This is a genomic window from Chthoniobacterales bacterium (assembly GCA_039930045.1).
GTDB lineage: Bacteria > Verrucomicrobiota > Verrucomicrobiia > Chthoniobacterales > DASVRZ01 > DASVRZ01.
This window is the reverse complement of the sequence record JBDSQB010000010.1, coordinates 171329-224043: the sequence shown is the minus strand read 5'-3', so window position 1 is coordinate 224043 and position 52715 is coordinate 171329. Positions and strand designations below refer to the sequence as shown.

73 protein-coding genes and 1 pseudogene (2 of these 74 running past the window's edge) are annotated in these 52715 nt (G+C 58.4%); 36 read left to right on the top strand and 38 right to left on the bottom strand.

Annotation, left to right across the window (positions count from 1 at the left end):
* From nuoB to ABIT76_08925, 10 genes are all read right to left on the bottom strand, one after another.
* A protein-coding gene (gene nuoB / locus ABIT76_08970; protein ID MEO7933274.1) for an NADH-quinone oxidoreductase subunit NuoB crosses the window boundary here: on the bottom strand, positions 1-79 show its beginning. It extends 461 nt beyond the left edge of the window; 79 of the gene's 540 nt are visible here — the first part of the coding sequence; the start codon lies at positions 77-79; the stop codon falls past the left edge of the window.
* A gap of 49 nt (positions 80-128) precedes the next feature.
* Positions 129-479: a hypothetical protein gene (locus tag ABIT76_08965; GenBank protein ID MEO7933273.1), complete on the bottom strand. Its 351-nt coding sequence runs from the start codon at positions 477-479 to the stop codon at positions 129-131.
* 43 nt (positions 480-522) lie between these two features.
* Entirely contained in the window at positions 523-1335 is an 813-nt protein-coding gene (locus tag ABIT76_08960) for a 50S ribosomal protein L11 methyltransferase (GenBank protein ID MEO7933272.1), read from the bottom strand.
* A gap of 53 nt (positions 1336-1388) precedes the next feature.
* A complete protein-coding gene (locus ABIT76_08955; GenBank protein ID MEO7933271.1) occupies positions 1389-1868 on the bottom strand; it encodes a cyclic nucleotide-binding domain-containing protein in 480 nt (159 codons plus the stop codon).
* 79 nt (positions 1869-1947) lie between these two features.
* Positions 1948-2682, bottom strand: a complete 735-nt coding sequence (locus tag ABIT76_08950) for an EcsC family protein (GenBank protein ID MEO7933270.1) — start codon at positions 2680-2682, stop codon at positions 1948-1950.
* A 5-nt stretch (positions 2683-2687) separates the two neighbouring features.
* On the bottom strand, positions 2688-3872 hold the full coding sequence (locus ABIT76_08945; GenBank protein ID MEO7933269.1) for a glycosyl hydrolase: 1185 nt from the start codon (positions 3870-3872) through the stop codon (positions 2688-2690).
* The gene (locus ABIT76_08940) at positions 3869-7168 is read right to left on the bottom strand and encodes a polysaccharide deacetylase family protein (protein ID MEO7933268.1); all 3300 of its coding nucleotides are present in this window, start codon (positions 7166-7168) and stop codon (positions 3869-3871) included. The genes ABIT76_08945 and ABIT76_08940 overlap by 4 nt, the downstream gene beginning before the upstream one ends.
* 36 nt (positions 7169-7204) lie before the next feature.
* Positions 7205-8122, bottom strand: a complete 918-nt coding sequence (locus tag ABIT76_08935; protein ID MEO7933267.1) for a 2-dehydropantoate 2-reductase — start codon at positions 8120-8122, stop codon at positions 7205-7207.
* Positions 8122-8928 carry a CHASE3 domain-containing protein gene (locus ABIT76_08930; protein MEO7933266.1) on the bottom strand — a complete coding sequence of 269 codons (807 nt, stop codon included), beginning with the start codon at positions 8926-8928 and terminating at the stop codon, positions 8122-8124. The genes ABIT76_08935 and ABIT76_08930 overlap by 1 nt, the downstream gene beginning before the upstream one ends.
* 63 nt (positions 8929-8991) lie before the next feature.
* The gene (locus ABIT76_08925; GenBank protein ID MEO7933265.1) at positions 8992-9396 is read right to left on the bottom strand and encodes a hypothetical protein; all 405 of its coding nucleotides are present in this window, start codon (positions 9394-9396) and stop codon (positions 8992-8994) included.
* 60 nt (positions 9397-9456) lie between these two features.
* Here ABIT76_08925 and ABIT76_08920 point away from each other — a divergent pair, with 60 nt between their 5' ends.
* The 3 genes from ABIT76_08920 to ABIT76_08910 all read left to right on the top strand — a co-directional run bounded on the left by ABIT76_08920 (position 9457) and on the right by ABIT76_08910 (position 11732).
* Positions 9457-10716 carry an N-acetylmuramoyl-L-alanine amidase gene (locus ABIT76_08920; GenBank protein MEO7933264.1) on the top strand — a complete coding sequence of 420 codons (1260 nt, stop codon included), beginning with the start codon at positions 9457-9459 and terminating at the stop codon, positions 10714-10716.
* A 70-nt stretch (positions 10717-10786) separates the two neighbouring features.
* Positions 10787-11395, top strand: a complete 609-nt coding sequence (locus ABIT76_08915; GenBank protein MEO7933263.1) for a L,D-transpeptidase family protein — start codon at positions 10787-10789, stop codon at positions 11393-11395.
* A 4-nt stretch (positions 11396-11399) separates the two neighbouring features.
* Entirely contained in the window at positions 11400-11732 is a 333-nt protein-coding gene (locus ABIT76_08910) for a rhodanese-like domain-containing protein (protein MEO7933262.1), read from the top strand.
* Positions 11733-11741: 9 nt separating this feature from the next.
* On the opposite strand, the gene ABIT76_08905 is transcribed toward ABIT76_08910, so the two are convergent.
* On the bottom strand, positions 11742-11930 hold the full coding sequence (locus ABIT76_08905) for a hypothetical protein (protein ID MEO7933261.1): 189 nt from the start codon (positions 11928-11930) through the stop codon (positions 11742-11744).
* Between the two features lie 54 nt (positions 11931-11984).
* Between ABIT76_08905 and ABIT76_08900 the strand changes: the two genes are divergently transcribed.
* The 3 genes from ABIT76_08900 to ABIT76_08890 all read left to right on the top strand — a co-directional run bounded on the left by ABIT76_08900 (position 11985) and on the right by ABIT76_08890 (position 14977).
* Positions 11985-12710 (top strand): PEP-CTERM sorting domain-containing protein, encoded by a 726-nt coding sequence (locus ABIT76_08900; GenBank protein ID MEO7933260.1) that lies wholly within the window; start codon positions 11985-11987, stop codon positions 12708-12710.
* A gap of 281 nt (positions 12711-12991) precedes the next feature.
* Positions 12992-13711 carry a phospholipase D family protein gene (locus ABIT76_08895; protein MEO7933259.1) on the top strand — a complete coding sequence of 240 codons (720 nt, stop codon included), beginning with the start codon at positions 12992-12994 and terminating at the stop codon, positions 13709-13711.
* 81 nt (positions 13712-13792) lie between these two features.
* A complete protein-coding gene (locus ABIT76_08890) occupies positions 13793-14977 on the top strand; it encodes a restriction endonuclease (protein ID MEO7933258.1) in 1185 nt (394 codons plus the stop codon).
* Between the two features lie 113 nt (positions 14978-15090).
* Here the strand turns inward: ABIT76_08890 and ABIT76_08885 are convergent, their stop codons facing one another.
* Genes ABIT76_08885 through ABIT76_08870 form a run of 4 tightly spaced genes read right to left on the bottom strand, consistent with a single transcriptional unit; the run spans position 15091 to position 17696 of the window.
* Positions 15091-16020, bottom strand: a complete 930-nt coding sequence (locus ABIT76_08885; GenBank protein ID MEO7933257.1) for a Shedu anti-phage system protein SduA domain-containing protein — start codon at positions 16018-16020, stop codon at positions 15091-15093.
* Positions 16021-16041: 21 nt separating this feature from the next.
* On the bottom strand, positions 16042-16503 hold the full coding sequence (locus ABIT76_08880) for a hypothetical protein (GenBank protein ID MEO7933256.1): 462 nt from the start codon (positions 16501-16503) through the stop codon (positions 16042-16044).
* A 27-nt stretch (positions 16504-16530) separates the two neighbouring features.
* The gene (locus ABIT76_08875) at positions 16531-16923 is read right to left on the bottom strand and encodes a hypothetical protein (protein ID MEO7933255.1); all 393 of its coding nucleotides are present in this window, start codon (positions 16921-16923) and stop codon (positions 16531-16533) included.
* A gap of 56 nt (positions 16924-16979) precedes the next feature.
* Complete coding sequence (locus ABIT76_08870) at positions 16980-17696, bottom strand: hypothetical protein (GenBank protein MEO7933254.1); 717 nt, start codon at positions 17694-17696, stop codon at positions 16980-16982.
* A gap of 402 nt (positions 17697-18098) precedes the next feature.
* Here ABIT76_08870 and ABIT76_08865 point away from each other — a divergent pair, with 402 nt between their 5' ends.
* Complete coding sequence (locus ABIT76_08865) at positions 18099-18302, top strand: hypothetical protein (protein MEO7933253.1); 204 nt, start codon at positions 18099-18101, stop codon at positions 18300-18302.
* Here ABIT76_08865 and ABIT76_08860 read toward each other — a convergent pair.
* The 8 genes from ABIT76_08860 to ABIT76_08825 form a co-directional block, all read right to left on the bottom strand.
* Positions 18271-19038 (bottom strand): DNA adenine methylase, encoded by a 768-nt coding sequence (locus ABIT76_08860; GenBank protein MEO7933252.1) that lies wholly within the window; start codon positions 19036-19038, stop codon positions 18271-18273. The genes ABIT76_08865 and ABIT76_08860 overlap by 32 nt on opposite strands.
* Positions 19039-19040: 2 nt before the next feature.
* On the bottom strand, positions 19041-19232 hold the full coding sequence (locus tag ABIT76_08855) for a hypothetical protein (protein MEO7933251.1): 192 nt from the start codon (positions 19230-19232) through the stop codon (positions 19041-19043).
* 33 nt (positions 19233-19265) lie between these two features.
* Entirely contained in the window at positions 19266-19763 is a 498-nt protein-coding gene (locus ABIT76_08850; protein ID MEO7933250.1) for a hypothetical protein, read from the bottom strand.
* A 400-nt stretch (positions 19764-20163) separates the two neighbouring features.
* Positions 20164-20502 carry a hypothetical protein gene (locus ABIT76_08845; protein MEO7933249.1) on the bottom strand — a complete coding sequence of 113 codons (339 nt, stop codon included), beginning with the start codon at positions 20500-20502 and terminating at the stop codon, positions 20164-20166.
* Entirely contained in the window at positions 20499-21260 is a 762-nt protein-coding gene (locus tag ABIT76_08840; protein ID MEO7933248.1) for a DUF2786 domain-containing protein, read from the bottom strand. The genes ABIT76_08845 and ABIT76_08840 overlap by 4 nt, the downstream gene beginning before the upstream one ends.
* Positions 21257-21445, bottom strand: coding sequence for a hypothetical protein (locus ABIT76_08835; GenBank protein ID MEO7933247.1), 189 nt, complete (start codon positions 21443-21445; stop codon positions 21257-21259). The genes ABIT76_08840 and ABIT76_08835 overlap by 4 nt, the downstream gene beginning before the upstream one ends.
* Entirely contained in the window at positions 21442-21735 is a 294-nt protein-coding gene (locus ABIT76_08830; protein MEO7933246.1) for a hypothetical protein, read from the bottom strand. The genes ABIT76_08835 and ABIT76_08830 overlap by 4 nt, the downstream gene beginning before the upstream one ends.
* A 244-nt stretch (positions 21736-21979) precedes the next feature.
* The gene (locus tag ABIT76_08825; protein MEO7933245.1) at positions 21980-22756 is read right to left on the bottom strand and encodes a hypothetical protein; all 777 of its coding nucleotides are present in this window, start codon (positions 22754-22756) and stop codon (positions 21980-21982) included.
* Between the two features lie 60 nt (positions 22757-22816).
* On the opposite strand from ABIT76_08825, the gene ABIT76_08820 reads away from it, so the two are divergent.
* Complete coding sequence (locus tag ABIT76_08820; protein ID MEO7933244.1) at positions 22817-23026, top strand: hypothetical protein; 210 nt, start codon at positions 22817-22819, stop codon at positions 23024-23026.
* Positions 23027-23085: 59 nt separating this feature from the next.
* Here the strand turns inward: ABIT76_08820 and ABIT76_08815 are convergent, their stop codons facing one another.
* The 10 genes and pseudogenes from ABIT76_08815 to ABIT76_08770 all read right to left on the bottom strand — a co-directional run bounded on the left by ABIT76_08815 (position 23086) and on the right by ABIT76_08770 (position 27693).
* Entirely contained in the window at positions 23086-23370 is a 285-nt protein-coding gene (locus tag ABIT76_08815) for a hypothetical protein (protein MEO7933243.1), read from the bottom strand.
* On the bottom strand, positions 23367-23558 hold the full coding sequence (locus ABIT76_08810; protein ID MEO7933242.1) for a hypothetical protein: 192 nt from the start codon (positions 23556-23558) through the stop codon (positions 23367-23369). The genes ABIT76_08815 and ABIT76_08810 overlap by 4 nt, the downstream gene beginning before the upstream one ends.
* 1 nt (position 23559) lies before the next feature.
* On the bottom strand, positions 23560-24297 hold the full coding sequence (locus tag ABIT76_08805) for an SAM-dependent methyltransferase (protein ID MEO7933241.1): 738 nt from the start codon (positions 24295-24297) through the stop codon (positions 23560-23562).
* A gap of 3 nt (positions 24298-24300) precedes the next feature.
* Positions 24301-24912: a DUF3164 family protein gene (locus ABIT76_08800; protein MEO7933240.1), complete on the bottom strand. Its 612-nt coding sequence runs from the start codon at positions 24910-24912 to the stop codon at positions 24301-24303.
* Between the two features lie 25 nt (positions 24913-24937).
* Positions 24938-25153 carry a hypothetical protein gene (locus ABIT76_08795; GenBank protein ID MEO7933239.1) on the bottom strand — a complete coding sequence of 72 codons (216 nt, stop codon included), beginning with the start codon at positions 25151-25153 and terminating at the stop codon, positions 24938-24940.
* A gap of 4 nt (positions 25154-25157) precedes the next feature.
* Positions 25158-25463 (bottom strand): hypothetical protein, encoded by a 306-nt coding sequence (locus ABIT76_08790; protein ID MEO7933238.1) that lies wholly within the window; start codon positions 25461-25463, stop codon positions 25158-25160.
* A gap of 2 nt (positions 25464-25465) precedes the next feature.
* A complete protein-coding gene (locus ABIT76_08785) occupies positions 25466-26557 on the bottom strand; it encodes an ATP-binding protein (protein MEO7933237.1) in 1092 nt (363 codons plus the stop codon).
* A 24-nt stretch (positions 26558-26581) separates the two neighbouring features.
* Complete coding sequence (locus ABIT76_08780) at positions 26582-27340, bottom strand: hypothetical protein (GenBank protein MEO7933236.1); 759 nt, start codon at positions 27338-27340, stop codon at positions 26582-26584.
* The gene (locus ABIT76_08775) at positions 27337-27615 is read right to left on the bottom strand and encodes a hypothetical protein (protein MEO7933235.1); all 279 of its coding nucleotides are present in this window, start codon (positions 27613-27615) and stop codon (positions 27337-27339) included. Before ABIT76_08775 ends, ABIT76_08780 begins: the two co-directional genes overlap by 4 nt.
* A pseudogene (locus ABIT76_08770) lies at positions 27589-27693 on the bottom strand. The gene ABIT76_08775 and the pseudogene ABIT76_08770 overlap by 27 nt, the downstream one beginning before the upstream one ends.
* 102 nt (positions 27694-27795) lie before the next feature.
* Between ABIT76_08770 and ABIT76_08765 the strand changes: the two are divergent.
* Complete coding sequence (locus ABIT76_08765; GenBank protein MEO7933234.1) at positions 27796-29157, top strand: hypothetical protein; 1362 nt, start codon at positions 27796-27798, stop codon at positions 29155-29157.
* Here ABIT76_08765 and ABIT76_08760 read toward each other — a convergent pair.
* Genes ABIT76_08760 through ABIT76_08745 form a run of 4 tightly spaced genes read right to left on the bottom strand, consistent with a single transcriptional unit; the run spans position 29142 to position 30890 of the window.
* Positions 29142-30035, bottom strand: coding sequence for a hypothetical protein (locus tag ABIT76_08760; GenBank protein ID MEO7933233.1), 894 nt, complete (start codon positions 30033-30035; stop codon positions 29142-29144). The two genes, ABIT76_08765 and ABIT76_08760, sit on opposite strands and share 16 nt — an antisense overlap.
* Position 30036: 1 nt before the next feature.
* Positions 30037-30216, bottom strand: coding sequence for a hypothetical protein (locus ABIT76_08755; GenBank protein ID MEO7933232.1), 180 nt, complete (start codon positions 30214-30216; stop codon positions 30037-30039).
* Between the two features lie 6 nt (positions 30217-30222).
* Complete coding sequence (locus ABIT76_08750; GenBank protein MEO7933231.1) at positions 30223-30576, bottom strand: hypothetical protein; 354 nt, start codon at positions 30574-30576, stop codon at positions 30223-30225.
* A gap of 11 nt (positions 30577-30587) precedes the next feature.
* Entirely contained in the window at positions 30588-30890 is a 303-nt protein-coding gene (locus ABIT76_08745) for a hypothetical protein (protein ID MEO7933230.1), read from the bottom strand.
* Between the two features lie 68 nt (positions 30891-30958).
* Here ABIT76_08745 and ABIT76_08740 point away from each other — a divergent pair, with 68 nt between their 5' ends.
* Positions 30959-31339: a hypothetical protein gene (locus tag ABIT76_08740; protein ID MEO7933229.1), complete on the top strand. Its 381-nt coding sequence runs from the start codon at positions 30959-30961 to the stop codon at positions 31337-31339.
* A 387-nt stretch (positions 31340-31726) separates the two neighbouring features.
* Here ABIT76_08740 and ABIT76_08735 read toward each other — a convergent pair whose 3' ends face one another.
* Positions 31727-31915, bottom strand: coding sequence for a hypothetical protein (locus ABIT76_08735; protein MEO7933228.1), 189 nt, complete (start codon positions 31913-31915; stop codon positions 31727-31729).
* Positions 31916-31960: 45 nt separating this feature from the next.
* On the opposite strand from ABIT76_08735, the gene ABIT76_08730 reads away from it, so the two are divergent.
* From ABIT76_08730 to ABIT76_08605, 26 genes are all read left to right on the top strand, one after another.
* Positions 31961-32299: a helix-turn-helix transcriptional regulator gene (locus tag ABIT76_08730; GenBank protein MEO7933227.1), complete on the top strand. Its 339-nt coding sequence runs from the start codon at positions 31961-31963 to the stop codon at positions 32297-32299.
* A gap of 31 nt (positions 32300-32330) precedes the next feature.
* Positions 32331-33260: a hypothetical protein gene (locus tag ABIT76_08725; GenBank protein MEO7933226.1), complete on the top strand. Its 930-nt coding sequence runs from the start codon at positions 32331-32333 to the stop codon at positions 33258-33260.
* A gap of 1 nt (position 33261) precedes the next feature.
* Positions 33262-33543 carry a hypothetical protein gene (locus ABIT76_08720; protein MEO7933225.1) on the top strand — a complete coding sequence of 94 codons (282 nt, stop codon included), beginning with the start codon at positions 33262-33264 and terminating at the stop codon, positions 33541-33543.
* 59 nt (positions 33544-33602) lie between these two features.
* Positions 33603-34031 carry a hypothetical protein gene (locus ABIT76_08715; protein ID MEO7933224.1) on the top strand — a complete coding sequence of 143 codons (429 nt, stop codon included), beginning with the start codon at positions 33603-33605 and terminating at the stop codon, positions 34029-34031.
* A gap of 17 nt (positions 34032-34048) precedes the next feature.
* Positions 34049-34315, top strand: a complete 267-nt coding sequence (locus ABIT76_08710; GenBank protein ID MEO7933223.1) for a hypothetical protein — start codon at positions 34049-34051, stop codon at positions 34313-34315.
* A complete protein-coding gene (locus tag ABIT76_08705; protein ID MEO7933222.1) occupies positions 34308-34796 on the top strand; it encodes a hypothetical protein in 489 nt (162 codons plus the stop codon). Before ABIT76_08710 ends, ABIT76_08705 begins: the two co-directional genes overlap by 8 nt.
* Positions 34793-35359: a hypothetical protein gene (locus ABIT76_08700; GenBank protein MEO7933221.1), complete on the top strand. Its 567-nt coding sequence runs from the start codon at positions 34793-34795 to the stop codon at positions 35357-35359. The genes ABIT76_08705 and ABIT76_08700 overlap by 4 nt, the downstream gene beginning before the upstream one ends.
* A gap of 3 nt (positions 35360-35362) precedes the next feature.
* Positions 35363-35767, top strand: coding sequence for a hypothetical protein (locus tag ABIT76_08695; protein ID MEO7933220.1), 405 nt, complete (start codon positions 35363-35365; stop codon positions 35765-35767).
* Positions 35760-36020 carry a hypothetical protein gene (locus tag ABIT76_08690; GenBank protein ID MEO7933219.1) on the top strand — a complete coding sequence of 87 codons (261 nt, stop codon included), beginning with the start codon at positions 35760-35762 and terminating at the stop codon, positions 36018-36020. Before ABIT76_08695 ends, ABIT76_08690 begins: the two co-directional genes overlap by 8 nt.
* Entirely contained in the window at positions 36021-36680 is a 660-nt protein-coding gene (locus ABIT76_08685) for a hypothetical protein (protein ID MEO7933218.1), read from the top strand.
* Complete coding sequence (locus tag ABIT76_08680) at positions 36677-38329, top strand: hypothetical protein (GenBank protein ID MEO7933217.1); 1653 nt, start codon at positions 36677-36679, stop codon at positions 38327-38329. The genes ABIT76_08685 and ABIT76_08680 overlap by 4 nt, the downstream gene beginning before the upstream one ends.
* 115 nt (positions 38330-38444) lie before the next feature.
* The gene (locus tag ABIT76_08675) at positions 38445-40256 is read left to right on the top strand and encodes a DUF935 family protein (protein MEO7933216.1); all 1812 of its coding nucleotides are present in this window, start codon (positions 38445-38447) and stop codon (positions 40254-40256) included.
* A gap of 5 nt (positions 40257-40261) precedes the next feature.
* A complete protein-coding gene (locus ABIT76_08670) occupies positions 40262-41530 on the top strand; it encodes a phage protease (GenBank protein ID MEO7933215.1) in 1269 nt (422 codons plus the stop codon).
* Between the two features lie 49 nt (positions 41531-41579).
* Positions 41580-42071, top strand: a complete 492-nt coding sequence (locus tag ABIT76_08665; GenBank protein ID MEO7933214.1) for a hypothetical protein — start codon at positions 41580-41582, stop codon at positions 42069-42071.
* Positions 42072-42106: 35 nt separating this feature from the next.
* Positions 42107-42652 carry a hypothetical protein gene (locus ABIT76_08660; protein ID MEO7933213.1) on the top strand — a complete coding sequence of 182 codons (546 nt, stop codon included), beginning with the start codon at positions 42107-42109 and terminating at the stop codon, positions 42650-42652.
* A gap of 37 nt (positions 42653-42689) precedes the next feature.
* On the top strand, positions 42690-43718 hold the full coding sequence (locus ABIT76_08655; GenBank protein MEO7933212.1) for a hypothetical protein: 1029 nt from the start codon (positions 42690-42692) through the stop codon (positions 43716-43718).
* Positions 43719-43999: 281 nt separating this feature from the next.
* Positions 44000-44446, top strand: coding sequence for a phage protein Gp36 family protein (locus ABIT76_08650; GenBank protein ID MEO7933211.1), 447 nt, complete (start codon positions 44000-44002; stop codon positions 44444-44446).
* Positions 44443-44775 (top strand): hypothetical protein, encoded by a 333-nt coding sequence (locus ABIT76_08645; protein ID MEO7933210.1) that lies wholly within the window; start codon positions 44443-44445, stop codon positions 44773-44775. Before ABIT76_08650 ends, ABIT76_08645 begins: the two co-directional genes overlap by 4 nt.
* Complete coding sequence (locus ABIT76_08640) at positions 44772-45644, top strand: hypothetical protein (protein ID MEO7933209.1); 873 nt, start codon at positions 44772-44774, stop codon at positions 45642-45644. Before ABIT76_08645 ends, ABIT76_08640 begins: the two co-directional genes overlap by 4 nt.
* Positions 45641-46225 carry a hypothetical protein gene (locus tag ABIT76_08635; protein ID MEO7933208.1) on the top strand — a complete coding sequence of 195 codons (585 nt, stop codon included), beginning with the start codon at positions 45641-45643 and terminating at the stop codon, positions 46223-46225. Before ABIT76_08640 ends, ABIT76_08635 begins: the two co-directional genes overlap by 4 nt.
* Before the next feature lie 2 nt (positions 46226-46227).
* Positions 46228-46797 carry a hypothetical protein gene (locus ABIT76_08630; protein ID MEO7933207.1) on the top strand — a complete coding sequence of 190 codons (570 nt, stop codon included), beginning with the start codon at positions 46228-46230 and terminating at the stop codon, positions 46795-46797.
* An 11-nt stretch (positions 46798-46808) separates the two neighbouring features.
* Positions 46809-49502, top strand: a complete 2694-nt coding sequence (locus tag ABIT76_08625; protein ID MEO7933206.1) for a hypothetical protein — start codon at positions 46809-46811, stop codon at positions 49500-49502.
* Between the two features lie 92 nt (positions 49503-49594).
* Complete coding sequence (locus ABIT76_08620; protein MEO7933205.1) at positions 49595-50137, top strand: hypothetical protein; 543 nt, start codon at positions 49595-49597, stop codon at positions 50135-50137.
* A 6-nt stretch (positions 50138-50143) separates the two neighbouring features.
* Entirely contained in the window at positions 50144-50908 is a 765-nt protein-coding gene (locus ABIT76_08615; GenBank protein MEO7933204.1) for a hypothetical protein, read from the top strand.
* Between the two features lie 9 nt (positions 50909-50917).
* The gene (locus tag ABIT76_08610) at positions 50918-51484 is read left to right on the top strand and encodes a hypothetical protein (protein ID MEO7933203.1); all 567 of its coding nucleotides are present in this window, start codon (positions 50918-50920) and stop codon (positions 51482-51484) included.
* 3 nt (positions 51485-51487) lie between these two features.
* Positions 51488-52715 carry the 5' portion of a hypothetical protein gene (locus tag ABIT76_08605; protein ID MEO7933202.1) on the top strand. 92 nt of this gene lie beyond the right edge of the window, so 1228 of the gene's 1320 nt are visible here — the first part of the coding sequence; it begins with the start codon at positions 51488-51490; the stop codon falls past the right edge of the window.

The following is a 52715-nucleotide window of genomic DNA, read 5'->3' as shown; positions in this document are numbered from 1 at the left end:
GTTTGGTAAAGATCACGTTGCCCTCGACCTTGGAGTCGTAGGCGGCGCTGGGATGATCGGCTGGAGCGAGTGTTTCCATAAAAAAGTTATCGTAGGAATCCTACGCCACGAGGCAAGGAAAAGAAACTTTAGCGGTCAAAGTTTTCCTCGTCGTTGTCGAGCGCATCCTCCAGTGCCTCCTGGAAAAGCAGAAAACGCTCGGTGATGAAAAGCGGGTCGTTTTGCTCGGCGGGATTGACGCATTTCTCGATGTAATCCTCGATGGAAAAGTGGAGATATTCCTCCGATTCCTCATCGTCGCCGGGCTCGAGGAAGATGACTTTGTGCGTGGCCTCAAAGGCGCACTTGGCCAGCTCGAAGTCGAGCGTGTCGAACTCGTCGCTGAATAAATCCTCGATCTCCGTCCCCTCGTCGCAGACCAGCGTGTTGCCGCTCACGCGAACGAGGATGGCGATGAAAGAATGGACGAGATAATTCATAACTTACGTGACTGGTGTAGAGACCGGCAGGAACCTTGGCGAACTATTTCCCTGCTTCAGCCAGAAAAGTGACCCATTTTCCCAAGCGAACTTCGCGAAGAATCTCGAATCCAGCCTGCGTGATCGCCGCGCGGCAATCGTCGGCCTGGAAACGCAAAATGCCCGAGAGAATGAAGCATCCTCCGGGCGTGATCGTAGGTCGGATACGACTCCAACTCGCCAGAAACAGTTCGCTGAAGATGTTCGCCGCGACGACATCGTATTGGAACTCGGCTGCAAATTTCAGCAAATCCTGCTGGCTCCACTGGATGCCGCGAACGGCGTTGGCGCGGGCGTTTTCCTTCGAAGTGCGAATGGAAAATGGATCGTAATCGAACCCGGCCACAGGGCTCGCGCCGAGTTTGCGAGCGGCGATGGCGAGCAAACCCGAGCCGGTGCCAACGTCGAGCAGGCTCCATTTTTTGCCTCCCAAATTTTTCGCCACATCGCAGAGCAATCGCAGGCAACTCGCCGTGGTCGGATGATCGCCCGTGCCAAAGGCGAGTCCGGCGGGAATGACGATTTCGCGAGGGTCGGCGCCAGTCGTTTCGACGATCAGAAATCGGTCGCGAATCCGGATCGGCGCGTGCGCTGGCAGGGCGGTTTTCCACGCGTCGCTGACTTCGGCGACGTCGCCTGAGCCGAGTTCCATTTGAATCGAAGTCGCCTCGTCCCGGGTTTCCGCGAAATACTGGATGGTCTGCCGCTGTTTCCCCGGTGTGCGGGTGACGACGAGTCGAGTTGCATCGCAATGGGCCAGCCGCAGGAGCGTTTCATCGAGATTTTTTGGGAGACAGGTGACCGACCAGACGTGCATGAGCGATGCTGAACGATCCCGCCGCCGCCCGCCAGCCGGGAAATTTCAGCGCCTCACCTCGTGCTCGTGCGGAGCAGGATGTCGTCGGAATACTGGAGTTTGCGGGCGAGTTCGCGCGCAAGATTGAGCACGAGAATCGCGAAGACCTCGGGGTCGCTGCCGCGCAGGCGATTCAGGGCGCGGCGCGAAAGCATGATGAGTTCCGTGTCCTCGGCGGCGACGAAGGACGCGGTGTTGTTGATCATGGAAAGCATGGCCGCCTCGCCGAAGCAGTTGCCGACGTTAAATTCCCGTTTTTTCACCTCCACCTCGTGGTCGGTGATGAGCAGGTCGATGCGGCCACTTTTGATGATATAAATGTGCGACGGCTCCTCACCGCGCCGGGTGACGTATTCGCCTTTCTTAAAAAATCCCATCTCCAGCAGCGGAAAAATCTGGTCGCGCTGGGCATCGGAGACTCCGCCGAGAAACGAGATCTGCGAGAGGATCGCCACGACCGGCTCGACGTCTTCCAGGGGAGTATAGACTTTCATCGCGGGGTGGAAACGATGTCACAAGATTCCGGCGATGACCAAAGAAAAACTTGAGCCGTTCCAGTCGGCTCGTTCACCGCTAGCTCTCTGGCTTCTCCGCTTTCTTGGGGGAACGTTTTGCGCGTTTGGGCTTCGGCTCTTTGGGCTCCTTTTCCTTCTTCAGAGCCGCTTTTTTCGCTGCTGGTTTTCTGGTGCGCTTCGGCTTTTCGGGCAGCGGCAAGACCTCGGATTCGACTTCGATGGTTTTCTCAAACAACTCGATCGCCGTCTGCGCGACTTGGCCCGTTTCATAATACGTGTAGGCTCCGACGCCGAGTGCGCCGACGACCGGCAGCCAGCGGGCGATGCCTTTGCCGAGCAACCGCTGGCTGACTTTGATTCCGATCTTGCCCGCGATATTTTGCAATACGATCAAAGTCGGACGCCGCACGAGCACGCCTTCTCCGACGATCACCACGAGCGCGCCGACGGCTTGCGCGGCGGTCGCCCGGAAGAGGCAATAAAGCATCTGCTCGCGGCTGAGTTTCGCCTTTTGCCCGTAAACGGCGGCGATGTCGGCCACCATTTTCGTTTGCAGCCGCCAGATGGTCATCAGCTCGGGCAGAAGCGTCAGCATTCCGGCCAAACCGGGAGGCGCGGAGAGTGCGCTGGCGGCGAGCGCGGCTTTTACCGCGGAGGCCGAGGCGATCTGCCGCGCGCGTTCCAGCGGCGTGCGGCTGCGCTGTTCCTCGGTGTCGGGAATGTGGCCGACCGCGTCCAGAATCGCGCTCGTGATGCGCGAGTGAACATTCGTGGCAAGTTGCGGACCGGACATACTAACTAATCGTTTTTCGGAGTTGCAGGCGAATGTGTTTTTATGTCAGCCGCGTGGAGTTGCGGACGATCCAGCCAATGCGCGCCGGCCACGCCTTGTCGATAAGCGGCGAGCGCCTCCGGAGTCGAATTCACATGGAGATTACTGTAGCTGTCGTCGACGTTTTGCCAGCGCTCGTGCCAGAAGACGGCGGCCTTCAGAAACGGTTTTCGCTCCATCGCGTCGAAGGCTTCCTTAAACCACAGCGCCTTGCTGCCTTCCTTCGGAAATTCGCCCACTCCCCATTCGGCTAACATCACAGGTTTGCTCGGGTCGAGCGCGTGAATTTCCGTCACCGGCCAGTCGAACAGCGGCGCGAAATCGGAGAACGCATCCACGCCATTGAATTGCTCGCCATAGACGCTCAACCCGAGCCAGTCCACGTAGTCGGAACCGGGGTAATATTGGGCCATCACGTTCCAGAGATCGTTGGGCTCGGCGTAGTTGTTGGCATGGAAAACCCAGAGAACATTGCTCGCTCCCCTAGCCCGCACGCGGTCCACCACGTGTCGAAAGGCGCGCTTGTAAATCTCCGGTCCAACCGGTGGATAACACGGCGACGGCATGGGCACGTGATACCCCGGAAGCGGAGTTGGATTCGCCTCTGGCGTGGAGCCGGGAACGGGATCTTTCCCTCCGTAAAACTTCCCAGACCACGGGAACCAGTTACCGTTCATCTCGTTGCCAAAAGAGACGAACATCGGATTTCCAATCGCCTTGGCCGCGTCGCCCCAGGCGTCGATGTAGGCGTCCCATTTTCCTTCGTTGATGGCGTTGAGATTGAAACGATCCGGGCCATTTTTCGCGATGATGTCCTGATCGTAAGGCTTGTCCCAGGGCGACCAAAAAATCAGCGGAATGCTCTGGTGACTAACAATGATTTGAATGTTAGTCGTCGGGAAGGTTTGTTCGCCCCAATAGCTAGAAGAAGCGACGATGGCTTGATGTTTGCCGACAAGTTTTTCAAACGACTCAATCTTGTCCAGCGTGACGTCGTCCTCGTTGTCGCCGAAGTCGATGTAGGCTCCGGTGTAAGCTCCAGTCGCCGGAACGGAGAGCGTCTGCGGGATGTTAGTTTTGGGCGGACTAACATTCGACTCTGGCTTGCATCCCGCGCCAATGGCTAGAAAGAAAATAAGGAGCTTCTTCATGGAGTGGTCGGGCGGTGAAGGGTGACCGACGCAGTGCGTTCCAGCTTGCCCCAGCCGATGAGGACGCCACGCAAAGCCTGGAAGATGGACTTCCAAATCACCCAGCTAAAAAGCGGCCGATAAATGAAGCGCATCGGTAGAACGATCCACGCTTTCCAGAGCGGTTCGCGCTCCATCCAGCAGGCGACAGCGGCGAGAATGAAGTCTGTTAGGAGAAAGACTAACATGTAGGGCAGCACGACTCCGGCGTTGCCAAAGTAGAGCGAGATCAGCAGATACAAATCGACCAGCGGCGTGATGGCGACTAACAAGATTTGGAAAAACCAAACGCTCGGCAAGGCGAAGAGTCCGAGTGCATGGAAGCGCGGATTGAAAACAAGGTCGCGATGTTTCCAAAGACATTGCAGCGTGCCAAAAGCCCAGCGGAAACGTTGCTTCGCCAGGGTGCGAAAAGTTTCCGGCGCCTCGGTCCAGGCGATGGCACCGGGAGCGTAATCCACCTTCCAATCGGAGCGGTGCAGAGCCAATGTTAGATCGGTGTCCTCGGCAAGCGTGTCGGTGCTGATTCCGCCGACTTCCTCAATGACGGATTTGCGAAATGCGCTGATCGCTCCAGGTGCGACGGTGATGCAATTCAGACTCGCATAGGCGCGGCGGTCGAGGTTGAAACCGCAGATGTATTCGAGCGCCTGACAACGCGCGATAAAGGAGCGGAGGTTGCCGACTTTGGCGTGACCCGAGACGGCTCCAACTTCCTCGTCGGCCAGCGGAATGACGAGGTGGCGAATCGTCCCCGGCTCGAAATGCGTGTCGGCATCGAGGAAGATAATGATCTCACTCGCGGACGCGGCGACGCCGGTTTGCAGCGCGATGGATTTCCCGGAGTTAGCCTGCTCGATAAGGCGGATGCGCGGCTCGTTGACTAACATGTTCCTAACCACGTCGCTCGTGGCGTCTTTCGAGCCGTCGTTGATCACGAGAATTTCGACGTCGCCGGGATAGTCGGTGTCTAACACGGATGCTAACGTCGCGGCGATGACTTTTTCCTCGTTGTAAGCGGCGATGATTACGGTCACAGGCGGATGAAAACTAGCGCTGCCGGACGGAATGTTAGGACGATGCCGCGCGGCCAAAACGGCGGTCACCAAAGTGCGGCAGCCGACCAGCACTGTGGCCACAATCATGAAGGCCCAGAGGAACTCGGCGGTGTAACGCAGGAGGTCGAATCCGACTCCGCTCACCATTCGGGAAAAACCCTGTTTGTCGCCCAAGACCTTCGGCATGATGTCGGCGTGCGACATGGAGAGGAGCGTTTCGAGCGGGACGATTTTGTCGCCGCGCTGCTGGAGATAGTCGATGATTTGCGGCAGCGCGGCCACGGTTTGCGAGCGGTCGCCGCCGGCGTCGTGCAAGAGAACAATGTTACCCAAATGGCGGTTTTGCCGGACGCGATCCACGATTTCTTCGATCCCCGGCTTTGCCCAATCCTCGGGGTCGATATTTTCCAGAACGATCAGGTAATTCAAATCCTCGGCGATGGAGAGCGGGATGAGTTCCGCTGTGCTGGAGGGCTGCGAATCGGCGTTGTAAGGCGGACGAAAAAGCGTGGTGGAATATCCGGTTATGCTCTCGATCAGACGCTGGCTGGCGTTGAGTTCCAATCGTATCTGCGCCTCGGAAATGACGCCAAGATTGGCGTGGGTGTAGGTGTGATTTCCGAGGTTGTGGCCTTCGGCGAGAATGCGTCTAACCAAGCTCGGACATTTTTCCGCCTGGCTGCCGACGAGGAAAAACGTCGCCTTTAATCCACGCGCTTTCAGGATGTCCAAGATCTGCGGCGTCCAGCGCGGATCAGGCCCGTCGTCGAAGGTGAGGCTGACCATTTTCGGATCGGCACCGCCCTGATGATAGAGTGTCGGGAACGTGGGAAAATCCGTGTAAACGGAGGCAAAATGTCCGTCCTCTGTGGCCGTAACTGTGCGCTGTCCGGCTTCCTTCGATTGATCGACCGAGACGATTTCCCCGCGACCCACATTAGTCACGGTGTCACTGGCGGGCAGCCGGGTCATGGTAGCGAGATCGGACGTTTGCGGGGCGGCGGGAAAGCCGATGACGGACCAGATCGCCGGGTCTTCGGAGCCGATCGAGTTGATGGCAAATCCGCCCCATTTCATTTTGCGGACGACTTGCAGTTGATTCAGAAATGTCGTGCCATCGAGAAACCAGACGGTATGCGTGATCGGTCCCTCGTAGTAGGAAAACGTCGGATTGTAGAGCGGTGGTTCCAGTTTTACCGAGTCGATTCCAGAGAAACTGGCGCGGCTCATGGCGTCGGCGAAGGTGATCGTTTCCGCCGTTTTTTCGCCTGCGGCCCAGTCGTAGCCGTAGTTGCCCAAGGCCGCAATCCATTGGCCGGGCGCGCCGAAATCGCTGAGTTCGTTCAGGCAATTTTCCACCCAATCCTGGCCCGCGACCGGACCCGGCTCGTCAGTTTCAGAGTCCTCATCCGAGAGCGCGGCGACGAAGTGATCCACGACCCCGGAAAGCGTGTCGAGATCGAAGACTTTCGCGTCGTCGCCCACAGAAACGGTCAGCCACAGCTCGCGATTTTTGGCGTGCAGCGCGTCGGCCAGTTGGGTGATGAGTTGCGTGACTTCGTCCTGATAAGTCGGGTCGAGACTTTCCCAATCGAGGATGAGTCCACTGGCGCCGACATCGTCGAGTTCGCGTAAAACCTGGGTGAAAAACTGGTCGCGCCGGAGTTGCGGTCCATTGGCCAGGCCCTCGATGGCCTCGGGCTGCCAGGCGTCGTCCTGGAGGTTGTTCAGCGTGGGAAAAAGCGCGAGCTTGTTGCGCTGCGTGAGATCGATCACAGCCGGGTCGCGGTCGAATACGAGCCGCCCGTTGCCATCGACGACCGACATCCAGTCGGTGCAGACGTGGGTGAGTTTCGCGGCGTGTTTTTCGAGGGAGAGAATGCTGTAGGGATTCGACTTTACGTAGAAACCGGCACGAATTTCCTGGGTCGGTCGCAGCGGCATGTGCGGCACGGGCTTGATCGTCGAATGGGTCTGGAGGAAATGCTTAAAGTCCCGAGTCGGCAGCGGGGGCGGCGGTGGATTTTTGAAGGCGGAAAGCTGGCCTTTCAAGTGGCGCACAGACTTCGGCAGCGCGAGATCGGGCTGCAACAGAAGCGACTGGATGAAGACGACGAGCGAGAGAAAAATGAGGACGCCGCAGAGGATAACGAGCCGCCGAAAACGTGGCCAGCGGTTGCCCCAGGGATCTTGAAACACGAAACGCGTGTGTGGTTTCTTGGGGGCCATGGGATTCTAACTCGACTCTGTTTTGGTCACGTGCTGGAGGAGCGCGTGGAGCAATTCCAGTCGCGGCACACTCGCTCCGGCGGCTTGGGCGCGGCGCAACGGTTCGCCCCAGATCGCCTCGACTTCGACGGGCAGGCCGCGCTCGAAATCGACCAGACTCGACGGACGATACGGCCCCATGTCGAGGCTGCGGGCGATTTCCTTTTCCGGGGTGTTTTCGGGAATGATGTAGCCGAGCGCGGCGGCGGCAGTGAGGACTTCACGCATGAGAGCCTCGACCTGAGTTTTCAAGAGCGGAGTTCCAAGCAAATCTTCCACAGTCGCCTTGCCGGCGGCGATGGAGAGGCCATTGAAAGGGATGTTCCAGAGGAGTTTGCGCCAGCGTTCCCAAGGCATGTTTTCGGCGAGGCGGCAGTCGATCCCGGCGACTTGAAACGCTTCGACGACTCGCCGCGCGCGGGACGTGGAGGGTCCATTCGCCTCGCCCAAGGCGACGCCGCCGTGGCCATAATGCTCGATGACGCCCGGTGCGGTGCGGGTGAGGCAGACGAAACACAGCCCGCTAAGAATGCGCTCCGGCCCGAAGTGCTGGCCGAGAAATTCCTCATTGCCGAGTCCGTTCTGGAGCGTGAGCAGGATCGTTTCCGGGCCGAGTAAGGGCGGAATCAAAGTCCGCAAAACGTCATTCGCCGTCGTCTTCAGCGCGATGATAACCAGATCGACCGCGCCGATTTCCGCCGTCGAGCTGAAGGCAGGCGCGTCTATTAAATGCACGTCGCCGTCCGGGCTGGTGATCCGCAGCCCGTCGCGCCGAACCGTCTCCAAGTCGGATCGCATGAGGAAGCGAACGTCATTTCCCGATTGCAGCAGCCGCGTGCCGTAGTAACAGCCGACCGCGCCAGAACCCACGATGGCGATCTTCATCAAAACCGGCGGCGCGGGTCCAGTTCGTCCGCCAGCTGGGAAACCATCGCCGCACCGGGCCGGTTGTCCACGCGATAGACCTTTTGCAGATACTCCTCGAAGCTGAGGTATTCCCCGTCCACCTCCACGGTTTTCGACCACGCGCTGACCCGGATCAGGTGGCGCAGTTTCGCCCAGCGCCAGAGCATCCAGGCGATGCCGCCCGCGAGAACGAGGTAAACGCCGGCGATCCAGAGCGCGAGGTGCTCGTTGCGAATAACTTCAGCCGAGAGGTGATTTTCACGCGACTGGAGGAGGCTTTCCTCCTGCTGCAACATCGCGGGCACAGCCTGCAAAACTTCCCGGCCCGTTGCCCGATTGCCGGGGCTGCCGACGGTGGCGACGGCCTCGGCATGGTGCCCGGCGCTTTGCAGGGAAATGGCTTGATCCAGCTTCTGCAAATGGCGGGTCACCGCGAGATTGAGCCGGGTGAAATTCTGCTCCTGGCCCGTTTCTTCGCGCACCATCCCGCGCAAATTGACCAAACTCGACGGCACATGCCGGGTGACGGCGGCGTATTCCCGCAAATCGCCCGGCTCCTGGGTGAGCAGGTAGCCGCGTTCGAGGCGCTCGGCATTGAGGACTTCGCTTTCGACCTTCTCCAGCTCGCGCTCGGTGCGATGCGTATGGACGATCCAGCGGGAGGATTTGACGAGTTCGCGGGAGGATTCGCGCGACCAGATGGCGAGTCCGCAAAGGACGATGAGGGGCAGCAGGACGCCGCCGACGATGAGGACCCGATTCCGCAAAGGGGATATTTGTAACATGGAAATTAGGTCTTTCGACAGGGGCAGAGGCGCTTTCGTTGACTCTTTTATCGGAAAAAACGGCTAATGCTTCGCCGCGGGTCCCTCCGCGGGTGAGGCGACTTGCACGGCACTCACCGGTTTGGCGAGCTGGCGTTTGAGGGATTCCACCTGCTGCTTGAGCGAGGCGTTTTCGGCGATCACTTTTTCCATCTGCGCAAGGAGGGCCTCCATCTCCGGCGTGCTGGTTTTCTCCTCCTCGGGAGCGAGCTTGAGCTGCTGGCGCGAGATCGGACGCAGCCCGGCGGTTTTCACTTTCACCACGCCCTTCGGCGTCTTCATCTGGACGCTCTGGGCGTCGCGATCGACGATTTCCCCGCGCACCACGGTGCCGTCGAGGAGATAAAGCGCGGTGGAATCAGCGGCCGCAAGGCTCGCGGCGAGGAGGAGAAAAACGCCGCTGAACAAACATAAGGGACGAACGCGCATGGATTTCGTTGAGTTTTAGAGCGTGTCAGTATTCTTTCAATGCAAAATGCGGCGTCACTCATGAAACCCCGGACTCTCGCCTGGCTGGCGCTGGTGTTTTTCATGGCGCTCCCGGTGCAGGCAGCCACTTGGGAAATCGTCACCGCGAACGGACGCCAATACATTCCGCTGCGCTGCCTGCGCGACTTTTACGGTCTCGCCAATATCGAGGGCGATGAGCCGAATCAAACCCGGCTCCGGGGCACCAAGGGCGTGCTCGATTTCCGCGCCAACAGCCGGGAATGCGCCATCAATGGCGTCCGCATCTGGCTGTCATTCCCGGCGTTGGTGAGCGGCGACCAATGGCTCATTTCCCGGATGGACGTGGCGAAAACCATCGAACCCGCCATGCGCCCGGCGATCATCAAGGGTCTCTCGAATGTCACCACGGTCGTGCTCGATGCGGGTCACGGCGGACACGACGGCGGCGCGATGAGCCGTTTCGGTTACGAAAAAACCTTCGCCCTGGATATTGCGCGCCGGGTGAAAAACAAGCTCGTCGATGGCGGTTACAAGGTCGTGCTCACCCGCAACTCCGATGTCTTTCTGCCACTGCACGACCGCCCGGCGGTGGCGAACTCCATTCCCAATTCCATCTTCGTCAGCATCCACTTCAATGCCTCCCAGCAAGGCGACGCCGCCACTGGCATCGAGGTTTTTAGCATCGCCCCGCGCGGCGCTCCCTCGACCAATGACGATTTCATCACGTGGGCCAGCCTGCGCGAGGAGCCGGGGCACGAGCTGGACATGGCGAGCTTCGCGCTGGCCCGCTCCGTGCACACGGCGCTCATGGGCCATTTGCACGAGATCGACCGGGGCTTGAAGCGGGCGCGGTTTGCTGTCATTCGCACCGCCCGCGTTCCGGCGATCCTTATTGAATGCGGCTTTCTCACCAACCCCATGGAGGCGCGCGCCATCGCCACCGACACGCATCGGGACGACATCGCGAGCGCCATCGCGGAGGGGATCAGCGATTACAAACTCCTCGCCACCCTCCACAAGCCGCCCAAGAGTCTCGCCGACTACAATCGTTCCATCGAAACGAAGATCACCCTGCGCGAGGATCACGAGGCCGGGGTGAATAATGAAATGGAACCCAACTCGCAGCCGCATCTGCTCTCGGTCGCGCCCGCCGCCACTCCCGCCGTGCCGATGGCTCCCCTCACCCTGCGCGCCCCGCCGGGCGATCCACAACCCGCGCTCCGGCCATTCGTCACCGGCCATTTTCCATTTCTCGCCTCCGCCGATAGCCACGCGCCCTGGCTCCCGCTCCAGCGCTAGGTGTTTCCACGCCGCCGTTGACGACCCATGCGAGTTAGGCTCTAGTCACCCCTTCCCTTAAAAAACACCTATGCGGATCCCTTCAGTCTCCATCCTTCTGGCCGGCGCGGCTCTCTTTCTCGCGGGCTGCCAGTCTTACGATTCCCGGCTCGCCTCCCGCGAAACCGAATACCTCAACGGCCAGGTCTCCGTCCACAAGCCCGCAGCAGCCGGCGGCGGATACGACCCTGTCTCCTATTGGGATGGCGACAACGTCAGCGGCTCGCCCAGCGTGAAGATTTTTCTAAGCGAACAGCGCGCCTACTTCTACAAGGGCGACCAACTCGTCGGCGTCTCGCAGATTTCCTCCGGTCGCGAGGGCCACAATACCCCCACCGGCACCTACAAGATCGTCCAGAAAGACCCCGATCACGCCTCCAATCTCTACGGCGATTTTGTGGATGACGCCGGCAACGTGGTCAAGGCCAACGTCGCCATCAGCGATCCGAAACCGCCCGGCTCCCACTTTAAGGGTGCGCCCATGCCGCACTTCATGCGCATCACCGGTGGCGTCGGCATGCACGCCGGCTTCCTCCCCGGCTACCCCGCCTCGCACGGCTGCATCCGCATGCCCGCCTTCATGGCCGATACTTTTTACAGCAATGTCAGCCTCGGCACCCCGGTCGAGTTGCATCACTAAACCCATGCCGCTCCCCTTCGAGCTGAGCGTGGCCGATTACGCCGCGCAGCGTGCATCCGCCGCCAGTCCGGTCCTGCTCGACGTCCGCGAACCCGACGAAGTCGCCACGGCCCACATCGCGGGTTCCATCCATATCCCGATGGCCGACATCCCGGCTCGCATCCGTTTTGCCATCCCCTCGCTCACGACCCCCATCGTCGTCCATTGCCATCATGGGATGCGTTCCGCGCGGGTCGCCGACTATTTGCAAAACCTCGGTTACACCCACGTGCAAAACCTCACCGGCGGCATCGACGCCTGGTCCGCCGAGATCGACCCGACCGTGCCGGTGTATTAACCGCCAGCGCTAAAAACCGTGTAGCGTCGAGCCTGTGGCTCGCTTCACCCGAGCCGCGACGTCTGGCCAGTTTTTTTGCGCCAGATCGCACTCCCAGATTCGCAACACCTGCCAGCCTTTCGCCTGCAACGTCGCCGTCACCAGCGCATCGCGTTGCTTGTTTTTTCCCAGTTTCTTCTCCCAAAACTCCGCATTCATCTTCGAGGTCGGCGAATGTTTCGGTCTGGCACTCGCTTTGCTTGAAACAGGGCTATGGCCAAACTCCTCAGCACCAGCGCAACTAAGAAAACCGTTGGCGCGCGTGTCGCATGGCTGGCTGCCGCCTCGCTGGCAGCCATCGCCTTCACCACCTCTGCCCAGGCGCTAGCACTGGCCGGATCACTTTGGTATAATGGCGACTTCGACGGCACCGACGCTTTCCGTAATGATGCGTATGCGCGCGTTTTCAGCGACTTCAACGTGACCGACCCCTCGGGATGGACAGTCAGCGGACTTTACTCGGTGAACTTCATGAACTTCGGCGCGACTACGGCGAGCTACGAGATCCGCACTGGCGTTTCCTCTGGCGACGGAGGCACGCTGGCCTTTAGCGGCACCACGGCTGTGACCCAGACCGCGACCGGACGACATGCCTTTACGATGGATGAGTTCATCATTGAAATGAGCGGGCTGAACATCTTTCTCGCTCCCGGAACCTACTTCTTGAATGTGATGCCGATTGGCGGCGGACAAGCCTACAACTCCACAACGGCAGGTGCTAATTCGGTCGGCAGTCCAGCAGGCAACAATGGCAACGAGTTCTTCAACGCCAATACCTCCGGTGAGTATAACTACACTCCCACAACCGACCTGGACCCTAACGCCTACGACTTCTCGAATGGCGTCATCGGAAGCGTTGCCGTTCCAGAACCCGCCACCTGGGCGCTGCTCGGCCTCGGTGGTTTGGCTCTCGCCCTGCATCGTCGGCGTCCGGCCTGAGTCAAACCACCTCGTCTCGACTCCGTTCCCGCTCTGGCGGGGCGAATCACAGCTCAAGAACGTCCAGAGCGCTCCTGAACCGGGCCAACACCGTCTCCCAATTCTTTTTAGCTAGATCGCATTCCCAGATGCGCAACACTCGCCAGCCTTTCTCCTGCAACGTGGCCGTGACTAACAAATCCCGCTCCCGATTCTTCCCCAGCTTCTTCTCCCAAAACTCCGCATTCGTCTTCGGCAAAGCGAATGCTTCGTCTTGGCACTCAGTCTGCTTTAATGAGCTTATGGCCAAATTCCTCAACACCAGCGCGACGAACTACTTTCTGGAGGAACTGGTCAAGAACGCCCGCGACCGCCTCATCCTCATCAGCCCGTTCCTCAAGCTCAACGACCGGATGAAGGAGCTGCTGGAAGACAAAAACCGCCTCAAGATCGACATCCGCATCGTTTATGGCAAAAACGAACTCCAGCCCGAGGAAATCAACTGGCTGCGCGAACTCTCCTTCGTCCGCACCAGCTTCTGCAAAAACCTCCACGCCAAGTGCTACCTCAACGAAGAGCTTTGCATCGTCACCAGCCTCAACCTTTACGAATTCAGCCAGATCAATAACAACGAGATGGGCATTCTCATCAAGCGCAGCGAGGACAGCGAACTCTACCGCGATGCTTACGACGAAGCCCAGCGCATCATCCGCATTAGCGACGAGATCCGCATCACCTTGGAAAAAGTCAGCCGCGATCAGGAAGATGAACCTTCCACCTCCAGCGCCTCGCCCTCGGCAGATGCGGGCGACAAAAACAACAAACTCAGCACCTCCAAACTGGCTGCGAAGCTCGGGCTTAAAACCGGTGAACTACTCGAAAAACTCACCAATGGCGGCATCCTCGAGAAACGCGAAGGCAAAGACTACCTCACCGAAAAAGGCAAACAAGCTGGCGGCGAATTTAAGATGAGTCAGAAGTTCGGCCCCTACTTTGTCTGGCCGGAAACGCTTCAACCTTAGTTTCTTTTGAAACACGTCCTTCTAACTTGCGCGCTCTTGGCGAGTATTTCGGCCTCGCAAGCCATTCAGCTAGGACAATCCATGAACGAGCTAGTCGCCACTTCAGGTCAGCCGCTCACGGAAGATCATTCCACGCACTCGGCTCAATACCGGAGGGACTCGTGGATCATCGACGTGCAATTTACGAACGAAAAAATTGCTTCCATTACCTATGCCAAGCTCGATCCGCTCACCGAAACGGACATCCAGCAACTCCTGAAAATCCAAAGCACAGGAGAAACATGGAAGCAGATCGGTTTCGCTGGCATGAAAGTCAGGAACTGGATGCGGTCCGACTACGCGATGGCCGTTTACGATCCGAAGTTTCCTCGTGTGCTTCGGTTCTCCGGTGGCAGATACAAGCCTAACTCCGCTCTTCCTTCAACCACACCAGCCCCATTAGCTCGTTCTGTTACTAGCTATCCCTCTCACGCCGCTCCAGAAGAGAGGAAAACACCTCTCTCGACTCCCTATGCGACAACACCTGTTCGCACTTCGAATCAACCCAGTAGCTCCAGACCCAACGGAATCGCCATATTCCTAGCTATCGCAGCGCTTCTCGTCGCGGCGTTCACAAAAGGAAAGTGGGGCCGGCAGCAAAAAGTCTCATCATTACCGCCACCGTTACCCGCGAATGTTCCGGAGCCGAGTTCCTTCAACGAGAAACTCACGCTGGATTCCCTAACTTGGGAACAATTCGAACTCCTCATTGGGCTCATCTATCAGCGTCAGGGATGGGAGGTTGCCATCAGCGGTGGCCTGGGTCCGGATGGCGGAATCGATGTCACTCTCACGCGCGGAAGCGAGAAAGTGTTAGTGCAATGCAAACATCGAAAGGACCCCGTGAAAGTGGAAGAAATCCGCGAACTCTTCGGAGTCCACATGGCAGAACGCAGCACCCGCGCCATTTTCATTACGAGTGGCGAATACACCAAGCCCGGACTCCAGTTTGCCGAAGGTAAAGATATCGAGATGATCAACCGCACTCAGTTGCTGCGGTTGATCGGTGAGGTCACTCGACCCGGCGAAAACCTCTTTCGGGTCAATCAGTGGGTTAAACAATTTGAGGAAGAGGTGAACATCTTCACACCGACATGTCCCAGATGCAGCGCGACGATGTCCTTGAAGAGCGGCCCAGGTTGGCGGCGTTGGTATTGCAGCCGACCACGCTGCCGCGGAGATCGCAAAGCTCGTGCCGACCTGCACTATCACATGGTCCTGGAATAAGACCGCACCCTGTCTGGTCATCCGCAGATTCTCCAGTAGGCTCGGAAACCATGTGTCCCAAGTGTTCCTGCTCGCTCATTTGGCGTACCGCTAGTTGCACATGTTAAGAGCGATTATAAAAAACGGAGATCCTTCGAATCAGAGAGTGAATTGGATATTAGTTTGTATTTCCAAATGGCATATTCCTCGGTCCTAGCTTGGCAAAATTCTGAAAATTCTTTGAAGACCTCACTATTGTGCCGATGCTTCAAAATCACGTCAGCATTCAGATCCATGATACGATCACAGTTGCAGCACTCCCGAATGGTTTCTTTCCATTCAACATGTGTAAAAGCCTCATACAATGGATTTCCTAAAGCGTTTGCAACCATAGGTGCAAATGGGCCCTGGTCATGAGCTTCCCAATGACTTGTATCATTTATCCATTTGGTTCCGCGTTTCAAACAATCGGTTAACCAGTCGAAGCTCCTGATTTCAACACCGTAGTCCTTGGAAAGCTCATTTCGTCTCTCTATCCACTTCGATGAATTTTCTCGAGTCCCGATGACAATAATAAATTTGAGGTATGCCTCAGGATTCCATCTACTGCATGGGAAAAGTTCCTGGGTCATTCGGCAACATCTTTTTAGCCAACTCCGCCAGTGTTCGATTTGATCTAGCGAACGGCTCAGGCGCATGCTCTTTGAGCCATCTTTATTGAAAGGTGGAGTTGAAGGTAACTCAATTTCAATTAGTGACCACAACGTGCCATCACTCCAACGATCATCAGCTAGCGCAAAATCAATCGCATAATGCGATCCCAAACGTATTTCGCTTAGAGCAAAGGGATATTGATTTTCAAAATGAAAGAAGAGCCCGGCATTTCGTTTTAGAAATTCAGTAAGTTTACGCTCTGCAATGTTTGGTGTTTGCAACAGTGAGTTCCATTGGAAAAGGATTCTTTGAACTATATCGGTTTTTGAAAGCCATGACCACGGGAGAGCGGGGTCAGTTGGTTGATAACGATTGATTCTCTCTAACCAGTTGTAATCATGGCGAGGCATACTCGAGACACAGTTGTAGAGTTATTGAATCATACTGTCGCTTTTTTGGGTAATTAGCCTGCATGCGTATTCTCGCTCACTCCACCTGACGGATAAAGTCTCGGCTATTTCAAACCAGTTACCTTGATTGCCTCGACCATGGTTAGCTCCCAAACACGAGCATTCGCATTCGAAACCAGAAGCATTCATACAACTTGGCGCACAAACCTCGTGCTTTCTATAAGGTTGAATGACATAAACTTGTTTGTAGCGGAGAATCGATTTTTCTACGATTTCCTCGAAACGACTTTTCGGTATTTCCCAGCACTTGTAGTTCTCCAAAAATTGCGGCTCCTTTTGACGAGGTCTTTCTTTTAACCAAGCACGATTGTCACGGGCAAAAGGCAGGCGGATCAGCAATGGTTTGGCACCGCCTTGGCGGTAAACAATAGGAATTTTTTTCTGCTCCCAAATGATTAAGAGATTCTTATCTCGCGAATTCATGGAGCCAGCGTGCTAGATGCGAACCTATCAGTGTAAACGAAACTCAAATTTACTGGGCTTACCTGTAACGTTCTCACAGAAAACCAAGTTCATTGTTCCCATATATTCGAATGGCGAGTGATGTCGCTCACGGTGAAAAAGGTGAATTCTGTCTCCGTTTGCTGCCGCGTTCTTGATTCTGTCGTCGCTGCCGTTTTTGTCCTCGCCTTCCCAAAATAGTTTTTTTCCATCTAACTGGTCGGCATATTGCACTGATCCTTCCTGCTTCACGATGGTTACATACAGAATGATGACGTTCTGCTTCGCCGGTGTAATTACACCTCGGGCGATGGCATTGAAAGTTTTGTATCCCCACAATTTTGCCAGAGTTGGCCGATCCCACTTACTACCGATTGGGATGTTACTGAAATCAATCGGCATAATGGTGGGTAAGTGGGAGAGATTACTTTCCGCTTGGGTAGATCAGTGGGAAACCCTTAGCTATTGGGAGTGCCGGTGCCGCCCGTGGGATTTCCGATGTCTTCTTTTTTCTTCCGTGCGGTGCGTTCGATGTGACTGGCGCTTAGCCAGGCGCGGAGTTTGTCGGCGTTGCGGCTGTATTTGTTGTGCATGATGGCGTCGAGGTAGTTGACCTCTTTCATGCCCGCTTTGATGAGGCGACCCACGGCGCTGGTGTTTTCCACTCCGTCGTTGTCCACGCTCTCGACGTCGTCTTTCGCTCCGTCGATGGCTTTGCGGTCGTCCACGAGGTCTTGCACGAAGTCGGCGGGGAGTTCGTTGGCGATGAAGCGGGCGGCGAGGGCGGTCTTGGCGGCGAGTTGCGCGGGGGTGTCGTTCGGCGCGGGCGCGAGCAGGGCGAGGTAGGCGTCGGCGGTGGTGATGAGGTCGGCCTGGGAGGGCGAGGCCACGGCGGGAAATTGGTCGGCGAGGCCGGGTGCATCCTGATCCATGGCGACGGCGGTGCGGCGGATGTTTTGCACGTCGAGCCGCAGGGCGTCGATGAGGACGGATTTGGCGGTGACTCCGCCGCCGAGTTGCCCGGCTTTGGCGAGGTCGAGTTCGGCGATGATGCGGGTGAGGTTGGCGAAATGGCCCAGGGCGTTGCTGCCGGGGGCAAAGTCGGCGGAGTTGTCGGTGCCAAAGGTGGTCACGCGGCCAAACATGTCGTAACGGGCGGTTTCTCGGTCGTTCATAGTGATGTGGATTTTGAGGTGGTGGTTGCGGGTGAATGATGGACGGGAGCGAAGTCTATTGGCGCGTTGAACCCAAAAACAAGGCTTAAAAAGGTTTTTAATGATCACTCACGCGAAAAGACTCTCCTGACTGTTCCCCGCAGAGGGATTTAAGAATCGCCGAAGCAGGCCGGAATAGCCCGGAACAAGCCGAATATCAGTGACTTACGAAGGACAGAATCGCGAATCGCCGGTTTGAGACAAAAAAGGCCAGAAACGGCCAAATGAAATAGGTATGAGAACGAATCGCGGCTGTGGCTCAGAGTTCTTGCAAGCCGCTTGCAGCCATGCAGAATCGCGCCTGCACACCCTTTTTTCTGCGATGATCCGCACTGACATGACCTGAGTTGGCAGAACGCCCGCATGACCGCAGCCGAGTGGCTGGCGAGCATCGGTCTGTCTAAAAAGGTAAACATTAAAGGGCAGGTCATCGATCTGCGTCCACACATAGCCAGCGTGCCTGGTGATGGCAAGGAGCGCGTCATGGTCATCGGCGCGGCGAGACGGCTGCTCATCAAACGTGGTGCAGACGGCGTCATGCTTCCGGCCTCCGAAGCGGACGAATGATCAGCTCGCGCATTTCCTTCACCTCTCCCTTGCGGCAGTTGTTGAGCTGGTTGCGGATCACCGTGCCCAGCAGCTCGTGCTCCGTGAAGATCTCCCGGTTCTCCGGGCTGTCATCGACCGTCAATACCCACTGGCCCTTCAGCTTCAGAATCGCCGCTGCCAGCTCCTGCATCTGCTCCACGTTCCAGCCTTCATACGCGCCCGGATCGCAGTTCAAATACGGCGGATCGATAAAGAAAAACGTGTTCACCCGGTCGTAGGCCTTGAGGCATTTCCGATAGTCGAGCTTTTCCACGACAACCCGGTCGAGACGGGCGCTGAGAGCCTTGATCCGATCCAGCTTCCCCTGGCGCGACACAGCAGCGCTCCCGAGGCCGAAATTTTCCCCTTTGCCACCCCAGGACATCGCATTCAGGAGAAACCACCGGGCCGCACGCTGGATCTCCGTGGCAGGCAACGAGTCGCGAGCGCGATCAAACTCCGCCCTGGCATTCAATCCATCCAGCTCATCCAGGAGCGCAGGCAGATGGAAACGGGCGTTGCGGTAGAAACACACCAGATCCTCATTCGTGTCATTGATCACCTCGCGGCTCGACTTCTCTTTAGCCAGGAGAACAGCGAGGCCACCGGCAAACACCTCCACATAGGTCTCGTGCGGCAGGATCATGGGCAGGAGCGTTTTGAGGTGGCGGCTTTTGCCACCGGGCCAGCGGAGAACGGGTAAAATGCGTTTCATCCTCAAAGCATGGCACGCCACTCGGCTTCCATTGCTTTTCTGACCTTCGCCAGGGCACGGCGCTCGATGCGCAGAATGGTCGAGGGATGGCAGTCGCAATAGGCCGCGAGGCTGGCCAACGACACCGTCTGATTTCGTTGCAGCCGCGTGCGCGAAATGGCCAAGCCCAGATCGATTCGATCCCGACTCTTCAACCCATGAATGTTGCGACTCGACGCATACCGGATTCATAGAAGATCGATCTGGTGGCATTGCGTTTTCTGCGCCTTTTTCCGGCCAGATTTTTGCGTCAGCACCTTGTGAGCAGCGGCGAGCGACTCGCAGGTCTTGTCGAAGGGCAACGCCTTTTCACCGACCTTGCGCAAGCCCATGAGCTGATGTTCCAGCACGCTTTGATACGACTTCGCGGCAGCCAGATATTCCTCGCCGTGATGGTTCATGTGCGTCTGCACGGCCTTCAAAAAGTAACGTCCAAAACTGTGGATATCCTCCGGGCGGGCATTCTCCACAATGCCGCGAATCACCGTCAGCAAAATGGACTCCAGCCTCTCGGCTGGCAAAGCGCGACTGCGCTCCTCCAGATAGACAGCGGGCAACGAGATCGCCTGCTGAAGCATGGCCAGCTCCTGAAAATACAGCTTCTCATGTCCTGCATAAAATCGCGCCTTCAGCCTGGCTAAAATGCGGCCAGACAGATCGGCGGATTTGTCGATGGGAGTGCTCATAGGGACCCCTGCCGTTTCCACCGTTTCCACGGCAGCGTGATGTCCGTGCGTTTAACGCCATGTTTTCTGGTATGCAAAAGCCCACTAAAAAACTCGACGTAGCGGATCAGTGCCGCATCGCCGGGGATATGAATCAGAAATGCAACCCTTATACCGACTGGCAATCTCCCTGCTGCGCGCAGCAATCTTGCTATTTTCCGACCGGTCGCGGATTTCGCTTGGTCCGGACAATATGGTGTGAAATGCAGCCCAGCACGATGTCCGCAAACACCCGCAAACCCAGAAAGCAAAAACGCGATCCATACACCGACTACACAAGCTGTTGTTCGGCTAAAAACGGCCCGCTGCCCGCCGACGTATCCGAGCGAATACGTGTTGCCCCGCGTGTCACTTCCCCGCCTCATGACACCCGCCCCCGGTGAAAGCGGCAATAATAACCCGTGTAACGATGGGTCATCTTGTCGGCCTGCGACTTGAGGCTGTGGCATTTGTTAAATTCCTCCAGCGTCACCTCTCCGAAATACTTGTAACCCGGCGAACCCGGATGGCTGAAAATGTCGAAGTCGAAATCATTCTCCACAATCTCGCGCAGATCGCGGTCGCTAAATCCTTCCTCCTTCAGTTGCCGCGAGGTCACCCAGCCGTGGCCTCGGAGGCGGTTGAGCAGCGCCGCCTTGCGCGTTTCCAACTCTCCAGCCGGGCGCACATAGTCGTCGAATGAGAGCTGCTGCTCGCTCATTTCAATCGAAGCAGATCGCGCCCTCCCAGCGGTCGGTGGATTTGTGTCTCCATTCCTGAGATAAAACCACGGCTGGCGGCGCTCTGGACCTTGCGCAGAGGCTTTGCTTTTATCTGCTGCATTTCGGGCACCAGCACACTCAGCTTTTCCTGGCGGGCTTTTTCTTCCCGAAGCACCAAACCCGTTTGCGAAGCGGTCAGTTGAAAATGCTCCCGCGACTCCATGAGTTGCGCCCTCACGCCCCAGGCAAATCCAGCCAGGAAGTTGTTCCTTTTCAGCGTCGTCACCTTCCGGCGCTGGCGCTTCTCAGCAACGTCATAGTCGCGGGCGGCAGCGCGTCCGGCGCGGCGCAGGAAATCAAAGACATATCCGGCGATTTGCACATCCGTTTCGCGCCCGACAAACAACACGCTCGCCTCCGAGAAACACTGCTCCACATGGAAAAAACGGACCACGATTCCGCAGATCGCACGGGTGAAACGATCTGCCCGGCCGCACTTGAAATGCTCACCTGTCAACGGCTCGCCCTGATCGTCCAGGTTGAGCGCGGCGACATCGACATGATGCCTCTCCGCCAGATCGAAAGCGAGAGCCGCAGCGCGTTCGGCTTCGGCGGGAGTGGCGGCTTGATCCTGGGAGAGCCGGAGCAGCTTTTTAATGCGTTGCAGGATCGTTTCCGAGGCGGTGCATTCCTGCTGCACCGGCTCCACTTCGTCGAGCGGCTCCGCATCCCATTCAAACTCGGCTTGGTAACTCATGACTCGGCAAAGTAAATGGCGAGCGACTCGTAGAGCTTCTCGGCCAATTCCTCGGGCATGGTGAGGAGCATGTCTTCCAGATCGATCTCGATCACGCTCTCGTCGGGATCGCCCTCCACGCGATACTCCTCGGCGGGCAACTTGCGCACCGTCATGTCGATGTCCTCCACCCAGATCTGGATCATCCTTCCCTCCTCGCCTCGGCCATCCACTGCAAATCATTCAGGGCGGCATTGGCTTCCAAACGGGTGCAGCCGGTCGCGTAGGCGACGATGGCGTCGATGTTCAAAGTGATCTGCGCTGCCTGGGACAATTCGGCCCGGATCTCCGACCGGCGCGATTCGATAAAATCCAGCGTTGCCTGGTCATGGCTAAAGCGCGTGGCCAGGTAGTCGAGCTGCCGATGCGTGCGGCAACCGCGAATGCCTTTCCAGAGATCATTCCCCGTCAGATTGGCGATGTCCGTCAGCTTCAAAGCGACTCTCCTTTTCCCTGGCGCTTTGCATTCTGAGTTCCTACCGAATAACCCGTCAGCCAGGCTTCTCTCAAGAGCAGCGAATCAGCGTCAGCCTCGCAGGTTTCCACTGGTGGAATAGTGGTGCCCTCTTCGCCATCACGGACGCCCATGTCGAAGGCGACGTGCTCCTGTTCCGAATGTCCGCAATTAGGCTCACAGCCGCCACGGTCTGGCAAATCTGCTGGCCTTGCGAAAGTGATTTTCAAAACGGCCCTCCCGCTTCACCAGACACGTGTCTGTCAGCCTCGGTTTCTGTGTTTTGCGGGCCCACACTTTCCGCTGCTTTTTCGAGCCAGAGATTGACTGGCGTTCCGCGCTCCAGAAGCGCAGTAATGTAGGCTTCATTCGTCGGCATTCCCGTGACGGATCGAACAGCCACAGGCGCATCGGGCAGATTGTAGGTGTAGGGTCGGTGCTTGGCCGTCGTTAGCCACTTCGAGAGGCGGTTGCGCAGGGTGTGCTGGAGGTTCAGCAGCTTGGGAATCGGCAATTCCTCCCACACCACATCGTCGTAAAGATCGCGGGCGATGGATTCGATATACGCGGGCTGGAACAGGCGGTTGATAAACCAGAGGAGCCGCTTGCGTTCGCCGGGCTCATCGGCCTCGGTGAGCTTCTCGTATTCGCTGGCATGGCGACGGTTCGGGTTGCGTTTGCCGGGTTTTACCTCGGGCACGTGCGCAGCCTGCGCGGCGTCGTGATTCTCCAATGCCGCTGCCAGGATCGCGGCATCCAGATCCGTGGAATCGGCCAGCAGCGCCATCGTCGCGAAAATGCGGTCCCAATGCGACGGCTTGAATTCACTGGAACTCAGATCGCGCCCCAGCGCCTGCCGGGTAATGGCGTGGCGCACCGCGTCGCTGGCCTTCCAACCCTTCGCCTTGCAGACTCGATTCAGCTCCAGAAAATACTTCCGGCGCACCGGCGAAAGTGGCGTCCGGTAGTGGGCGACTTCTGTCATTGTCAGAGTGGCCTTCATACCTCAAAAATATCTGCAATCACCACTCGCTTTCGCCGGAACCAGAGCGTGTGTGTCGCCATGCAAACACCCGCTCGCACCCTGACCCTGTCCGATAAAATCAATGCCCTCGCGCCGGGCGGCTCGGTGGAGATTTCCCGCCTGAGTCCCCGCCGATTTTGCACCGCAGAACGGAGCGGCGACGGTCGCACGGTTCGCTTTGTTCGGCACATCAAGAACAGCGCCACCGTCTTCCAACAACGCGGCTTTTTCTTTGTGCTGGTCCGGTAAAGAAACCTTTATGGAAGAGCCTCCGATTCGGAGGCTTTTTTTGTGCCCCAGCGTGGTTTTCATGCCCTCTCCTTTCTCGGAATAAAGGCGTTCAGCTCGGGATTGGGCCGCAACTGGCGGAGACGGCCCGAGTCGCCCCGCAGATCCTCAAACCACGGGCAGGCCGGATCGTTCAGCTTGCGGCAAAGCGAGCCCGGATGCCAACTCCGGTCCTGGGCATATTCGTCGAGCGTCAGCGGCGAAAAAATATCAAACTCAAAGGCCCAGCCATGCGCCGCCAGCTCACGCAGCGCGAGGTAATCCTCCTCGCGCATCGTCTCGGGTGGCGTGGCAACGATCCTCATAGCGATCTGTTGTAGGCGATCAGCTCGTTGAGCGCTTTTTCGTCAGCTTCCTTTGCGATCCGAATCTTCTCCCGCACTCTTTCCGTGTCGGGCTCGGAGGGACGCTCCAGCGCCATGTCATGGTTGACGATCCGGACATACAAGGCTCCGATGGCGCGGTCAATGGTGGCAGGACTGAGCGGGTTCATGTTAGGCGATCACTCTCAAGATGATGGTGGAAATGTCTGTGCCAGATTCCTTGAATGCGCCGCACTCCACCTCTTCAATCTCGTGTTTTATATTGGCGATTAGCTTCTGAAAACGCGCGCGGCTAGTGTTAGGAGCCATCACGGAAACCAGCACGCCGCCGGGTGCTAACCAAACCTTCAGCGCGTGCTCGACATGAGCGATGTCCTGATTCCTCGTGAACGGCGGGTTCATTACGATGCGAGTGAATCGCTCGGATGGATTCACTGGAAAACAGGAGAGGAAATCAGACATTCGGACCTTGTAACGGGCTTTCAACGCCTCGGCTGATGGCCCGTGAATCTCTATGCAAAGCACATCCTTGGCCCCCATCTCCATGCACGCATCAGCCAGTGCGCCGCCGCCTGCGGAGGGTTCCAACACCATCTCGCCCGCGACCATAGCCATCTGCGCGATCTGCATCGCCAAGGCACGAAGCGTGTAGAACGCCTGCCGTTCGTTTTTTTCATCCACGACGACTCCCGTTTCCAAGGCGATGCCGAGTTTTACCAGCGGATCACCGTCAAAAACGTGCGCCTTTTTGTTCGTCATCCACTTGCCACCCGCCATAACAATGGCCTTGTTGACGGCCTCATACATTTTCCTGTCGAGCTGGCCAGATGGCAGAAAAAGCAGATTCCCGGAGATCGTCGAAGCCCGCAAAATAGCAGTGACTTCGGGAGTGAGCTTCACGTTTCCCATAAGTTAGGCGTTCGCCAGATCGAGGTTGATGGGGAGGTATTCGCCGCTTTTTTCATCACGCTCGTAGAAGCGGATGTAGCTGCGGCTGGTGGCGACGTTCAGGCTGTCGCTGATGGCTTCCATCGCCGCCACCCACTTGGGATGATCGAAGTTATGCCGACGCAGGCTGAGGACGCGCCCGGTGCTGATGTTCCCCTGTTTATCCACCTGGAAGGCGCTGGCGACGATGGTGCGGATCTCCTTGCCGCTGTCTTGGCTCCAGAGGGTGAGGCATTCGTCGATGAGCTGCTTGGCGGCTTGCAGGCGTTCGTCGAAGACCAGCACATCGGCAATGGCGCGTTGCACCTTGTAGCGTCCGTCGAAGGACATCAGCGTGAGGTTGCCCTTGATGCCGCCGAGCTTTTTGAGGCCATACTTTTCGGCGGAAATCTCGGCAAACGCCTGGATGTCGGCATTGGCCAGGTCGCGCAGTTTACGGAGGACATCGCGCGCGGCCTTCGCTTCCTGCACCAGCTTGGAAATGAGATCGTCGCGTTCGAGGTCGATGGGTTTGATGGAGGCCAATGGGACAAGTCGTCCCTGGCTGTCGGCTTTGTAGTTTTCGAGGTTTTGCATAAATGTTAGGAGTTGGTTGTTAGAATTAAAGTGTGCCGATGACCTCGCCCATGTTCACGCGGTGCAGCGTCATGCCGAGGAACTCGGCGGTGCAGTCGTTAAACATCTGCGGCGACCACCACTCCCGAAGCTTCAGAGAGTTTTCGACGGATCTATAAACTTCGTCTTGAATGGTGGCAGGGGCTTCCACGCGGATGAGCTGGCCGCTATTGAGAACGAGATCGAGGTAATACTTGTCCATGATGTTAGCGGCTTTCGCCGGTGTGGGGTTCCGGTGGTTGAGGTTTGCGGAGGACGCCCTTATTGGCGGCGATATCGCGCTCGCACTGGCGATAGAGAAGGCGGGCAAACTCCTGAGCAGCGGTCTTGTTGCGCGTGCGCGTGGAGATCCGCAGCAGATCCTCTTTGAAGCGCACTCGTGCCTGATAGATGGCAGAGAGCCGCCGCCGATAAAGGCTGATCACGAGGACCGGCTCAGAAGCCCGGCGCTCGCCTTTCTTGAGCTTCTTTTCCTTGCCAACGGACTCCGGGAATAATAGCGGCGGGTTCATGGCTATCTAACGGTGAATCCCATCATGGCCTTGACTTGCAGCACGGTGCTTTCCACGTCGCTGAGGTGCTGCGGTTCCTCCATGCCGAGGCGATCTGCCACGCGGGTGATGAGGTCGTAGCGGCCAAACTCATTGGCGTGCCGGGCAATGAGCTTGCAGCTCGCTTCGCTGCTGCCATTCAGATTCAACTCGCGCTGGTCCATAAACTTCTGCACGTCTGCGGGGTGGATCTTCGTGAGCGTCTCGACGTGGTCGGTGCGCCGGACGATTTGCAGGCTCTCCATCCAGGCAATGCGCTTGATGCGGTTCCACAATTCCGGGATGGCGCAGATGATGACGACGGTCGGCGTCTGGTTCAGGATCAGCTTGATGAGGTTGATCGATTTCGGCCCGAAATACTCGCCCTCGTCGATGAGAAGGACCGTTTTGCGAACCTTCAAAATCTCGATCAACGCCTTTTCCGCCGCGCCGCTGCTGGGCAGGTTTTCCGTGATGCCCGTGGCTCGGCACAGATCCACGCAGGCCGAAAAATAACTATCCCGCCAGGATTCCCGCGCCTCGATAAAGAGTCCGCCGGTGCGGGCTGCGGCCTCGCGCAGGAAAGCTGTCTTGCCGCCGCCCGAATCGGCGAGATACACCAGCAGCCGGTTTTGCGTCTCGCTGCCGTGAAGGATGGTGACGCGATCCAGCAAGGTCTGGAAGTGAGGGAAGGTGATGAACACCGTTCCCTGGCGAACCTTCGAGGCCAGCGCTTTGCGCTCCTGGATGCGGCGATACATGCTCTCGCATTCATTCAGCACTTCGCTAATGCTGCCCTGGTAAAAAAGCTGGCCGTAGTTCGGGTTGCGCTCGCCTTTGCGGTGCAGCACGATGACTTCTTTGTTCTCGCCTTTCTTGGTGATGTCGCGGGTGAGAACGGACTCGGCATCCACCCAGCGCCGCACGCGGCTCCAGGTGGTGTCGGCGTAGCCGAAATTGTATTCGCGGCAGAAGACGCTGTCGGAGCGGTCGCCCTGCTCGGCGATGAGCTTGGCGATAATGTCCGGCATCGGCTGGAGTTCGGGAGGCTGTTCCTCGGTGATGGTTTCTTTCATGAGTTGGGGTGCTTTTGGTTTTGGTTAGATCCAGCTCTCGTCGGGCGCAGGCTGGGATTTTCTCTGTGCGAGAATGCGTTCGGTATCGAGCCGGGCGACTTCCGTGGGATTGATGGACTTCACCTTTTTGCGGAGGCGATCTGTCTCGCCGATGGCCGACTCCATGCGGTCGGCCTTCTCGAAGGAAGCAGGCTCGGTGGTGCTGGCGAGTGGGAAGGTCTGGACGAGACGGTGAATCGTGGCGGCGTTCTGCCGGGCATCAGCAGCGGCGGCGAGTTCGTCGGGCTGGTGCAGGTCTCTTACGCGGCGCAGATCGCGCTGGGTTTGCGCCTGCACATCGGCAATCGCTTCCTGGCTAGTGGCATCCTGGCTAAACCATTCGGCCTCGCCCTTGGCCGGAATGCTTTCGATGTAAGCGCCGTCGGCGGTGAGTAGATGCAGGAACTGCGGATCGCGCCTGTTGAGCGCCCAGAGCACGCGCTGGCCGGTGCCATTGAGCGTGGCGATGGTCATGGAGTGGCGCGAGGCAAAAGTAAGCGGCTCGCCTTCGAGGGTGACTTTGATTTCGTTGCGCTCGATCTTCGTCCAACCTTTGCGGAAAAGAATCAGCGCTGCCACGTTGTTCGCCAATGGGTGCACTTCGCCGGGCCGATTGGCATATTCGCGCTGGGGATCGTTGCCAACGGCGCGAAGGCGGGTGGCCACCTTAATATTAGGAGCCGGGGCATCGTCTTCGGGTGGCAATGGAATCGGGTGACAGGCTCGGGCGGATGTTAGGGTCATAGGTTAGGAAGCGTGGGAGGATTGGCATCGCGGACGATGGCGGCGAAAACGGAGGTGATTTTGCGGAATTGGGCATCGGTCATTTCCGCAACCTTTGGGACGCAGCCCAGAGTGCGGCTCGTCAGCGCAAAACGGTCGATGCCCAGCTTCAAGCTCTCGACTTCCTTCCACAGCCCGAAGTAGATGCCGTTGCGCTGCTGGGGAGCGAGGGGTGCTGCGCCAGACTCCTTCAGCTTGTAAACTTTAGGCGTGGAGGACGGGACTTGAACCCGCATGCCTGCTGTCTCCCGGTGATCTACCCGGTCCGTCGCGGCGTCCGTATCGGTTGCGTCTGCCAATTCCGCCACCTCCACTGAAAAATCTATCGTGTGAGCCGTTGCCGATCTGGCAGCAGGTGCGGCGATGTCCGTATCTGTCCAAACGCCCGGAGCGGTCTCTTCCTGGAAGAATTTTCCGTGGCCACGATACTCGTGGCCCGCCTCGGTGTTGTGGCGCTTAATGGCTTCGCGCACCTGCTCGTTCAACTCGAACAAGCGCAACATCGGGAGCTTCAATTTACAGCGGCGACCGGACGCGATCTCGAATTGGGCGAGCTGCTCGGCCTGGTCGATAAGCGTGCCGTTGTATTCGCGCCCCTTGCCTGCCTTCGGCCTCTCGAAGAAATTGCCCTTGCCCATGTCGCCCAGGCTCTGGGGCTGGTTTTCAAACTTGTTGCCGCGCTGACCGGGCAGATGCAGCAACGCGTAGTGCAGCCAGCGGTTGAAGCTCTCGATGACTGCCTTGCCGCAGGCATTGCCACGCGCTTTGTCGCGAGGACCCCCGACCCACTTGATGCCACCGACCATGCCGGTGCGATGCACCTTCAGGTTGCCATTGGTGAGCCCCTCCAACAGCGACTGCGCGGCCTCGCTGCACGCCGTGGCTCCGCGCTCGAAAAGAATATGAGTCGTATAGCCGACTCCCAGGCCGAAGCCGGGCACCTGGAGCATGTGCGCCACCAGCTCATCCACATCCTCCTGCTTGATCGCGGCGGCGGGCTTGAGCACGTAGCCGACAATCATCCGGCTGCCGACTTCCATGAAGATGTAGAGAACCACTTCGATAGCCTGGCCGGTGGCCTCGTCGATGCAGACGATGTCGAGCCGGACGTCGTCCAGGGTAAACAACTCGCATTTGCGGAGCCTCGAGTAGTTCATGTTCACATAAGCCCCGACGCCTTTTCCGGCGCTGCCGCCGTTGTTGCCGAGGGCGCGAACCGCACGGGAGGGTTTGTGATTGCAAAATGTGCGGTAGCACCAGGGAAGTTCTGCGCCGATGGCCACTTGATCGTAGTCCACTCCAGGCAATGGGCGGCGGGCCTCGTAATCTTTCTGGATCGATTGGAAAACTGCGCTGATCGGCGATTTCTTATGCTTGTCGCGGCCGCCGGTCACCAGCGTCATGCGCCGGTGAAATTCCTGAATCAGCTTGCGCGGCAACTTGTCGTTTCCATTGCAGCCGGCCTTGTAGTTGCAGAGCAACGCCTCGGGTTTGCAGACGTGGTCGGGCGATGCGTGATCCTCGCGGCCTCCGGCGTGCCAATAATCCCATTCCCGGCGAAGGGACGACTCGCCAATCGTGAGAAGCCATTGCCCGCCCAGGCCATCGGAGAGCATCAGGCCATTGACCAGCTTATGCATCCGCTTGAGTTCACGCCCGATTTTGCCGCCCGATTTCACGGCCAATGCAGCCGCCTTGAAATGCTCGTGCAGCTTGAGGGCACGAGCGCGGTTCCAGGAGGCCACGGATGTCAGGCGTTCGCTCATTGTGGGGCTTGAGACATGCTGCCGTGCTCGCCCTCTTCCTCGACCGGGTCGCTGGTCATCACCCAGCGCATGCCGGTGAGTTTTTCCAAGGTGGCATGGAGCCGGGTATGGGTGGCCTCGTATTGCTCTGGGGTGAGGTCGTCACGCACCGTCAGCGTGGTATCGAGCACGTCGAAAAAAGAGAGCTGCCAGTCGGCAATCAGATCCGGCGGCGGCGTGTTATCTTCGGGCGTCGTCGTCTTGAGCGTGTCGACGAGGCGGTAAAGGTCTTTGGAGGTTTTGTCGTGCAGCGCCTGCGCGGTCTTCAGCGCATCGACATCTTCCAGGCTGTGGTCGCTGGTGAGGCCGCAGTTCCGGGCGGCGTTCATGTAGTTGGTGGCCGTGCGCCGGTTGAAGTTTGGGAAGCGTTCTTCCAGCCAGTTGTAGAAGCCTAATTCAGCTTTCTCCTGCTTCTTTTTATCAGCCTTGGAAAGTGCGGAAACGTTTCCGGACTTTTTTGGTCGCCCCGAAATATCGAGATGCAGCTCGCGTCCTTTGAGCAGGCAGAGGCCGATGGCGACGCGGTCGTAGATCGACTCATTGCGCCAGGCGAGTTCGCGGGCAAAGTCGGCGGAAAGCAGGTCGCTAATCTGTTGCTCCAACGTCTCGATGGAGACCGGCTCGCCCCGCTTGACCCGGCGCATCGGAGGCAGGCTGTCGAGCACCGCGAGCGTGACTTCGCGAACAGCAACCACGGCGGGAGTGGTTTCCAAAGCGGCATCTGTTTCCTGCCAACCAGCCTCCGCGTTTTTCAGACACGTCTTAGTGCCGCGATGGGCTTTGAGGCCACGAGCGAGAAAGTTAGGTTGCCCGCAATCGGGGCAGGTGAGGAGTTTTTCGGATTTGGCCATGTTAGCGGCGGGTGGCGAGGTTGGAGTAGATGACTTCCCGACCGATGGTGACCTTATGTTCACGAGGGAAGCCGAGCCGGGAGGCGACGCCATCACGCTGACGGGTATCGGCGATGCGGCGGCAGAGTTCGCGGGTGGCAAGATAGTTTTGGCCGATGGTTAGGAGGCGGGTGTTTTTCATAATTGGTTAGGATTTGAGGGCTTTGCGGCTGCGGGCTTCGGTGGCGCGTTGGATGAGGCGCAGGAGTTGCGCGGCGTCGAGGTCATCGACCAGCGCTTCCACGCGGGTCATGTAAACGCTCGGGTCGTAGAGGGCGGTCTCGGCCAGGCGCAGGACGACCGAGCGGCGAGTGATGGTGTAGCGCTGCTTGTCGCGATCTGTGACGCCGTGGGCCTCCAGTTTGCCTTCGCCGATGAGGTCGTAGATGTGCTGCCGTTCCCGCCCGAGACACTTCTGGACTTCGTCTGGACGCAGGAGCAGCTTGCCGTAAGGCACCAGCCAGTCGAAGTCCATTTGAGCCGTGTTGTCGGGTTTGGGCATGGTTAGTGGCCTTAGCGAAAAGATTGGTAGTCGTGGCCGCTGTCGCCGCCCTGGGGATCGCCCCAGGAGCGGGGAGAAACCTGAGAGCTGAAACCTGAAAGCTGAGTGGCGGCAGCAAATTCGAGGCGCTTGGCAATGAGCGCGGCCTCGATGCTGGCCGGGGTGCAGGGGCTCGCCACGTAGAAGGTGGCTCCGTAAGCCGCACTAAATGGCACGCGGTCGGTGAATTGCAGCGCCCCGTAAAATTCACCCTGGTAAACCACGCCCAATCGGGCGCAGGTCACGGGGAACATTTCCATGAGGGGAGCGATCATCGAGCGGCCTCCTTCCGGCTTGCCAGCGCATCCAGCCGTGCGGCAAACTCCGGCCCATGTCCCAGACTGTGGCCGAACTTTTTAAGCTCCTCGATATAGCGAAGGAACGCTGCGTTTCTCCGCCCTCGCTGAGCCTCCTGATCCTGAAGATCCAGATCCTCGTGGAAAAGCTGGCCAAGGAGATTGCTGATGTCCGGAGTGATAATGAATCCCTTCGCCACCAACTTGCGGAGCGAACGACGCATTACAAAATCCTGATACGCGCCAACGAGCTGAACGCGGAGAAGGAAGCAGCGGAAAGCCAGACGCTCAAACGGTCTGCGAAAACGGTAAACCCAAAGAGAAAGCCACGCGCTCAAAAGGGAAAGGCCTTCGGCGGGGTAACGAAGCGCCAGCCAGAGAATTCGACCCCTGCCCGAGACCTTGGCGACGAGGAGATTGATATTTAAACCACTCATCGAGCGACCTCCGCCACGAGCGCGGCGATGAAGACGCGGACGTTGCGCACGTAGGCATTCCGGGGGCTGGCCGCGTGAGCCAGAACGATGAGTTCCGCGAGGCTCTTCATAAACTAATGGTTCCCCTGCACCCGTTTGCCTCACAGCAGTCGAGGAATTCCTCCACCGTCAACGGAGTAGGACAGATAGTGATGTTCGCTTTATGTTGTGAGGCAAACCACAGCCAAAAACTCGCCTCTTTCTTGGACATATAAATTCCCGAGACGGTGACGTTATGCCCGCCTTTAAGAGCACGGGTCAGTAGCGGATTTGCCTCGCGAAAGTCGACTGTTGCGAAGGATCGTTTAGCGATTTCTTTAGGATCGAGTTCAGCTTCTCTCACTTGGCTGCTCCCTTCTGGCTTTTCACAAAGGCGTGATAACGGGCGGTGAGGCTGTGGCTCACACGTTGGCCGAGCAGCACGCGGTAGAGATGGGTGCGGTCCACGTCGAGTTCACGGGCAGCGCGCAAAATTCCTGGGAAACGGGGGTTTTTGCAGTTGTATGGTTGCTTAGTGGCGGGCATCATTGGATAACCAATATAGGAAATCCAATAACCTGCAAGCGACAAATTATGGGAAAACACATTTTTTCTGAGAGTCTGCGGTCTCTCATGGAGAGCAAAGGAATGACGCAGCAGCAGCTCGCGGAAGCTGCTGGTGTTAACCAGGCCTCAGTTCACGCTTGGACAAAAGACAGCATTCCTAGAGGTGATGTTCTCCTGAAAGTCGCACGCACTCTGGGTGTCCCGATGGAATCGCTGCTCACGGGACAAAGCCAATCCCAGAGCCAATCGTTTTCTGTTCTCCGAGAAGAAGCTCCCTCTCTAACACGGGCTGAAGTGCTTAAAGCCAAGCAGGATATTCAGGCTTTGGTGGAGGAGGCGTTTGCCCGTCTCCTTAAAAAAATTTAGCCAGATTTGTTGCGGGCAACATTCCTTGTTTATGGTCCTTACCGATCCTAAGGCATGGATTTCACACTATGGTGAAGAACAAAATGCCATTCGCGTTGCTGAAAGCACCGAGCGCTGGCGTGGCATTTATGGGGCTGGCTTCGATTATTACGGCCTTTCACAATGGCCAGCTTGGGAATTGGAGCCGTTGTGGGAAAACGAGTGGCCACGCCGCTGGGAAAACTGCGGCGGCGTTTTTTACGACGGGCGAATGATCGCCATGAAGTCAGCTCCAGTTTGGGGAAAACTAAGCGGAACTTTCCCCGATGGACTTGGCAATCCGTATCCTCAGTATTCGCTTACGAGCTATGTATATTTGAAGCCAGTCGGAGATCGTGAAACATGGGCTCTCGGCGTGGCGTCTTGGGAGGAAATCAAGGAGCAAAGCAGACTGGCTTCGGATTTTGAGCAATTTACAAGGAGTGGTGATGAAATACGCAAGTGGGCTGAAAAGCTGCGGCGTGAACAAAATGAGAAGTGGGTCGATCTGCAAGAATGGTTAAACACACCAATTCCCGGCGAGCCCGCGAAGGATGCACCACGCGAAGAATGGCTGGCCTTTTTCAAAAAAAAAGAAAGGCAGAGAGTCGAGAAAGCGAGAGAAGACCGTGAGCGTGTCCAAGCCGAGACCGTGGATAAAAACCGTGTGTTCCGGCTTCTAGAAACTTCAGAATATCAAGACGGATACACGATAATTGTTCCCGGCGATGAGAGATGGGAAATCTTGGCTGCTGCGGTCAATGAACTGGTGGCAACTCCTCATTTCGATAGCTATCCAAAATGGAAAGCTAGAGCATGGCTGCTTGCGGCTAACATGCAGAAAAAACTCATGAGACAAAATGATGAATTGGAGTGTCTCCGAGAAGCCCTTCGACTCGATCCTAAGTTGCCAATCAAGCGGAGGATCAAAAGCCTTTCCTAACATGCGCTTACTAACCTGGCTGGCAGTTCTCTTGTTGGCAGCGTCGCCGCTGGAGGCCAGATCGGGCCGCTACAAGCGCAGCGCCAAAGAGCGGCGGACCTTCATGCGACTCACCGGCTACCCGCACGGACGGCCCGGCTACATCATCGACCACGTAACGGCGCTGAAGCGGCGGACTCGACGCGTGGTGGAATATGCAGTGGCAAACCGTGGCCGAGGCGAAGGCCAAAGACCGCTGGGAATAGCTAGAAGCGCGGTCGGCAATGTAATTTGCCTCCCGTGAAAACCGCCAGTGCCGTGAGTGGTTAGGTTTCCGAGACTGACTGTGAAAAGGTCTTCGGCATGGATACACCTGCCGCCCAAACCGCACAAGCCCCGAACGCTTCTCTGGCCTGGCAATTTGCCACTTCGTTTTTGCGCCATGCCTTTACTTTGGTAGCCGGTTCCTTGATCGCGCACGGCTGGCTGGCGGCGAGCAAGGCCGATGAATTTGCCGACCTTTTTTCCGGCATCGCCCTCACGCTCGCCATTCTGCTTTGGAGCTGGCTGGAAAAGAAGTTTGCCAAGATCGATGCCGCCAAGGCCGCCAGCCAGATCGCGCCGTTGATTGTCCTCGCGCTGGTTCTAACCTCGTTCACCGGCTGCGCTTCTAACAGCCCGCGCTTTGTCGGCGGCGTGAGCGGCACTTATCGCGGCGTCGATTACTCGGCAGGCTACGACGGCAAGACGGTGACCACGCTGGTGCATCTGCCTTCGCGTTTTGGGAAATAACTAAACGACCCAAAGTCATGCTGTTTCCCTGGATATTTCTAGTCGTGGTCGTGGTGATTATTATCGCGATCTGCTTCTGGCCACACGCGGGCACCGTGCCGAATGCGGAAAACGCGCCTTGCGAGAGCTGCGGGGAAAACATCGCTACCTGCGTGGCCGAGGATGGCTCGTGGGTCTGTGATGAATGCAGCGAAGACGTCGGGGAGAGCCGAGCGGAGCGAGACAGCCAGTCGCAGACTGCCCGCAGGGGCGAGCCGGAGGGCGAGAGCAACTACGATGTCTAAGTCGATCAAACTCCCGGCGTCTCGCGCCAAACTCAGCTTCAAATCGGACACTCACTCCGGCGCATTACCTACTACACCACTGAACGAAATGATGGGCGGATCGCGACCGCCACAAGAAGGGGAACGCCAGCCAAGAAGCCGCGACGGCGGAACTGGCGTTCCCGTGGTGTTGGAAAAACTTTCCGACCTGCGGGATAAGCCGGAGGCGGGTTCCGGGGGGCTCCCGCCTTCGGTGACCTCGGGCGAGTCGCCCGAGGCAGCACGCGAGTCGCGTGCGCTCCCCAGCGGCCTGCGGATTCATCGCGGTGTCTGTCCGATCACCCGGCGCGGGATCTCGTTTCGTTACCGGCTCGTGGATATGGCCAACTACGTGCCGGAACATCGGCAGGCGAGGACTCCTAACATCGTTATTTTTCTTCCAACCGCCCCGACCGGCCCCCGGCGTCGCGGCCCCGGTCGCAAATATAAGGAGGCCGCATGAGCCACCTTAAGCCTCCGCTGCCTGCCTCCGCGCTGGCCGACATTGCCCGCGAGCAGACGTTCCGTCACGAAGAGCCACGCGGCACGAATCGCGGCCCGCTCCTCAAGGAAATTTTTGCGGCGGACAACTACACGCCCGGCAATCGGGATGAGAGCTATCCCTGGTGCGCCGCCTTCGTAGATTTCGTCGTCAAGACCTGGATCGAGCGCGGGGGCGACATGGACGCCGAGCTGCCCCGCACCGCCGCCGCCTTTGGCTTGATCGAATGGGGCCGCGCCAATGCTCCCGGCACACTGGTTTTCTCGACCGCAAATCCGAACTTCGACCCCGACAAACTCTGGCCGCAAGTCGGCGACATCGTCGTCTATAATTTCAGCCACTGCGGCATCGTTTCGCTGATTCATCCCGGAGCCCGCGCCTTCTACGCCGTCGAGGGCAACACGGATTCGGCGGGCAGCCGCGAAGGCTGGGAAGTCTGCGAAAAAGTGCGCCGCTTCCAAGACGTGCGCCGCTGGATTCGCATCAACCCACCCAAGGGCACCAAAGCCGGAGGGAATATCTAAGCCATGTTTCTCAATAACTTGATAGTGGCTGCGTTTCTCGCGCAGACGGAAACGGTCAGCAACTCCGACCTTGGCAAGTGGATCGTGGCGGGCGCGGCGGTGATGGTGATCCTGAACCAAGGCAAAGCTTTCCTGGACGGACTGAGGGAATCGCCACCCATCGCGCAAACCTACGCCACCCAGAAATCGTTCGACAAGTTGGAGCAGTCCATTTCGGACCTAACAAAAGAGGTTCGCGGAATCAACACGGGGCAGGCTTTGGCGCGGAAGCCGATCCACCGGAAACTGAACAAGCACGATATTGCCCTGCATGTGCTGGCCAGCCGACTGAGCGATAAAGGCGAAAGAGACGGGAAACGGATGCAAGACATCCTTAGCAGCGACGAGGCGGAGGACACCGATGAATGATCCTGTAGCGCTTCGGAAGCTCATCAGGACCGTGCTGTCGGCTCTGCCGCACAACCGCCGTCTGGACGAAGGGGCACTCACTCGTGTGCTCGAATCTCGTTTTTCGGAGATCAACGACTTGCGCACGGACGAGCTGCGAATCGCCATCGAATTCAACCACAGCAAGGGCTGGATCGAATACACGCGCAATCACGACGAAGAGCGCGACGAGTGGTTCCTAACCGAGCGGGGTCGCACCAAGGAGGGCTTGTGAATGGCGAAATCGCGCTCCAACTCCATTCTGAAATCCCGCGCCGAGCAGTCGGAGGAATTCGGCGAAATGGTCTTCGCCTGGTGCCTGGAACCGAAAACGGAGGATTGCTCGGGCGGCTATCAGCATGCTCGCGAGCAGCTCGTCTCGGATGGCATCAAAGTCTCCATTGGAGTTGTCTCGGAATTCTTTGGCTGGTGGGGCATGCGTCGGGATTTTCAGGCGATCAACAACTTCACCCAGGACGTGCAGGAAATGCTGACACGCGAGTTGCCGGACGTTCCCCTGGAGAAGATCGAAAAGGCGGGAGACCTGGTCTTCACCATGAAGGCCGCGAACGCGGGCAATGGCGAGGAATGGCGGGAGATGCAGTATCTCAAAATCGCCAAGGAATCGGCGGCGATGAAAGCCGAGCTAGAGTCGGCGAAACTGGAGTTGCGGAAAATGGCCGAAGCTCGGATGCAAGGCACAGCAGCGTTAGCCAGGGAGAAGTTCGAGATCGAAGCCTGCGAGAAGATCCTCGCGGCGGTGAACGATGCGAAAGTGAGGTCCATCGCCGAGTCGAACGTGCCGAAGGCGGAGAAGATCGCACAACTACGACAGGAATATTTTGCGGACATCGACGCACTCCAGGCGAGCGGGGAGATCGAACTGCCGAAATGAAACGCTTCTCTCGCAGACCTTACGAGCAGGCCGCGCTGGTCGCCGTGCGCGAACGTCGCCAGATCGGGCTCTACTGGACGCGGCGCGGTCGCAAATCCACGACCCTTGGCAGTATCTGTTTCGATGAAATGTCCCGCGAACCGGGTCGGATGTGCATCGCTGCATCCGCCTCATTGCTGATCGGAAAGGAACTCGTCTCCGTTACGTTAAACAGCGTCGAGCAGGCGATGTTAGTTCTCAACGAATCCGCTGCCGTGCGAGACGTTTTCGGTGCGAGCGCCGAAGAGCGCGGACTGGATCTCCAGGTAGCCAATAGCGCGACTAACAAAATCTGCAGCGGCCTCAGTCCGGATGATTTTGCTGATCTTTACAAGAGCAGCAACATGGAACTGCGGTTGTATTTCGATAACACCTCGTATTCCCGCCTACAGATCATCGCTCCAAATCCCGCGACGGCTCGCGGCTGGAGAGCCTTGGTAGTGCGCGACGAGTGCGGCTTCACCGAGCCGGGCTTTGAGGAGGCCATGCGCATCGCCACCGATGCCATCGTTCGCGACACGCCCGATCTGAAGATTGTCTATGCCTCCAACCTGGGCGCAAACGACAAGCATCCCTGGTTCACCACCACACTGCCTCGCGAACTGACGGAGGAAAGCGAGGATTTGCAATTCCCTCCGAATCCACGCGGGCATTTCTACATCGGCCAGCATGGAATTCTCATCCATCGCGTGGCGCTGCAGGATGCCTACGCGACCGGCCACCGTCTTTATGACGATTCCGGCGAACCCATGACGTTGGATGAATGTCGCAAACATCCACAGATCCGCGCGGGTTGGGATCAAAGCTACGCCCTCAATCACAAAGCAGGCGGGGCTGCTGCCATCGACCTCTTTGCCTTGTTGACGGCCCAGGAGCGCGGCGCTCGCAGTTGCGCCTTCGTTTACATCGAAAACGAAGCGGAATTTTCACAAGCGATGACCCTGCTACGCACGCTGCTCGGCGAGGGAAATGTCGGAGTGGGTTACGATCCTGCGACCACGACCGCCGCCACGAGCAACCCTTCCAGCGTCACCGTTACTGAGACGAATGGTTTGCACCGCAAGCAGCGCCTGGTCGTTCTCTGGAAAGAGCGCAACCCCGCTATTGTCGAGGAAAGGCTCAAGGGGATTTTTGCCACCATCGCCTCCCGGCCAATGGGCGGTCCAGCCCGTCGGTTCGTTGTCCTGGCGACAAATGAACGCTACTTCGCCGAACGTGTATCGCAGATCCTGCGCTCCATCGTTCCCACTGAGCTGGTTGTGGAGAGCGTAGCCCTCCAACCGAAAGGTTACGATAAGTCCGTCAACTTCAAGACCTACCTGGGAGACATCTACAGCGGAGCAGTGAACGACAATCGTTATGATCTGCCTGGCGGCGATTACTTCAAAGACGATCAGCGCATGACCACTAAGAACGCTGGTCGCTATGAATGCGTGCCCGACTCAGACGGCAAACACGGAGACACCTTTTCCAGTGGAGCCGCTGCAGAATATGCGCTTTCCGCCGCAGGAGCGGCAATGGCGGGCGGCGTGAGTGTCAATCCAAATAAACGGGGGATCGCGGGCGGTCACGGCAGCCGCACTTCAAGGAATCTGGGAGGGATGTTGTGAATCGCCCAAATCGCCCCGCCAACGGCTTTTCAGCGTTCGACCCCCGTTCGGAGGGGCTCCAGGGCTTTTGCAAGGCGTTTGCGGCGGTTTGCAAAGGCAACAATAAGGAGGCGCAATGAGCGAAACCGCCTCCGCCGCTCCTTCGGCGAACCAAGGGCCATTGTTCACCGCTGAAGCCATCGCGACTCAGCGTCGGATGCGCTTCAACCCGCTGCGTCTGGCCGATCCAGAGAACCTGGCTCGCTGGCACGATCAATTCGATGTCGGCATTCTAGGGCCAGCCGCCGTCTGCTGGGACGCGATGTGCCGTCGAGATGACACTCTCGTCACGGTCAAGCCGCAGCTCGAAGAATCCGTCGCGTCGAAAGATTGGGGTGTTTTCAAAAAGAAGGGCGCGGATGAAAAGGAAGCCGCCCGCCACGCCGCCTGCCTGCAGTATTTCTGGGACCACATCAAAGCCACCGACGCCTTCGACAAAAACGAACGCGGCGGAAAGGAGCTGGTGCTCAAGCACATGATGCGGGCCGACAGCTACTACTACGCCGTCCAGCACATCATCTGGAACCCAGAGCCTGGAAAAATGATCGACGTGGAAGGCTCGACGCCGGTTCCGGTGATCACGGCCACGCTCGAATACGTGCCACTTTGGTATTTTGAAAACACCACCGGCACCCTGCGCTTTCTCCCAATGGGCAACGCTTCAGGCATCACCGGGCAGGACATGAATTGGGACGGCGAATGGATGGTAACGGTGGGACGCGGCCTGATGTTTGCCGGAGCGGGCTGCCTGATTTTCAAGCGCCTCACTTTCCAGGACTGGACGATCTTTAACGAGCGCTTTGCCCAGGGCAAACCCATCGGCCAGACCACGGCTGGCAAGGATACGCCTCAAGGTCAGGCAATGCGGCAACTCATTGAGGACTTTAACGGCGACCAGGGGATCGTGATCTACGACGCGCAGATCAGCGACAAGCCACCGATCTCCGTCCTCGGTCCCACCGGCACCGCCAGCGTGGACATCTTCGAGCGCTTCCTCGACCGGCAGGATCGCAAGCTGATGATGATGTATCGCGGCGGCGACATGACGATGCAGTCTCGCGGTGCGGACAAAGGCGGAGAAGCTCGCGGCGCCTCGCTCCAGGGCGGGGAGACCGATACAATGGAGGCCGGATGCTGCCGCCGCATCGCCGGAGCTGCCGACGAATATCTCACTCGCAAAGTCATCGAGATCTGTTTCGGGAAAGGCGTGGAGCCGCTCGCCTATTTCGGATTGCCCGACATGGACCTGGAGAACACGCAGGATTTGCGCGAAAGCGCCGGGTTCCTCGCAGATCGCGGCGTAAAGGTGAAGGCGAGCAGCGTGGCCGACCGCCTAGGCGTGGAACTGGAGGAAGTCCAGGACAGCGATGACGTGCTCGGCGGTGCTTCTATAGCGCAACCAGAAATTCCAGAGACTGCCGCCAAAGCCACTGCGAATGCCCGTTTGTTAGAAACCGTGCAGGCGGCTTTGCAAAGGGCAAGAACGGCGAACGGAGAGGCGGAAGGTCACCCCTTCCACGGGAATCAATATACCGAGCAAGCGCGAGGCGAACGAGCGATGCGGGCTTCCATTTCAGAAAAAACCGACGTGCTGAATGCGATGGATCATCCAACTCTCGGCGCAATCGATTTCCGGCATGGAGACGCGGGCGACGCGGAGAAAGATTTCCAAGGCGGTTCTGGCGTCGCTCCCATCGTGGCCAAACATGGAGAAGCGGTGGCCATGAAAATCCCTGCCGTCATCGCCCACGGAACCATTCAGGAAGGCAAGAACCGGGTCTTTTTGGAATACGGCGATCACAAGGCAGTCCTCGCCAAGGATTACCACGGCAAACCCACGAATCGCTGGCTCGTGACCGGCTACGAAAAAAAAGAGAGCAACCGATGAAACCCATGAAGTTTACGATTCACACGATTCCTGCGCACCAGACGCCTATACGTTTTCAGCGTTTGGTGGGAGCGGTTGCCCAAGGAAACTTTCTGGCACTAACAGGCCTGAGTCAAGTCCGCACCGCAAACACCGCCGACCTCTATCCGGCCCCAGAGCGCATGCAGCTTTCCGCTGCGATCACACCGAACGCTGCAGACCTTACGCCGGTGGCCAGCGGCGATTGGGCGTTGATCTCGCCCTACGGCGACCATCCCTCGCCAGACGGGAGTTACACTCAAGTCTTCTCTCGCGAACAAGCCGACAAAGTGGTGAAGACCTGGAACTCGATTGCGGGTATTGCGGTGCGCACCTTCAAAAATATCGCACACGGTCTCGGAATTAAGAGCACCGCACCGGTCTGGGACGGCCATCCGGAAACGGACAAAAAGCGTTGGCCCAAGGAAAAACTCCTCGCGGAGATTTCTGATCTTCGCGCTGGTGAAATCGGCCTCGAAGGCAAGCTCACCTGGAATGCAAAAGGCGATACCGCCCGCACTAGAGGTCCGCTCTTCCCCAGCTCGCTCTGGTGGCACTGGCCGGCTTCCGGCACGCCTCCGCAAGTCTTTCCCGAGTTGCTCGAAAGCGTTGGCCTCGTGCCCGCTCCTAACATTTCCGGCGTTCCCGCCTGGACCGCCAATACCGATCTCGCCTCATCCGAGGCAGCAGAAAACACAGAAACCCAAAAAAACGAAAACATCATGGACAAGAACAAACTTATTCAACTCCTCGGATTAGCCGCTGACGCGACTGACGAGCAGATTGAATCCGCACTCAAACTCAACCGGACAACGGCCAACACGGCCGATCAAGTTCGTAACGATCTCACCACTGCCAACACGACTCTGGACGAGGAAAAAAAGAAAGTCACCAGCCTTAACACAGCCAACGCCGCCTACGTCGAAGGCTTGCTCGATTTGGCAGAAAAACGCGGCGTCATCACGGCAGCCCAGCGTGGGGATTATAAAGATCGCCTGACCACGGCCAACACCTCGGCAGCCGCGATCAAGGAACTCACCGAGAAGGCTCCAGCACTGAACACCACGGAAGTGAAGCTCAACGGAAATCGCGTTGACCTCTCCACGGCGAATGCCCGCGCCACCGCGCTTGAGGGACTCGTCGCCGCCTACATGAAGGACCACAACTGCGACCGCGACAAAGCCTACGCAGCCGTCCAGGCAGACCCGAACAATAAACCTCTCTTCGACGCGATGTCGGCAACGTCGAAAGCCTAATCCAGCCGAGCAAAACCAAAACACAGCAACCCATACAAACCTAACTCCAATGAAAATTCCATCACTCGCCCTGCTGAGCCTGGCTTCGCTCGTCTTCGGACGGCCGGCCAGTCACTGCACCGCCAACGCCGCGACGGAACCAGATCCCGCCGCTCTCCAGAAACAAATCGACGCCCAGGCCAAAGAGCTAGAGGCGCTTCGAAAAGCTCCAAAGGTAACTCCTGAGGTGCAGACGCTTTTAGATAAGCAGGCAAAAGAAATCGAGGCGCTTCGAAAGGCGACCGCCGTCGATCCTAAAATCCAGGAGCAACTGGATGAACAAGCGGCGCTCATCGCCAGCCTTCGGGCGGAAAAAGCCGCTCCAAAACCTGAGATCGAAGAAACCTCGGCCATCGCCCTCATGATCAAAGGCGCTGGCGTTAAAGCCGAGGACGTCAACTGGCGCATCCGCGCCGGACTTGATCCCGCGCAAGCCGTCGAAGTCGCCCTGGCTGAAAAGCTGGAAGCCGACAAAGCCGCCGTAGCCAAAAAAGGCAAATAACCAGGATCTAAACCATCCGCTTCATCATCATCACTATGAAAACACTCAAATTGTTAGCAGCGGCGTTTCTCGCCGCCTTCATGCAACCCTTCCGCACGGCGAATGCCGAGGGCGCGGGTGGCACTCGCACTATTCTCAGCCGCCGCGCCGACGCGGCGCACAGCTACACGCACTTGCTCGTCACGGGCGGAAGCGATGCTGGCCACGTCGCAGTTTGCGGCGCTGCCAACTACCCTGTCGGACTCACGACCGACATGCCTTCGGCTGCTGAGGATCTGATCAACGTCACCCCACTGCAGCTATCGACCAGCACTCGCAAAGTGCGCGTCGCTTCAGCTCTGGGAGCCGACATCGATCTTTACACCGCCGCCAGCGGCTTTGCCCAGGCGGAGCCCGGAACGGCAGGCAGCTTCTTCAAGATCGGACGTTCCGTTTCCGCTGCAGTTCAAAACAGCGACGGCGGCTACGTGATCGAGTTCGCGCCACAAGCGCCGATCAAATTGGTCGTCGCCGCCACGCCTTCCACGGTTGGCAACATCGCTGCCGCCCTGGCTTCTCCAACACTGGTGAAGTTCCTCTAACCCGCAACCAAAACACTAGCAGTTCAATCCAACTCAAATGAAAAATCCTAACTACATTGGCCGCACAGCCAACGCTGCAGTCGTGGCCGCGATCCTCGCCGCCACTCACGTTCCCGCCTATGCGGGCACGCCTCTGAGCCACGGTCTCATCACCGCAGCTCCGGATGTTACCGCCAACGCCAGCATGTTCGAGCAGGCGCATTATTCCGAACCGATGACGCAATACGCCACCGGCTGGACCGATGCGGACAACCTCGACGCGATCTGCGAGTTCCTCGCTCCGTCGCTTCTGCCCAGCGGCGAACTCTACGAGCACACGCTCTACCCGAACGCGGAATCGTTCCTCAGTGATGAGGCCGATGACGATCTGCGTCCGATCGATTCTGATTTCAAGACCATTGAAATCACCGAATCGAAGCAACGCCGCTCGATCCCGAATCGCGGTCTCCGCATCGTGGTCGACTACGAACGGGTGAAGAACACGCCGAATTGGCAACAGCTCTACACCGCCCGCATCATGCAGCGTCTGCAGCGCAACGCCTTCCGCCGCAAATACGCGTTGGGAGTCGCAGCCGGAGCCGCCGCTGCCCTGACCTGGGATAGCAGCTCCGATCCAGACTACGATCTCGCCAACCAGGCGAAGCTCTGTGGTGACAGCAGCGGTATTGCGCCAAACCGTGCGCTCTGGGGTCTTGCGGCCAAACTCGCCCGCTTCTCCGCCTATGGTGGCAGCAACACCGCGAAAGCGATGGCTGGCCGCAGCCTGAGTCCGGAAGAAGCCTGCTCGAAGATCGGCCTCGACGCCCGCGTTAGCGAATCCCGCTACCAGACTGGCGCAACGAAGACCGCCATCGCCGGTGCGAAGATCCTCCTGTTCTCGGCCTACGGCCAGAGCGGCGAAGATTCGAGCAACTTCAAAACGGCACGCGGCGTCACTCAGCAGGGCGGCCGCTACGCAGTCTATGTGCGCCAGTTAAGCGTCAAGTTCTGGGAAATCGTGGTCGAGTGCTACGAGACCGAGTTCTGCGCCACCACCCTGGGCTGCCGCACGCTGACCATCAGCTAACCCGGCATTCCATAGGAAAACCTCAGCCTGAGTGCCCGCGAAAGCGGCCTCGGGCTTGAGGCAGTGCCAGGTATTACCTGACTTAGAAAACACAACCCAAAAAACATATGAGCGAAGGCAACGAAACCACCCACACCGAAACGACCGAGACCAAAGAAAACGTCCCGGCCAAGGAAGTCACCACCACGGAGACAACCGAAACCAAGACGGAAGAATAAGCCGCATTCCTTGGTTCTAACCAAGCGGCTCCTCCGCAAAAGAGGGGCCGCTTTCTAGAGCAAATGAGCAACTGGACACAAATCACACCCGATCACCTAAAGGCGGCTGCCCACGCCAACGTGATTGATCGCGCCGCCACGATGGCCACTGGCACGCTCGATCCCGTAGCCGAGGCGATTGCCGACGCGGTGGCGCGAGTTCGCCGTGCCGTGGCGTCCGCCAATTCCCTCGACATCGATCAAACCAAAGTTCCCAACAGCTTGAAGGGGATGACCGTGCGCCTGGCCGTTTTTACCTTGATGGATCGCCTGGGATTCTCGCTGAAAGACGATCAGCGGGAAACGCGCAAAAATGATTACAGCGATCTACTGCGCCTCACCGACAAGATGATCCGGGTCGAAACTCCAGACTCCTCGGCAGGCTCCGGCGAGATCCAGCAGGGCAATACCGTGGTGGCCGTCAACGTGCCACGCCGCCAGACCGGTCGGGAAAGGACCAGCGGATTATGACCACTCTCGAAATCGCTCGCGCCGCTCTAAAGCATGTGTCGCCAGAAGATCGCGCTGAAATCGAGAAGCAGATTCTCGCGCTGGAGCGCACCGAAAACGCAAGCCCGGCGGAACGGGAAGCCGCCCAAAAAGCCTTTGAAAGCGACCTGCAGCCAGTTCGCGACGCGATTGTAGAGGCGCTGCAGAGCGATGACCTGGAAGCCCTTCGCGGCCTCCGAGCGATGCTGCCGGAGTTGCTCGTGAAAGTGAATGCCAATGGCGCTCTCGCAGATCATTTCGCCTTCTTGTTAGGAACTGCCGTTGTCCAGGGATTGAGGGAGCAGCCATGATCGCGCTCTACGATTCTGAAGGTTCGACCGTCACCGACGCGCTGAAGCAGTGGCGCTCTCGCGAGACGTTGCCAACGAGCATGGGCAGCGCCGAATTGCGGAATCTTTCCACGGAAGTCATGCGACGCTCAGTGGTGTCGGCGGCGACATCATCTGTCGAATACCTGGAGGAAGTTTCCCGCGTCGTGGACGATATGCTTTCCGGGAAGATCGACATGGCCACGGGCCGGTGGGAGCTGATGAAAAAGCTCAAGCAACTCGGCTACGATCCGACTACCGGCTTCCCAGGCGACATGGGGGAAATCCCGCCCGCGAAGATCGCTAGCTTGCGCGACCTTTCCAGCTATAAACGGCTGAATCTGGTTCTCGAAACTAACATGCGGATGGCCGCGAATTATGGCCTGATGATTGCGGGCAACACGCCCTACGCCCGCCAGGCTTATCCCGCCTGGGAGCTGATTCGGCTGTATGATCGGCACATCGAACGGGGCACGGAAGAAAGCCACGCGGCGGGTTGGCGGGAACGGTGGGAGGAAGCGGGCAGTTACGTCGAGTGGAAAGGCGCTTCGCAGATCCGCATGGTGGCATTGAAGGACTCGCCGATCTGGCTGGCTCTCGGCATGGGCGCTGGCGGCGATTACACCGACACGCTGCGCAATCCGTATCCGCCATTCGCTTTTCATTCCGGCATGGGCTGGCGTGCGGTGCCGTGGTCTGAAGCTCTTAGCTTGCGGCTAATCAATCGGGCGAAACAGGAGGTCGAGGAAACCCGCGCCACACTTTCGCCAGGCCAGGAAGAGGTCCGCCGCGTCATAGCCGGTTTATCTCCGGATCTCGCGGCCGCATTGGAAAGAGAGCTCGCAGAATGAGCACCACGGTCCTTGATTTCCAAACCTCTGGTCGTGGCCTGAAGACGGTGATCTCGCGCTTACACGGCGCGGGTCGCCGGGATCTGCTCACTGCGGCGATCACTGAAGTGCAGGAAGTGACCCGCATTCATTTACGAGACATCGCCAGCACCCGGCACGCGACCGCTCAGCGCCTTGGCGCATCGCCCACTGGCCACCTGGCTCAGGCAGCCGAGAAGGTCGCAGGCGCGGCCATCACGGCGGACGAAAACGAAGCTGCCTTAGTCTTCAATCATCCAGGGCTTTCTCGCGCATTTCGCGATGTCACCATCACACCCACGAAGTCCAAGGCTCTCACGATTCCCATCGCGGCCGTGGCTTATGGCCGTCGCGCAGGGGAGTTCGCGGGCCTCTTCCTTTACAAGGGCAAGACCGGCAACGCCTTCCTCGCGCTGCAGGAGGATGGAAAACTCAAGCTCCTTTATCTCCTGCTCCGCAGCGTCACCCAAAAGCAGGACCGCTCGCTGTTGCCGTCGCAAGAGCAATGGAGCGCCGCCGCCGTGCAGGGCGCAAAGAAATATGTTCGCGAAGCCCTCTCCTAACTATGTTTGATCTTTCTCTCAATCTCGATACCCAAGTGGCTCGCGCGGCCTCCGGCGCTGTCTTCAAAGCCGGTGCACCTGTCCTGGTGCGAATCGCCCTCAACCGCGCACCCAGCGCACCGCCGGTGTTCGAGCTGGCCATCAGCGGACAAACCACGCCTCCATCGACTCTCTGCTATTACGCGGGAGCCTTGGACGAAGAGAGCGAGACCGTGTTTTTCGCTGTTTGGGACACCAACGATACACGATTGATGGAGTTCATCGCCTCCAAGACGAATGTCGCCCTGGATCTCGAACTCGCCTACACCCTGGAAGGAACGCGGTTTGTTTCTCCTAACACGCAGATCACCTGCCAGCAGAGGATCGTTAATGGACCGGAAAGCAGCGAGGGCGGCCCTCTCTATCTAACAGAAGCCGAATCCGATGCGCGCTATGCGCGGTTCGACGGCTCCACGACCACTCTCTTAATCGGCCCGAAAGCCCGCCTCGTCGCCATTGCCAATGGCTTCAAATTCCAAGTCTCCGACGATGGCACCACGTGGCAGGACGGCCCGAGCTACGTCGCTTCCTAACCTTTAACCACATGAAAAAACTCCTCATCCTCGCCCTCTTCGCGCTATCGCTTCACACCGGCCAGAGTGCCGTCACCGTCACACATCCCGAGGCCAACGTCTTCAATGGCGCGACCAGTTTCAACCTCACCCTCGATCTCTCGGGTGTAACCAATAAATCCACCGTCCGCAGCGCGCTGGGGCTGGCCATTGGCAGCAACATCCAGGCATGGGACGCCGATCTGGACACCATCGCCGCCAGCCCGGCTACCGCGATTCGCAACTTCTTAACCGGTGGCACCGGCACGCTCGATCTCTCGGGCTTCACCCTAGGGCTCACCAAATCGACTGTCGGGCTGGGCAACGTCGATAACACCAGCGATGCCAATAAGCCAGTCTCCACAGCACAGGCGACGGCTAACAGCGCCGTCGCCACCGCCGCAGCGACCGACGCCACCACCAAGGCCAACGCCGCCCAAGCCGCCGCCGTGCAGCGTTCCAACCACACCGGAACACAGTCTGCCGACACTTTGACAGACGGCACCACAAACAAGGCGTTCCTCGCTACCGAACGGACGAAACTCGCGGGCATCGCCACGGGTGCAACCGCCAACAGCAGCGATGCCACTCTGCTCAACCGCTCCAACCACACCGGAACCCAGTCGGCGGACACCCTCACGGACGGCACCACGAACAAAGCCTTTCTCGCTACCGAACGGACGAAACTCACGGGCATCGCCACCGGAGCCACTGCTAACAGCAGCGATGCCACTCTCCTCAACCGCGCCAATCACACCGGCACTCAGCTTCTCAACACCATCTCCGACCGGGGCACCGCTGCTGGAGTAAACACCGGCACTACCAGCGGCACGATTCCCGTCCTCGGAACGGGCGGCGTGTTAGCGGATGGCACCGTGACTGTGAAACGTGGCGTCACCAATGCCAACGTCATCGCCTCCGACCTTTTTGCCTCGCACGCCGTTGCTTCCACCGTCCACGGCACCACGCCGAATCTCGGGCCGACTTGGAACGTCACTTACGGCACCGGTGGCAATGGAGAAACCGCGCCCAATCTCGGCGGTTATGTGAGTTTCACGGACTCTCTCTGGAACTCCACCGTGGCCAGCGCCTGCGCCTTGTATCTGAACCAGACTCACAGCGTCGTGCCCAAGCGCTGGGGAAATGAAGTCGCCTTTTTGAAGTCCACCGGTGTCGTTGGCGGGTCGAACACGCTCATTCTACAACCCTCCACGTCGTTGGCCAACCTCGTCCACTGCTCCCTGGCAAGCACGGCCATGAAGATTGAAATTACCACCGTCGGCGGCGGACCGGCGCAATTACAGACTCTCGCGTCTCAGGCGATCACGGTGCCCACCGACGGCACGCACTGGGTTTTTGAAGTGGAGATGAGCCAGACGGTTGTCGCGAACGACACCATCACCATTCGTGCGGGCGCGCCCGGCACCACGCTCACCTCTTTATCGGCCACGGACAGCAACCTAAAGGGCACCGTGACGGTTAACACAGGCACCGATCTGGCGACCGTGAGCACCACGCACGGACTGAGTGCCGGGCAAATGGTCCGCTTCACCACGACCGGCACCCTGCCGTCGCCGCTGGTCGCAGGCACGGATTATTTTGTCATCGCCAGCGGCCTCACCTCCACTGCATTAAAAGTTTCCGCCACGAGCGGCGGCTCGGCCATTGACATCACAACCTCTGGCACCGGCACCCACTCGATTTATCAACGCTGGGGCATCCCGGACTTATTCGCCGCAGGAACGATGAAGATCACCACTTGCGAGGTGTATGCCAACGTCCTTCCCGCCACCGAAAAAGTCAGGATTTACAGCACTTGGGTTGCATCCGACACCACACCGGCCAACTCGGCAGACCTGATTAAGACCGCCAACTCCAACGCTGTGACTGGCCTGCTGGATGCCGTCAGTCTCCAAGGCTATTCGCCGACCTTTTTCGGTCTGCAACTCCTGAATCTCGCCACCTCGGAGGAGCTGGCCAACAAGGCGGGGCAGGCCTTCACCGCGAAAACCAACGTCTCCAATACATTTGACGATGGCACCTCGCAGACGATTTACAACGACGGCGGTGGCACGCCGTCCAAGGGTCTGCGCATCAAGAAAAGCGACGGCGGCACCAACCTCAAAACGCTGGCGCTCCAAGCGGTTGGCGACGGCGGATTGGCCGTGAACCAACTCACCGACGCCAACGCTTTTAGCTATCGCTTCATTAACTTCACCCAGCCCGGTGGTTACTCCGCCTCCAGCCCGGTGATGGCGCTGACTTGGAACGGGGTGAACATGACGTGGGGGCCGCAAAATCTCACCGCCGCCCAAGGCGTTGCCACTTCTGGCCTTTACTTCATCGGCCAGCCAGCCGCCGTCACCGCACTCACCGATGCCGCCACCATCACCCAGCCGGATTCCAACTCGAACGTGATGAAAGTCCAACTGGCTGCCGGGTCTGCCAGAACAATGGCCGCACCACACGCCGGATTTGGCGGGGAAGGCTATACGATCAAGTTTTTCGTTAAACAACCCGCGAGCGGGGCGGCGGCAACGATCAGCTTCCCGAGCGGTAACGGCTACAAAACGACCGGCTTTAGCATCACACAATCGACCGCCAACAATGCGACCGATTACTACGAATTCGTGCGCGTTTACAGCGGCAACTTTTGCCTGGTCCGTTTCGTGGCCAATATCGAATAAAGCATGCGCAAAATCACCGCCACGCTGCTTCTAGCGTCCATCGTCAGCCTCTCGGTCTGGATGCTGGTGGAACAAAATTAACCTATTAGACTATGTCCGCCCCAATAGATCTTCAAACTGCGGTGCTTGCCATCTTGTCGGCCAGCCTCTCCACGGCCGTGCCCGTGCTGGAGGTGAAGCCAAAAGACCTCGTCTCCCGGCTCGAAATGGCCGCGCAGGACTTCGGGGTGGCAATTCATTCACTGCCCCCGCTACCGACGCATTTCCTCCAGGGCAACCCGTTTGTCTTCTTCGACAAGGCGGAGATCCGCGTGCGGGTGACGGAGTGGCCGGACATGAATACGAAGTTCCCGGATGGCTATGAGCTCTGCGATGAAGTGGCCATGGCTCTCCACTGGCAGCCCTTTAACAAACTCAACGCAGCCGTGCAGGAACTCATGACCGGAGGCATGGAGATCGATGCGGCGAACGCAGCCGCCCGCGCCAACGTTGGCCTCGCGCCCTGGTGGGCGCTTTCCGATCTCCTCGCCCATCCCTTGCAGCTCGCTTCCCGTCCTATCGAAATGGTCGAGGACAAAGAAAAGCGAATCTTCGACGTCATCTTCGAAGCCCAATACCAGATCAACCCAACCTAACTAACCATGCAAAGATACGGACAATCACTCGTTTTCGGCACTGCCACAGTGCCCGATATTTTCACCGGCAGCGTGCTCAGCTATTCGCTGCGCAATGCGGTCACCCGCCAACTCATCCCCGATGGAAATGGCGACAACACAGCGCTCGCCCTGCATAGCGCAAAAGGCGAGTTGAATTTTGAAGTCCAGGTCACGGATGGCTCGACTAACTTCCTCGATTTATCGACAGGCGGCCGAGTGGTGGTGAGCACACTCACAAGCGGCACCGTGCTGGCCACCAGGGCCGTGGAAACATGGGCGCTCGGCCAGGATAAACGCGCCAGCCTGGCCGCCTCTTACTATCCTGATTTTGTCGATACGACGGGCGCACTCGCAGGCACCGACTTGAATGCATTGACCCCGGAGCAAACCCTCGCGTTTGTCTTCCCAGGGAGCAAAATCGTTTACGGCACTGCCGGTCTCGGCCATGCCTCGGGCGTGGTGCACGGCGTGACCATTGAGCAGCAACTCAGCATCACCGATGACGAGCCTTCACCCGTCGGCACCATCCTTGGCGCGACCACGCATGGCTACCTCCGCATGATCCGCCTGGATCTGCTGGCCAGCCCGACCGTCGCCGCGCCCGCTGTGCAGAGCGAGCTCATCATTACCGGCGCTCCCGATCACATGGCCGGGCATCGGATCGAGGCGAGCGAGTTCCGCTTCGCCACCCTCAAAGGCAAACGCTACCTGGTGAATTCCATCTGGATTCCCGGAATGGTCGCGGCTTAGGCAAAAGAAATGGACGCCGACGCACAACTCCTCGAGATGAGCGCCGAACTGGCTGCCCTGGAGTCCGCTCCCTGGGAGCCGGTCTGCGTCTCCGAGGCGTTTGCCCGGCGCGGTCCCGATGCGCTGGTTTTCACCATGCAAGGCTGGATCGATCTGGAAAAAATGAAGTCGCCCCTGCTGCGTGGCGAATTGCCAGACGACGATGAAGAGGCCGCGTTTGCCGCCGCTATCGCCGCGTTCGAAGTGGATCTCGTTTCCGACGCCACCGATCTCGCCGCCGCCGTGGTCATTATGGAGGGTATGATCGCCGAGATCAACGCAGCCTTCGCGATGTCGCTGCGGGTGCGCCAGGCGGATGCCGGAATAGAGATCGAAGCGCCGGAGCCTGGCATCGGCCATTGGCTGGCGATTTATGCGGCCCTGGTTAGTCAGCTCGGTTTAACCCCTGCAGAGGCAAAGCGTTCGCCGGTGTGCGAGGCCTTCGCGCTCCTGGCCGGACACCGCGTCAATCAACGCTGGACCATCGTGGGACCTAGCTATCGCGACAGGGAGATTCCCGATCTGCAAACCTCCTAACCTATGCCCGACGAAGAAATTAAAATTGTCGTCAGGGAAGTGTCGGAAGGCAACGCCCTGAGCGAGGCCCAGCGGAAGAAGGACGATCTGCAAAAAGCCGAAAACCGGCCCGCACCTCGCATCATCGATGGAACACTGCCACCGCCGCGCCACGATCCAAACACACCGGCCAATAACCCCATCGGTGGCACGGTCCAAATACCTCGGGCTGCTAACAAGCGCACCTTCGACACGGTCGAGGCCGCCGCCGCCAGCATTCCGAAGGAGGCCGCCGCGATGGAAAAAGAAGCTGCAGCCGCAGCCCTGGCATCCGCCGCCGCTCAAAAAGCAGCGCAGTTGGAGATCAATGCCGCAAAAGCACGCGCCACCGCCGAGACCAAAGCACAGGAATTGGCGGAACGCGCCATCACCAAGCAAAAAGCGGAACAAGCTGCTTTGCAAGGACGACTCAGTCGCGGCGCATTAACGGTTGGCCAGGGCATAGTCCAGGGCGGCGGCATCCAAGGCGCGGTCGGCAATGCAGCGGGCACAGGTGGCGCGCTGGGCCTCGCCGCCATAGCGACTTATCTTGCCGGGGAACTGGCAGGCAAAATCATCAACGCGGGCGAGCAGGATCAATCGTTAAAGAACCGGCTCGGAGCCTCTCGGGCAAGCGATGCACGCGGCCTGCAGATCTCCAGCACCTATCGAGCAAGCTCCGGAGATCTGGTATCGGCTGCTCACTCGACGGAGGACGAAATATTTGCCCGTGAGCAGAATCGAAAGGAACTCGAACGCAAGGCAACAAATCCTTTCACCCGCATCATCAACAAGACTTTCGGCACTAGCTTCGGCAGTATCGACGGCGTTCGCGCCATGAAGGAAAACGAAGAAGAAATTCAACGTCTTGGTAAGCTGAAAGCCGAGCAGGAAGCGCTCGGCCAAGAGAAATTTAACCGCGAGGAAGGCGGACTGAAGTTGGAAATTGCGCGTGCTCGCGGCAAACGCACCATCGCTGGTAATCAGGAGCGCCTGGCCGCCGAGGCGAAGCTGGAAAACATGGAGGTTTGGAAGCGAACCAGAGCCGAAGGCGGTTCTCCAGAACAAGCGGACGAAGCTTCCAATCTCGCCACTCAGGAAACCTTGCGTCAACGCGGATTGGCAGCCGCTTCTGGCATCGTTGATGCGAGGTCGGGAGCGGCGGACTCCGCCCGCGCCGCTCAGATCGCAAGTTCTTCTTTGCCCGGAACGG

Excerpts from the sequence above, each read along its gene's own strand:
- ABIT76_08965 (MEO7933273.1), bottom strand. The coding sequence starts at position 479 with ATGAATTATCTCGTCCATTCTTTCATCGCCATCCTCGTTCGCGTGAGC.
- ABIT76_08960 (MEO7933272.1), bottom strand. The coding sequence starts at position 1,335 with ATGCACGTCTGGTCGGTCACCTGTCTCCCAAAAAATCTCGATGAAACG.
- ABIT76_08955 (MEO7933271.1), bottom strand. The coding sequence starts at position 1,868 with ATGAAAGTCTATACTCCCCTGGAAGACGTCGAGCCGGTCGTGGCGATC.
- ABIT76_08950 (MEO7933270.1), bottom strand. The coding sequence starts at position 2,682 with ATGTCCGGTCCGCAACTTGCCACGAATGTTCACTCGCGCATCACGAGC.
- ABIT76_08945 (MEO7933269.1), bottom strand. The coding sequence starts at position 3,872 with ATGAAGAAGCTCCTTATTTTCTTTCTAGCCATTGGCGCGGGATGCAAG.
- ABIT76_08935 (MEO7933267.1), bottom strand. The coding sequence starts at position 8,122 with ATGAAGATCGCCATCGTGGGTTCTGGCGCGGTCGGCTGTTACTACGGC.
- ABIT76_08930 (MEO7933266.1), bottom strand. The coding sequence starts at position 8,928 with ATGTTACAAATATCCCCTTTGCGGAATCGGGTCCTCATCGTCGGCGGC.
- ABIT76_08925 (MEO7933265.1), bottom strand. The coding sequence starts at position 9,396 with ATGCGCGTTCGTCCCTTATGTTTGTTCAGCGGCGTTTTTCTCCTCCTC.
- ABIT76_08920 (MEO7933264.1), top strand. The coding sequence starts at position 9,457 with ATGAAACCCCGGACTCTCGCCTGGCTGGCGCTGGTGTTTTTCATGGCG.
- ABIT76_08915 (MEO7933263.1), top strand. The coding sequence starts at position 10,787 with ATGCGGATCCCTTCAGTCTCCATCCTTCTGGCCGGCGCGGCTCTCTTT.
- ABIT76_08910 (MEO7933262.1), top strand. The coding sequence starts at position 11,400 with ATGCCGCTCCCCTTCGAGCTGAGCGTGGCCGATTACGCCGCGCAGCGT.
- ABIT76_08905 (MEO7933261.1), bottom strand. The coding sequence starts at position 11,930 with ATGAATGCGGAGTTTTGGGAGAAGAAACTGGGAAAAAACAAGCAACGC.
- ABIT76_08900 (MEO7933260.1), top strand. The coding sequence starts at position 11,985 with ATGGCCAAACTCCTCAGCACCAGCGCAACTAAGAAAACCGTTGGCGCG.
- ABIT76_08895 (MEO7933259.1), top strand. The coding sequence starts at position 12,992 with ATGGCCAAATTCCTCAACACCAGCGCGACGAACTACTTTCTGGAGGAA.
- ABIT76_08890 (MEO7933258.1), top strand. The coding sequence starts at position 13,793 with ATGAACGAGCTAGTCGCCACTTCAGGTCAGCCGCTCACGGAAGATCAT.
- ABIT76_08885 (MEO7933257.1), bottom strand. The coding sequence starts at position 16,020 with ATGCCTCGCCATGATTACAACTGGTTAGAGAGAATCAATCGTTATCAA.
- ABIT76_08880 (MEO7933256.1), bottom strand. The coding sequence starts at position 16,503 with ATGAATTCGCGAGATAAGAATCTCTTAATCATTTGGGAGCAGAAAAAA.
- ABIT76_08875 (MEO7933255.1), bottom strand. The coding sequence starts at position 16,923 with ATGCCGATTGATTTCAGTAACATCCCAATCGGTAGTAAGTGGGATCGG.
- ABIT76_08870 (MEO7933254.1), bottom strand. The coding sequence starts at position 17,696 with ATGAACGACCGAGAAACCGCCCGTTACGACATGTTTGGCCGCGTGACC.
- ABIT76_08865 (MEO7933253.1), top strand. The coding sequence starts at position 18,099 with ATGACCGCAGCCGAGTGGCTGGCGAGCATCGGTCTGTCTAAAAAGGTA.
- ABIT76_08860 (MEO7933252.1), bottom strand. The coding sequence starts at position 19,038 with ATGAAACGCATTTTACCCGTTCTCCGCTGGCCCGGTGGCAAAAGCCGC.
- ABIT76_08850 (MEO7933250.1), bottom strand. The coding sequence starts at position 19,763 with ATGAGCACTCCCATCGACAAATCCGCCGATCTGTCTGGCCGCATTTTA.
- ABIT76_08845 (MEO7933249.1), bottom strand. The coding sequence starts at position 20,502 with ATGAGCGAGCAGCAGCTCTCATTCGACGACTATGTGCGCCCGGCTGGA.
- ABIT76_08840 (MEO7933248.1), bottom strand. The coding sequence starts at position 21,260 with ATGAGTTACCAAGCCGAGTTTGAATGGGATGCGGAGCCGCTCGACGAA.
- ABIT76_08835 (MEO7933247.1), bottom strand. The coding sequence starts at position 21,445 with ATGATCCAGATCTGGGTGGAGGACATCGACATGACGGTGCGCAAGTTG.
- ABIT76_08825 (MEO7933245.1), bottom strand. The coding sequence starts at position 22,756 with ATGAAGGCCACTCTGACAATGACAGAAGTCGCCCACTACCGGACGCCA.
- ABIT76_08820 (MEO7933244.1), top strand. The coding sequence starts at position 22,817 with ATGCAAACACCCGCTCGCACCCTGACCCTGTCCGATAAAATCAATGCC.
- ABIT76_08815 (MEO7933243.1), bottom strand. The coding sequence starts at position 23,370 with ATGAGGATCGTTGCCACGCCACCCGAGACGATGCGCGAGGAGGATTAC.
- ABIT76_08810 (MEO7933242.1), bottom strand. The coding sequence starts at position 23,558 with ATGAACCCGCTCAGTCCTGCCACCATTGACCGCGCCATCGGAGCCTTG.
- ABIT76_08805 (MEO7933241.1), bottom strand. The coding sequence starts at position 24,297 with ATGGGAAACGTGAAGCTCACTCCCGAAGTCACTGCTATTTTGCGGGCT.
- ABIT76_08800 (MEO7933240.1), bottom strand. The coding sequence starts at position 24,912 with ATGCAAAACCTCGAAAACTACAAAGCCGACAGCCAGGGACGACTTGTC.
- ABIT76_08795 (MEO7933239.1), bottom strand. The coding sequence starts at position 25,153 with ATGGACAAGTATTACCTCGATCTCGTTCTCAATAGCGGCCAGCTCATC.
- ABIT76_08790 (MEO7933238.1), bottom strand. The coding sequence starts at position 25,463 with ATGAACCCGCCGCTATTATTCCCGGAGTCCGTTGGCAAGGAAAAGAAG.
- ABIT76_08785 (MEO7933237.1), bottom strand. The coding sequence starts at position 26,557 with ATGAAAGAAACCATCACCGAGGAACAGCCTCCCGAACTCCAGCCGATG.
- ABIT76_08780 (MEO7933236.1), bottom strand. The coding sequence starts at position 27,340 with ATGACCCTAACATCCGCCCGAGCCTGTCACCCGATTCCATTGCCACCC.
- ABIT76_08775 (MEO7933235.1), bottom strand. The coding sequence starts at position 27,615 with ATGCGGGTTCAAGTCCCGTCCTCCACGCCTAAAGTTTACAAGCTGAAG.
- ABIT76_08760 (MEO7933233.1), bottom strand. The coding sequence starts at position 30,035 with ATGGCCAAATCCGAAAAACTCCTCACCTGCCCCGATTGCGGGCAACCT.
- ABIT76_08755 (MEO7933232.1), bottom strand. The coding sequence starts at position 30,216 with ATGAAAAACACCCGCCTCCTAACCATCGGCCAAAACTATCTTGCCACC.
- ABIT76_08750 (MEO7933231.1), bottom strand. The coding sequence starts at position 30,576 with ATGCCCAAACCCGACAACACGGCTCAAATGGACTTCGACTGGCTGGTG.
- ABIT76_08745 (MEO7933230.1), bottom strand. The coding sequence starts at position 30,890 with ATGATCGCTCCCCTCATGGAAATGTTCCCCGTGACCTGCGCCCGATTG.
- ABIT76_08735 (MEO7933228.1), bottom strand. The coding sequence starts at position 31,915 with ATGATGCCCGCCACTAAGCAACCATACAACTGCAAAAACCCCCGTTTC.
- ABIT76_08730 (MEO7933227.1), top strand. The coding sequence starts at position 31,961 with ATGGGAAAACACATTTTTTCTGAGAGTCTGCGGTCTCTCATGGAGAGC.
- ABIT76_08725 (MEO7933226.1), top strand. The coding sequence starts at position 32,331 with ATGGTCCTTACCGATCCTAAGGCATGGATTTCACACTATGGTGAAGAA.
- ABIT76_08720 (MEO7933225.1), top strand. The coding sequence starts at position 33,262 with ATGCGCTTACTAACCTGGCTGGCAGTTCTCTTGTTGGCAGCGTCGCCG.
- ABIT76_08715 (MEO7933224.1), top strand. The coding sequence starts at position 33,603 with ATGGATACACCTGCCGCCCAAACCGCACAAGCCCCGAACGCTTCTCTG.
- ABIT76_08710 (MEO7933223.1), top strand. The coding sequence starts at position 34,049 with ATGCTGTTTCCCTGGATATTTCTAGTCGTGGTCGTGGTGATTATTATC.
- ABIT76_08705 (MEO7933222.1), top strand. The coding sequence starts at position 34,308 with ATGTCTAAGTCGATCAAACTCCCGGCGTCTCGCGCCAAACTCAGCTTC.
- ABIT76_08700 (MEO7933221.1), top strand. The coding sequence starts at position 34,793 with ATGAGCCACCTTAAGCCTCCGCTGCCTGCCTCCGCGCTGGCCGACATT.
- ABIT76_08695 (MEO7933220.1), top strand. The coding sequence starts at position 35,363 with ATGTTTCTCAATAACTTGATAGTGGCTGCGTTTCTCGCGCAGACGGAA.
- ABIT76_08690 (MEO7933219.1), top strand. The coding sequence starts at position 35,760 with ATGAATGATCCTGTAGCGCTTCGGAAGCTCATCAGGACCGTGCTGTCG.
- ABIT76_08685 (MEO7933218.1), top strand. The coding sequence starts at position 36,021 with ATGGCGAAATCGCGCTCCAACTCCATTCTGAAATCCCGCGCCGAGCAG.
- ABIT76_08680 (MEO7933217.1), top strand. The coding sequence starts at position 36,677 with ATGAAACGCTTCTCTCGCAGACCTTACGAGCAGGCCGCGCTGGTCGCC.
- ABIT76_08675 (MEO7933216.1), top strand. The coding sequence starts at position 38,445 with ATGAGCGAAACCGCCTCCGCCGCTCCTTCGGCGAACCAAGGGCCATTG.
- ABIT76_08670 (MEO7933215.1), top strand. The coding sequence starts at position 40,262 with ATGAAGTTTACGATTCACACGATTCCTGCGCACCAGACGCCTATACGT.
- ABIT76_08665 (MEO7933214.1), top strand. The coding sequence starts at position 41,580 with ATGAAAATTCCATCACTCGCCCTGCTGAGCCTGGCTTCGCTCGTCTTC.
- ABIT76_08660 (MEO7933213.1), top strand. The coding sequence starts at position 42,107 with ATGAAAACACTCAAATTGTTAGCAGCGGCGTTTCTCGCCGCCTTCATG.
- ABIT76_08655 (MEO7933212.1), top strand. The coding sequence starts at position 42,690 with ATGAAAAATCCTAACTACATTGGCCGCACAGCCAACGCTGCAGTCGTG.
- ABIT76_08650 (MEO7933211.1), top strand. The coding sequence starts at position 44,000 with ATGAGCAACTGGACACAAATCACACCCGATCACCTAAAGGCGGCTGCC.
- ABIT76_08645 (MEO7933210.1), top strand. The coding sequence starts at position 44,443 with ATGACCACTCTCGAAATCGCTCGCGCCGCTCTAAAGCATGTGTCGCCA.
- ABIT76_08640 (MEO7933209.1), top strand. The coding sequence starts at position 44,772 with ATGATCGCGCTCTACGATTCTGAAGGTTCGACCGTCACCGACGCGCTG.
- ABIT76_08635 (MEO7933208.1), top strand. The coding sequence starts at position 45,641 with ATGAGCACCACGGTCCTTGATTTCCAAACCTCTGGTCGTGGCCTGAAG.
- ABIT76_08630 (MEO7933207.1), top strand. The coding sequence starts at position 46,228 with ATGTTTGATCTTTCTCTCAATCTCGATACCCAAGTGGCTCGCGCGGCC.
- ABIT76_08625 (MEO7933206.1), top strand. The coding sequence starts at position 46,809 with ATGAAAAAACTCCTCATCCTCGCCCTCTTCGCGCTATCGCTTCACACC.
- ABIT76_08620 (MEO7933205.1), top strand. The coding sequence starts at position 49,595 with ATGTCCGCCCCAATAGATCTTCAAACTGCGGTGCTTGCCATCTTGTCG.
- ABIT76_08615 (MEO7933204.1), top strand. The coding sequence starts at position 50,144 with ATGCAAAGATACGGACAATCACTCGTTTTCGGCACTGCCACAGTGCCC.
- ABIT76_08610 (MEO7933203.1), top strand. The coding sequence starts at position 50,918 with ATGGACGCCGACGCACAACTCCTCGAGATGAGCGCCGAACTGGCTGCC.